At 70.3% G+C, this 54,620-nt stretch carries 58 protein-coding genes and 1 pseudogene (1 of these 59 running past the window's edge); 25 read left to right on the forward strand and 34 right to left on the reverse strand.

The window, feature by feature from the left end:
* Window positions 1-187 precede the first annotated feature (187 nt).
* Window positions 188-550, reverse strand: coding sequence for an EF-hand domain-containing protein (locus ABE488_RS02430; RefSeq protein WP_255493067.1), 363 nt, complete (start codon window positions 548-550; stop codon window positions 188-190).
* Window positions 551-930: 380 nt separating this feature from the next.
* On the opposite strand from ABE488_RS02430, the gene ABE488_RS02435 reads away from it, so the two are divergent.
* Complete coding sequence (locus ABE488_RS02435) at window positions 931-2,115, forward strand: PQQ-dependent sugar dehydrogenase (protein ID WP_346447001.1); 1,185 nt, start codon at window positions 931-933, stop codon at window positions 2,113-2,115.
* A 67-nt stretch (window positions 2,116-2,182) separates the two neighbouring features.
* On the opposite strand, the gene ABE488_RS02440 is transcribed toward ABE488_RS02435, so the two are convergent.
* Window positions 2,183-2,968, reverse strand: a complete 786-nt coding sequence (locus tag ABE488_RS02440) for a lytic transglycosylase domain-containing protein (protein ID WP_346442870.1) — start codon at window positions 2,966-2,968, stop codon at window positions 2,183-2,185.
* A 106-nt stretch (window positions 2,969-3,074) separates the two neighbouring features.
* Here ABE488_RS02440 and ABE488_RS02445 point away from each other — a divergent pair, with 106 nt between their 5' ends.
* Together ABE488_RS02445 and ABE488_RS02450 are read left to right on the forward strand one after the other, a co-directional pair.
* Window positions 3,075-3,593 (forward strand): adenine phosphoribosyltransferase, encoded by a 519-nt coding sequence (locus tag ABE488_RS02445; protein ID WP_346442868.1) that lies wholly within the window; start codon window positions 3,075-3,077, stop codon window positions 3,591-3,593.
* Window positions 3,594-3,669: 76 nt separating this feature from the next.
* Window positions 3,670-4,149, forward strand: a complete 480-nt coding sequence (locus tag ABE488_RS02450; protein WP_346442866.1) for a cupin — start codon at window positions 3,670-3,672, stop codon at window positions 4,147-4,149.
* Between the two features lie 28 nt (window positions 4,150-4,177).
* On the opposite strand, the gene ABE488_RS02455 is transcribed toward ABE488_RS02450, so the two are convergent.
* Window positions 4,178-4,900 (reverse strand): SOS response-associated peptidase family protein, encoded by a 723-nt coding sequence (locus ABE488_RS02455; protein ID WP_346442864.1) that lies wholly within the window; start codon window positions 4,898-4,900, stop codon window positions 4,178-4,180.
* 146 nt (window positions 4,901-5,046) lie between these two features.
* Here ABE488_RS02455 and ABE488_RS02460 point away from each other — a divergent pair, with 146 nt between their 5' ends.
* Window positions 5,047-5,250 carry a hypothetical protein gene (locus tag ABE488_RS02460; RefSeq protein WP_346442862.1) on the forward strand — a complete coding sequence of 68 codons (204 nt, stop codon included), beginning with the start codon at window positions 5,047-5,049 and terminating at the stop codon, window positions 5,248-5,250.
* Window positions 5,251-5,287: 37 nt separating this feature from the next.
* Here the strand turns inward: ABE488_RS02460 and ABE488_RS02465 are convergent, their stop codons facing one another.
* Entirely contained in the window at window positions 5,288-5,575 is a 288-nt protein-coding gene (locus tag ABE488_RS02465) for a hypothetical protein (RefSeq protein WP_346442860.1), read from the reverse strand.
* Window positions 5,576-5,839: 264 nt separating this feature from the next.
* Between ABE488_RS02465 and rnk the strand changes: the two genes are divergently transcribed.
* Entirely contained in the window at window positions 5,840-6,265 is a 426-nt protein-coding gene (rnk, locus tag ABE488_RS02470) for a nucleoside diphosphate kinase regulator (protein ID WP_346442858.1), read from the forward strand.
* Window positions 6,266-6,315: 50 nt separating this feature from the next.
* Window positions 6,316-6,504 (forward strand): annotated as a pseudogene (locus ABE488_RS02475) (DNA-3-methyladenine glycosylase); the annotation flags it as partial.
* A 12-nt stretch (window positions 6,505-6,516) separates the two neighbouring features.
* On the opposite strand, the gene ABE488_RS02480 reads toward ABE488_RS02475, so the two are convergent.
* The 4 genes from ABE488_RS02480 to ABE488_RS02495 form a co-directional block, all read right to left on the reverse strand.
* Window positions 6,517-6,840 carry a thioredoxin family protein gene (locus ABE488_RS02480; RefSeq protein WP_346442856.1) on the reverse strand — a complete coding sequence of 108 codons (324 nt, stop codon included), beginning with the start codon at window positions 6,838-6,840 and terminating at the stop codon, window positions 6,517-6,519.
* Between the two features lie 14 nt (window positions 6,841-6,854).
* A complete protein-coding gene (locus ABE488_RS02485; protein WP_346442854.1) occupies window positions 6,855-7,253 on the reverse strand; it encodes a host attachment family protein in 399 nt (132 codons plus the stop codon).
* Window positions 7,254-7,355: 102 nt separating this feature from the next.
* Entirely contained in the window at window positions 7,356-7,907 is a 552-nt protein-coding gene (locus ABE488_RS02490) for a hypothetical protein (RefSeq protein WP_346442852.1), read from the reverse strand.
* An 83-nt stretch (window positions 7,908-7,990) separates the two neighbouring features.
* The gene (locus ABE488_RS02495) at window positions 7,991-8,311 is read right to left on the reverse strand and encodes a DUF6122 family protein (protein WP_346442850.1); all 321 of its coding nucleotides are present in this window, start codon (window positions 8,309-8,311) and stop codon (window positions 7,991-7,993) included.
* 152 nt (window positions 8,312-8,463) lie between these two features.
* On the opposite strand from ABE488_RS02495, the gene ABE488_RS02500 reads away from it, so the two are divergent.
* Together ABE488_RS02500 and ABE488_RS02505 are read left to right on the forward strand one after the other, a co-directional pair.
* On the forward strand, window positions 8,464-10,089 hold the full coding sequence (locus ABE488_RS02500; protein ID WP_346447003.1) for a diguanylate cyclase: 1,626 nt from the start codon (window positions 8,464-8,466) through the stop codon (window positions 10,087-10,089).
* A 102-nt stretch (window positions 10,090-10,191) separates the two neighbouring features.
* Window positions 10,192-10,902 (forward strand): response regulator transcription factor, encoded by a 711-nt coding sequence (locus ABE488_RS02505; protein WP_346442847.1) that lies wholly within the window; start codon window positions 10,192-10,194, stop codon window positions 10,900-10,902.
* 104 nt (window positions 10,903-11,006) lie between these two features.
* On the opposite strand, the gene ABE488_RS02510 is transcribed toward ABE488_RS02505, so the two are convergent.
* Entirely contained in the window at window positions 11,007-11,618 is a 612-nt protein-coding gene (locus tag ABE488_RS02510) for a hypothetical protein (protein ID WP_346447005.1), read from the reverse strand.
* A gap of 325 nt (window positions 11,619-11,943) precedes the next feature.
* On the opposite strand from ABE488_RS02510, the gene ABE488_RS02515 reads away from it, so the two are divergent.
* Genes ABE488_RS02515 through ABE488_RS02545 form a run of 7 tightly spaced genes read left to right on the forward strand, consistent with a single transcriptional unit; the run spans window position 11,944 to window position 18,107 of the window.
* Window positions 11,944-13,368, forward strand: coding sequence for a Do family serine endopeptidase (locus ABE488_RS02515; RefSeq protein ID WP_346442843.1), 1,425 nt, complete (start codon window positions 11,944-11,946; stop codon window positions 13,366-13,368).
* Between the two features lie 55 nt (window positions 13,369-13,423).
* Window positions 13,424-13,780 (forward strand): hypothetical protein, encoded by a 357-nt coding sequence (locus tag ABE488_RS02520; RefSeq protein ID WP_346442841.1) that lies wholly within the window; start codon window positions 13,424-13,426, stop codon window positions 13,778-13,780.
* Between the two features lie 12 nt (window positions 13,781-13,792).
* Window positions 13,793-14,314, forward strand: a complete 522-nt coding sequence (locus ABE488_RS02525; protein ID WP_346442839.1) for a phage holin family protein — start codon at window positions 13,793-13,795, stop codon at window positions 14,312-14,314.
* Window positions 14,311-14,850 carry a protein sip-5 gene (locus tag ABE488_RS02530; protein WP_346442837.1) on the forward strand — a complete coding sequence of 180 codons (540 nt, stop codon included), beginning with the start codon at window positions 14,311-14,313 and terminating at the stop codon, window positions 14,848-14,850. Before ABE488_RS02525 ends, ABE488_RS02530 begins: the two co-directional genes overlap by 4 nt.
* Window positions 14,851-14,878: 28 nt before the next feature.
* A complete protein-coding gene (locus ABE488_RS02535; protein WP_346442835.1) occupies window positions 14,879-16,000 on the forward strand; it encodes an AI-2E family transporter in 1,122 nt (373 codons plus the stop codon).
* Between the two features lie 22 nt (window positions 16,001-16,022).
* Window positions 16,023-16,736 (forward strand): HAD-IA family hydrolase, encoded by a 714-nt coding sequence (locus tag ABE488_RS02540; protein ID WP_346447006.1) that lies wholly within the window; start codon window positions 16,023-16,025, stop codon window positions 16,734-16,736.
* A gap of 12 nt (window positions 16,737-16,748) precedes the next feature.
* On the forward strand, window positions 16,749-18,107 hold the full coding sequence (locus ABE488_RS02545) for a leucyl aminopeptidase family protein (RefSeq protein WP_346447008.1): 1,359 nt from the start codon (window positions 16,749-16,751) through the stop codon (window positions 18,105-18,107).
* A 39-nt stretch (window positions 18,108-18,146) separates the two neighbouring features.
* On the opposite strand, the gene ABE488_RS02550 is transcribed toward ABE488_RS02545, so the two are convergent.
* The 5 genes from ABE488_RS02550 to ABE488_RS02570 form a co-directional block, all read right to left on the reverse strand.
* The gene (locus tag ABE488_RS02550; protein ID WP_346447010.1) at window positions 18,147-18,545 is read right to left on the reverse strand and encodes a hypothetical protein; all 399 of its coding nucleotides are present in this window, start codon (window positions 18,543-18,545) and stop codon (window positions 18,147-18,149) included.
* Window positions 18,546-18,651: 106 nt separating this feature from the next.
* Window positions 18,652-19,272 carry a response regulator transcription factor gene (locus ABE488_RS02555; RefSeq protein ID WP_346442877.1) on the reverse strand — a complete coding sequence of 207 codons (621 nt, stop codon included), beginning with the start codon at window positions 19,270-19,272 and terminating at the stop codon, window positions 18,652-18,654.
* Between the two features lie 18 nt (window positions 19,273-19,290).
* Window positions 19,291-20,490: a sensor histidine kinase gene (locus ABE488_RS02560; protein WP_346442828.1), complete on the reverse strand. Its 1,200-nt coding sequence runs from the start codon at window positions 20,488-20,490 to the stop codon at window positions 19,291-19,293.
* Window positions 20,491-20,542: 52 nt separating this feature from the next.
* A complete protein-coding gene (locus tag ABE488_RS02565; RefSeq protein WP_346442826.1) occupies window positions 20,543-21,325 on the reverse strand; it encodes an ABC transporter permease in 783 nt (260 codons plus the stop codon).
* A complete protein-coding gene (locus ABE488_RS02570) occupies window positions 21,322-22,263 on the reverse strand; it encodes an ABC transporter ATP-binding protein (protein ID WP_346442824.1) in 942 nt (313 codons plus the stop codon). The genes ABE488_RS02565 and ABE488_RS02570 overlap by 4 nt, the downstream gene beginning before the upstream one ends.
* A 222-nt stretch (window positions 22,264-22,485) precedes the next feature.
* On the opposite strand from ABE488_RS02570, the gene ABE488_RS02575 reads away from it, so the two are divergent.
* From ABE488_RS02575 to ABE488_RS02595, 5 genes are all read left to right on the forward strand, one after another.
* Window positions 22,486-23,712 (forward strand): efflux RND transporter periplasmic adaptor subunit, encoded by a 1,227-nt coding sequence (locus ABE488_RS02575; RefSeq protein ID WP_346447012.1) that lies wholly within the window; start codon window positions 22,486-22,488, stop codon window positions 23,710-23,712.
* Window positions 23,713-23,807: 95 nt separating this feature from the next.
* Entirely contained in the window at window positions 23,808-24,503 is a 696-nt protein-coding gene (locus tag ABE488_RS02580) for an ABC transporter ATP-binding protein (RefSeq protein WP_346442821.1), read from the forward strand.
* 195 nt (window positions 24,504-24,698) lie between these two features.
* Window positions 24,699-25,865, forward strand: a complete 1,167-nt coding sequence (locus tag ABE488_RS02585) for an ABC transporter permease (protein ID WP_346447014.1) — start codon at window positions 24,699-24,701, stop codon at window positions 25,863-25,865.
* 10 nt (window positions 25,866-25,875) lie between these two features.
* A complete protein-coding gene (locus ABE488_RS02590) occupies window positions 25,876-27,204 on the forward strand; it encodes an ABC transporter permease (RefSeq protein ID WP_346447016.1) in 1,329 nt (442 codons plus the stop codon).
* A complete protein-coding gene (locus ABE488_RS02595; RefSeq protein ID WP_346447018.1) occupies window positions 27,201-27,506 on the forward strand; it encodes a hypothetical protein in 306 nt (101 codons plus the stop codon). Before ABE488_RS02590 ends, ABE488_RS02595 begins: the two co-directional genes overlap by 4 nt.
* Window positions 27,507-27,531: 25 nt before the next feature.
* On the opposite strand, the gene ABE488_RS02600 is transcribed toward ABE488_RS02595, so the two are convergent.
* On the reverse strand, window positions 27,532-28,191 hold the full coding sequence (locus ABE488_RS02600; protein WP_346447020.1) for an NTP transferase domain-containing protein: 660 nt from the start codon (window positions 28,189-28,191) through the stop codon (window positions 27,532-27,534).
* A gap of 149 nt (window positions 28,192-28,340) precedes the next feature.
* On the opposite strand from ABE488_RS02600, the gene ABE488_RS02605 reads away from it, so the two are divergent.
* Window positions 28,341-29,414 carry an alpha/beta fold hydrolase gene (locus ABE488_RS02605; protein ID WP_346447022.1) on the forward strand — a complete coding sequence of 358 codons (1,074 nt, stop codon included), beginning with the start codon at window positions 28,341-28,343 and terminating at the stop codon, window positions 29,412-29,414.
* 7 nt (window positions 29,415-29,421) lie between these two features.
* On the opposite strand, the gene rarD is transcribed toward ABE488_RS02605, so the two are convergent.
* The 15 genes from rarD to ABE488_RS02680 all read right to left on the reverse strand — a co-directional run bounded on the left by rarD (window position 29,422) and on the right by ABE488_RS02680 (window position 46,284).
* On the reverse strand, window positions 29,422-30,333 hold the full coding sequence (gene rarD, locus ABE488_RS02610; RefSeq protein ID WP_346442811.1) for an EamA family transporter RarD: 912 nt from the start codon (window positions 30,331-30,333) through the stop codon (window positions 29,422-29,424).
* A complete protein-coding gene (gene yedA / locus ABE488_RS02615; RefSeq protein ID WP_346447024.1) occupies window positions 30,330-31,253 on the reverse strand; it encodes a drug/metabolite exporter YedA in 924 nt (307 codons plus the stop codon). The genes rarD and yedA overlap by 4 nt, the downstream gene beginning before the upstream one ends.
* Window positions 31,254-31,539: 286 nt before the next feature.
* Entirely contained in the window at window positions 31,540-33,729 is a 2,190-nt protein-coding gene (locus ABE488_RS02620; protein ID WP_346442808.1) for a carboxy terminal-processing peptidase, read from the reverse strand.
* Window positions 33,730-33,928: 199 nt separating this feature from the next.
* Window positions 33,929-34,933 (reverse strand): lipoyl synthase, encoded by a 1,005-nt coding sequence (lipA, locus tag ABE488_RS02625; RefSeq protein WP_346442806.1) that lies wholly within the window; start codon window positions 34,931-34,933, stop codon window positions 33,929-33,931.
* 82 nt (window positions 34,934-35,015) lie between these two features.
* Entirely contained in the window at window positions 35,016-35,696 is a 681-nt protein-coding gene (gene lipB / locus ABE488_RS02630; RefSeq protein ID WP_346442804.1) for a lipoyl(octanoyl) transferase LipB, read from the reverse strand.
* A complete protein-coding gene (locus tag ABE488_RS02635) occupies window positions 35,693-36,160 on the reverse strand; it encodes a BLUF domain-containing protein (RefSeq protein ID WP_346447026.1) in 468 nt (155 codons plus the stop codon). The genes lipB and ABE488_RS02635 overlap by 4 nt, the downstream gene beginning before the upstream one ends.
* Window positions 36,161-36,194: 34 nt before the next feature.
* Window positions 36,195-36,473: a DUF493 family protein gene (locus tag ABE488_RS02640; RefSeq protein ID WP_183427812.1), complete on the reverse strand. Its 279-nt coding sequence runs from the start codon at window positions 36,471-36,473 to the stop codon at window positions 36,195-36,197.
* A 191-nt stretch (window positions 36,474-36,664) separates the two neighbouring features.
* Window positions 36,665-37,885 carry a D-alanyl-D-alanine carboxypeptidase family protein gene (locus tag ABE488_RS02645; protein ID WP_346447200.1) on the reverse strand — a complete coding sequence of 407 codons (1,221 nt, stop codon included), beginning with the start codon at window positions 37,883-37,885 and terminating at the stop codon, window positions 36,665-36,667.
* An 87-nt stretch (window positions 37,886-37,972) separates the two neighbouring features.
* Window positions 37,973-39,238 (reverse strand): septal ring lytic transglycosylase RlpA family protein, encoded by a 1,266-nt coding sequence (locus ABE488_RS02650; RefSeq protein ID WP_346442873.1) that lies wholly within the window; start codon window positions 39,236-39,238, stop codon window positions 37,973-37,975.
* A 32-nt stretch (window positions 39,239-39,270) separates the two neighbouring features.
* Window positions 39,271-40,401 (reverse strand): lytic murein transglycosylase B, encoded by a 1,131-nt coding sequence (gene mltB / locus ABE488_RS02655; RefSeq protein WP_346442800.1) that lies wholly within the window; start codon window positions 40,399-40,401, stop codon window positions 39,271-39,273.
* 66 nt (window positions 40,402-40,467) lie between these two features.
* A complete protein-coding gene (rodA, locus tag ABE488_RS02660; protein WP_346442798.1) occupies window positions 40,468-41,577 on the reverse strand; it encodes a rod shape-determining protein RodA in 1,110 nt (369 codons plus the stop codon).
* Window positions 41,574-43,580: a penicillin-binding protein 2 gene (gene mrdA / locus ABE488_RS02665; RefSeq protein WP_346442796.1), complete on the reverse strand. Its 2,007-nt coding sequence runs from the start codon at window positions 43,578-43,580 to the stop codon at window positions 41,574-41,576. Before mrdA ends, rodA begins: the two co-directional genes overlap by 4 nt.
* 6 nt (window positions 43,581-43,586) lie before the next feature.
* Window positions 43,587-44,066, reverse strand: coding sequence for a rod shape-determining protein MreD (gene mreD / locus ABE488_RS02670; protein WP_346442795.1), 480 nt, complete (start codon window positions 44,064-44,066; stop codon window positions 43,587-43,589).
* On the reverse strand, window positions 44,063-45,085 hold the full coding sequence (mreC, locus tag ABE488_RS02675; protein ID WP_346442793.1) for a rod shape-determining protein MreC: 1,023 nt from the start codon (window positions 45,083-45,085) through the stop codon (window positions 44,063-44,065). Before mreC ends, mreD begins: the two co-directional genes overlap by 4 nt.
* A 158-nt stretch (window positions 45,086-45,243) precedes the next feature.
* Entirely contained in the window at window positions 45,244-46,284 is a 1,041-nt protein-coding gene (locus ABE488_RS02680) for a rod shape-determining protein (protein WP_183427806.1), read from the reverse strand.
* Window positions 46,285-46,526: 242 nt separating this feature from the next.
* Between ABE488_RS02680 and ABE488_RS02685 the strand changes: the two genes are divergently transcribed.
* Entirely contained in the window at window positions 46,527-47,474 is a 948-nt protein-coding gene (locus tag ABE488_RS02685) for a carbohydrate kinase family protein (RefSeq protein WP_346447028.1), read from the forward strand.
* Window positions 47,475-47,578: 104 nt separating this feature from the next.
* On the opposite strand, the gene ABE488_RS02690 is transcribed toward ABE488_RS02685, so the two are convergent.
* Window positions 47,579-48,142, reverse strand: coding sequence for an NAD(P)H-dependent oxidoreductase (locus tag ABE488_RS02690; protein WP_346447030.1), 564 nt, complete (start codon window positions 48,140-48,142; stop codon window positions 47,579-47,581).
* A gap of 394 nt (window positions 48,143-48,536) precedes the next feature.
* Between ABE488_RS02690 and ABE488_RS02695 the strand changes: the two genes are divergently transcribed.
* From ABE488_RS02695 to ABE488_RS02705, 3 genes are all read left to right on the forward strand, one after another.
* Window positions 48,537-49,763 carry a GGDEF domain-containing protein gene (locus ABE488_RS02695; protein WP_346447032.1) on the forward strand — a complete coding sequence of 409 codons (1,227 nt, stop codon included), beginning with the start codon at window positions 48,537-48,539 and terminating at the stop codon, window positions 49,761-49,763.
* A 101-nt stretch (window positions 49,764-49,864) separates the two neighbouring features.
* Complete coding sequence (locus ABE488_RS02700; protein WP_346447034.1) at window positions 49,865-51,349, forward strand: MATE family efflux transporter; 1,485 nt, start codon at window positions 49,865-49,867, stop codon at window positions 51,347-51,349.
* Between the two features lie 92 nt (window positions 51,350-51,441).
* On the forward strand, window positions 51,442-51,942 hold the full coding sequence (locus ABE488_RS02705) for a hypothetical protein (RefSeq protein WP_346447036.1): 501 nt from the start codon (window positions 51,442-51,444) through the stop codon (window positions 51,940-51,942).
* A 9-nt stretch (window positions 51,943-51,951) separates the two neighbouring features.
* Here ABE488_RS02705 and ABE488_RS02710 read toward each other — a convergent pair whose 3' ends face one another.
* The 3 genes from ABE488_RS02710 to ABE488_RS02720 form a co-directional block, all read right to left on the reverse strand.
* Window positions 51,952-52,200, reverse strand: coding sequence for a hypothetical protein (locus ABE488_RS02710; RefSeq protein WP_346447038.1), 249 nt, complete (start codon window positions 52,198-52,200; stop codon window positions 51,952-51,954).
* Window positions 52,201-52,234: 34 nt separating this feature from the next.
* A complete protein-coding gene (locus ABE488_RS02715) occupies window positions 52,235-52,969 on the reverse strand; it encodes a hypothetical protein (RefSeq protein ID WP_346447040.1) in 735 nt (244 codons plus the stop codon).
* A gap of 137 nt (window positions 52,970-53,106) precedes the next feature.
* Window positions 53,107-54,620 carry the 3' portion of a M1 family metallopeptidase gene (locus ABE488_RS02720; RefSeq protein ID WP_346447042.1) on the reverse strand. Its footprint extends 481 nt past the window's final position, so only the last 1,514 of its 1,995 coding nucleotides appear in the window; the start codon falls outside the window, past its right edge — the gene reads right to left on this strand; it ends in the stop codon at window positions 53,107-53,109.

The raw sequence follows: 54,620 nt of genomic DNA on the forward strand, positions 1-54,620 counted from the left end.
TCTTTGGCAATTTTCGCTGCGATATTTGCACCTCCGACCCCGGTTTTTTTAAGCGCGAATCCGGCGGCCCTGCGGTTGCCGACCGCAGTGAACTGCGTCCTCGCGCATTCAAAGAAAAGCGGCCCCGAAAGGAGCCGCTTTGGTCTGGACCGCAGGCCGCGATGCCGCGGCCTGCAATGGGCGAGACTCAGTTCTCGCTGGCGCCGGCACCCGAGGTCTGGGCGTTGACGTAGTTGCGGTACTCCTCCGGCGTGATGAAGCCATCGCCGTCGGCATCGACGTCACTGAAGACCTGCGCCAGGCCCTCCAGGCCCGCGGCCTCGGTCTGGCTCAGACGGCCGTCGCCGTCGGTGTCCAGGTCGGCCCAGGTGACCTGGCCCTGCTGCGCCTGCGGCGCCTCGGCCGTCGCATCCTGCGCGTAATCCTGCGTGGTCGCCTCGGTGGTCGGCGGCGCCTGCTCCGCGGTCGGATCCTGCGCGAATGCCATCGGCATCGCCATCGCGGCACCCAGAGCAATGGCGGCGATCAGCGGCTTGCGAGCATTCTTCATCGTGGTCTCTCCTGCGTTTCTTTGGGGAAGTTGGCGCGGGGGTACTTCATCCTCGTCGTGGATACCGCACGGTCCCTACCCTGCCTGCGCCGAAATGAACCGCCCCGCCCTCTGAATCGCGCCTGATTACGAGCCTTTAACCACGCGCTGTCCGATGCGGGCTAAGCCAATGTTCCCGATGGGTGAACGCAGCGCCGTCAGCCCCCGTCACGACCAGCTTTATCGAACGCACCAGCTCGCTGTCTCACGTTCGCGACGGGGCGTGACTCGATGAACGCCAACACAATATTTACGAAGCGCCGCGATTTCACAGGCGTTCCTGCTGATCCGCAGCCGTATGCCACACTCGGGTTTTCCCCGATTGTTTCCTGGAGAACCGCATGCCACGACTGCTCGCGCTCGCCCTGCTCGCCGCCTCGCTGTTGTTGACGACCGGCTGCGATGGCACCGCCGCCAACAACGCACCGACGACGGCACCGGCCTCGAGCGGCGAACAGACCGCGCGCGACGCCGCCGGTGCGGATGCGATCGAGGGCCTGCCGTTCGCGAGCACCGCAGTCGCCACCTTCAACGAACCGTGGGCTCTGGCGTTCCTGCCCGACGGCCGCCTGCTGGTGACCGAGAAGGCCGGGACGCTGAAGCTGGTGACGCTGCCCGACGGGCAGGCGCGCGAGATCGCCGGCGTCCCTGCCGTGGCCTATGCAGGTCAGGGCGGCCTGGGCGATGTCGAGCCGCACCCGCAGTTCGCGCAGAACGGCCTGATCTACCTGAGCTATGCCGAGGACGGCAAGGGCGGCCGCGGTGCGGCCGTGGCGCGCGGCCGCCTGGACGTCGAGGCCGGCACGCTCGAGGATGTCGAGGTGATCTGGCGCCAAGTGCCCAAGGTCTCGGGCAACGGCCATTACGGCCACCGCCTCGCGTTCGACCGCGACGGCAAGCTGTGGATCTCCTCGGGCGAGCGGCAGAAGTTCGATCCGTCGCAGGACATGGCCTCCAACCTCGGCAAGATCCTGCGGCTCGAGGACGACGGCCGCGTGCCGGCCGACAACCCGTTCGTCGACCAGGGCGGCGTCGCGGCGCAGGTCTGGTCGCTCGGCCATCGCAATCCGCTGGGGATCGCGTTCGATGCGCAGGGCCGGCTGTGGAACAGCGAGATGGGCCCGGCCGGCGGCGACGAGCTGAACCTGGTCAAGCGCGGCGCGAACTACGGCTACCCGATCGTCTCCAACGGCAACCACTACGACGGCCGGCCGATTCCCGACCACGACACCCGCCCCGAGTTCGCGAAGCCGGCGATCACCTGGACGCCGGTGATTTCACCCTCGAGCCTGATGGTCTACTCGGGCAACCTGTTCCCGGCATGGACCGGCAACGCTTTCATCGGCGGCCTGTCGGGCCAGACCCTGGTGCGCGTGGAAATCGACGGCGACAGCGCGCGCGAGGCCGAGCGCTTCGCGATGCGCGCGCGCATCCGCGGCCTCGAGCAGGGGCCCGACGGCGCGCTGTGGGTCATCGAGGACGGCAAGGACGGCCGGCTGATCCGGCTGACGCCGCGCGAAGGCTGAGCGCGTCGGCGTCGCCGATACGCAACGCTCTGGCAGAGCCGCGCAGCCGCGGCCTGCCGGCGGCCGGTCAGAGCGCCGGCCGCTCGATCGGGTTGCCCATCGCCGCCCGATAGCGCACATACAACGCCTGCACCTTCGCGATGTAGGCCTGCGTCTCGGCGTAGGGCGGCACGCCGCCATAACGCGTGACGGCACCGATCCCGGCGTTGTAGGCCGCCAGCGCCAGCGTGCGGTCGCCGTCGTAGCGACGCAGCAAGGCGCGCAGGTGCCGGGCGCCGGCCCGGATCGATTCGCTAGGCGCGTGCGGATCGGCGACACCGTAGTCGGCGATCACGTCCGGCATCAGCTGCATCACCCCGCGCGCGCCCTTGGGCGACACTGCATCGGCATCGAAGCCGCTTTCGGCATGCGCGATCGCGCGCAGCCAGGCCTCGTCGAGTCCGTAGCGCTTCGCAGCCGCCGCGAACACGGCCGAGTGCGGCTGCAGCCTGGCCGTACCGACCGCGCCCAGGCCCTCGTGCGCGGGCTCGCCCGGCGGCGTGTGGGCGGTGAAGCGCAGGTACGGGCGTGCGCCCGGCAATCGACGCGTGCCGTAGACCAGCGCCCCGTCCTGTTCGCGCTCGTAGAGCACGCCACTGAACACGCCCATCGCGCCCCACAGGTTCGGCGTCTGCACCGCATCGTCGGGGACCTGCCGCGCCTCGCATGTCGACCCGGGCTCGGGCGCCGTCGACAGGCTCACCGTGCCGTCGCGCACGCAGCGCCAGACCGTGCGTGCCTGCGCGGGCGTCGCACACAGCACGGTGGCCAGAACGATGCCGCACGCGGCAAGCGAGGGACGGCGGACGGGCATCGGAACTCCGGCGGGCAATCCCGGCCAATTACGCCCGGCCCGGTGAACATTGTGTCGGCGGCACGATTGGGGCGATCATCCCCGCCCCCCGCCCGAGCCCCCTTCGATGCCGCACTGGTCGACGCTGATCCGCGAGATCCCCGATTTCCCCAAGCCCGGCATCGTCTTCAAGGACATCACCCCGGTGCTGGCCGAGGGCGCCGCGTTCGCCGCTGCGATCGAGGCAATGGCCGCGCCATGGCGCGACACGCCGCCGACCGCATTCGTCGGCATCGAATCGCGTGGCTTCATCTTCGCCGCCGCCCTCGCCCAGGCGCTGGGCACTGGGTTCGTGCCGGTGCGCAAGCCCGGCAAGCTGCCTGCGCGGGTGCTGCAGCACGACTACGCGCTCGAGTACGGCCAGGACCGGCTGGAGATGCACGCCGACGCGTTGCCGCCCGGCGCGCGCGTGGTCCTGGTCGACGATGTGCTGGCGACCGGCGGTACGCTGCGCGCGGCGTATGCCCTGGCGCGTGCGCAGGGCGCCGAGGTCGTCGGCGCGACGGTCCTGGTCGAACTGGCGGCGCTCGGTGGACGGACGCGCTGGAACGATGCGGTGCCCTTGCACGTCGCATTGCCGGGGTGACGGCACAGGGCGGTCGTCGCGGCGCTTCGACGGGAGGCGACCTATCGTGCGGGTCCCCACCTGTCGCACCCGCCCCATGCACGAGGAACGCCTGACCCTGAGTCGCAACGACTGGATGCCCAACAATCCCCGGCTTGCGGTGCGGATCTACCGTGGCCTGCGCACGGCGAGCGATGCGCCGTTCGACGCCGCGGCCTTCGAGGCCCGCTTCGGGGCCAATGGCTGGCCTGCCGACTGGCGCGGTGGGATCTACGACTACCACCACTTCCATTCGAGCGCTCACGAGGTACTCGGTGTGGCCGCCGGTACCGCCACGCTGATGCTGGGCGGCGCCGGTGGCACGATCGTCGAGGTCGCCGCGGGCGATGCGGTGCTGCTGCCGGTCGGTACCGGCCACTGCTGCGTGCAGGCCGATGCGGCATTCCGCGTCGTCGGCGCCTATCCCCGCGGCCAGGAGAGGGACATCCAGCGCGCGGCGCCGGATGCCAAGACGCTCCAGCGCATGCACGCCGTGCCCGACCCGCGTCGCGACCCGGTGACCGGCAAGCGCTTCTGATCCGCGCCGCCAACGCGGCGCCTGCGATTCAGTCGTCGTCCTCGTCGAAGGCGTGTGCAAGCCAATCGCCGTCCGTCTCGTCGTCGTGGGGCGCGTGCGGGGCGGGCTCGAGCAGCGTGTAATCGTCGACATCGGGGCTGCGAATGCGCCGCGAGACCCGATAGGCCTCCAGCAATGGCTGCGGCATGGTCTCCAGGAAGCGCAACGCCGCGGGCGGGCCGGCCAGCCAGTCGCCGATTGCCGCGGCCGGCATGAACACCGGACCGTCGGGCACCAGCGGCGCCGGGATCGCCGGGTTGGGATGGGTCAGCACCGCGAACGTGTACAGCTCGGGCGTGTCCTTGGCCCAGTGGTCCCACAGCCCGGCAGCGAACAGCGGCTCGCCGTCCTGCGCCTGGATGAAGTACGGCACCGGCGTCTCGCCGCTGCGGTCCCATTTGTAGTACCCATTCATCGGCACCGCGCAGCGGCGGGTCTCCCAGGGCCGCCGGAAGATCCGGCTGCGAGGGGCCCGCGCCAGACGCGCGGTCACCGTGGTGTAGGGCGTTTCGGGCAACGGCGACCAGCGCGGCACCAGGCCCCAGTCGAAGTCCTCGACGACCGGGCCGTCGCCACGGTCGAAGATCACCGCCGCCGGACGCCGTTTGCCGATGTTGTAGCGCGGCGGCGTCACCGACAACGCCTCGCCGACCGTCCGAAGCAGCGCCGGCGGCCACGGCGCATCGCCGAAGGCCTGCACGAACCTACGCATTGCTGGGACCGCGCGCCATCGGCGCAGGTTGTCGGCTGGACATGCGTGCAGTCTCTCCCCGATCGCGTGAAGCCACCGCGCTGGTCTTCACGCGCTGCCCGCACGCTGCGGGCCACGGTCGTGCGTTTCCCACACAGGACGCCCGCATGCAACGCACGCCAGATCCGCAGGATGCCCCGATGCCCGATGGCGACGTGCCGGGTTCGGCGCCCCATCCGATGCACGACCCGATGCCTGACCGGCCGATCGATCCGCCCGTGCCGACGCCGGGCGACCCCGAACGGGATCCGCAGCCGCAGCGCGACCCACCGTCGCCCACCCGGCCGCAGGACCCGCCGCAACCGGTCTGACAGGGGGCGCGTGCCGCGCCCCGCCCGAAGGGGCGCATCACGCCATCGCAGGCGCCCGCGGCAGCCAACGGGCGTCGGCCTCGCGCTGGGGCAGTGGCGAGGCCGGCGCAATCGCCGGGACCAAGCGCTCGCCCTCGTAGCCGCCATCCACGCTATGGATGCGCACGACAGCGCCGCACAGCAGCACTGAGGCGTCGCAGGCCAACTGCCGGAACGCGGCATCGCGCGTGGGATGGTGCGACAGCGTACGCCCGGAACCGGCATCGAGCAGGGTCCAGTCGAGCGAAGCCGCGCAGTGGCGCAGCAGATAGCGGATCGGCGTCATGGTGGCCCCGGTCAATGAGAAGGTGAGACCGGGCGTCCCGGCGACGACGCATCATGAAGACCTTCCGATGAGGGTCCGGTGTGCAGCCCGGCGATGGGCTGCACTATCTGCACGAACGCCAACCGCGGCCCCCCCCGCGGCCGGGTGGGATCGCCAGCGCGCCCGCGGCGGGGCACAATCGACCTCGGGGCGGCGCGAGGGCGTCGCCTTTCGTCTGTGTCCTGCCGGCGCGACCGCTGCCGGCCCTTCTTCATGGAGAACCTGATGTCCACGCTTCCCCGCAGCGGCCTGCCGCCGTCCGATGCCGGCGCCACGCCTGCGATCACTGTATCCAGCATCGACCTGGCGCGGCTCGAAGCCATGCTGCAGTCGCCCGCGCTGCGCAACCACCCAACGGCCGAACTGCTCCAGCGTGAGCTCGACCGGGCCGAGGTGCTGGCCCCCGACGCCATGCCCCCCGAGGTCGTGCGCATGAACACGGTCGTCGAGTGCGAGGACGCCGACGGTGCGCCGCGCCATCTCACCCTGGTCTATCCCCAGGAGGCGGACGTCGCCAAAGGCCACGTCTCGGTGCTCGCACCGGTCGGCGCCGCATTGCTCGGACTGTCGATCGGACAGTGCATCGACTGGCCGACGCCCGGCGGCGTCCTGCGCCTGCGCGTCACCTCCGTGCAGCCGCCCGAGAGCTGATCCGGCCAGGCTTCGCGCGCCGGCGATGCCGGCAGCGGCAAGCTCGTGCCATGCGTCCCCTGCCCCGATCGTTCTACGCGCGCGACGCCCGCAGCGTTGCGCCGGACCTGCTCAACAAGCGCCTGGTGGCCCGCGATGGCCGCCAGGCCCGCATCCTCGAGGTCGAGGCCTATTGCGGCGCCGAGGACGCGGCGGCCCATTCGTTCCGCGGCCCGACTGCGCGCAAGCGGGTGCACCGCCGACCACGCGGCTCAGTCGGAGGCGGCGAGCGCTGCCTCTACATCGGCGACCGAACCGGGCCGCGTGACCCGGGCGACCTCCACGCCGTCGCGCAGCACGATCAGGGTCGGCCACAGCTTGACCCCGAAGCTGCGCCCCAGCGGCCGCCCCTTGCCGTCCTCGACCTTGATATGGGCGAGATCCTGACGCCCCTCGATCGCGGCGCGCAGCAGCGGCTGGGCGGCCTGGCAGTGGCCGCACCAGTTCGTTCCGAACTCGAGCGCGAGCACGCCGGTGGTGGCGTCGATGTCGTCGCGCGTCGGCGCATCGGCGGCGTAGTGCGCAGTCCAGCCCATGGTCAGGCCCCGACTCAAGACAGTGCACGCTCGATCGCATCGAGCGGCAGGTTCGTATAGTCCTTGGCCAGGTCCGCGACCAGGCGCTGGGTGGTTTCCTTGTGCAGCAACGGCCGCACCCGCCCCAGCGTGTGCGGATCGGCGATCAGCACCAGGTCGGTGAACCTGTTCTTCAACGCGCCTTCGTTGAGCCCCAGCGCCAATTGCTTGGCGAACGTGGCCTCGTCGAGCTGGGATGCGCTCGATTCGGCGGGCATCGCGCCGGCCGGGCCGTCGTCGTCGAGGTTCATGCCCTCCAGCAGCGCCTCCTGGCGCAGTGTCAACGCGCCTGCCTCGCCGACATTGGTGAACACGCGCGCCGCGCCCCCATTGGCCACCACGATCATTGCGCCCTGGGGAATTTTCATCGTCATCGTCTCGCCTCCACTTGCTGCATCGCGCCGGATGGCGCGCACCCAATGTAGGCAGGCGGGTGTGAGCGCGACGCAATGCGACGCGGGTCGAGGGCGGCGCGCTCAGCGCCAGGGCCGACGCCCCTCGGTCCACGAGTCCGAGCGCGTACGCCCGGCCGGCCACGACTCGTGGATGTCGCGCCAGGTCGGCCCGAACGGCGTATCGAATGCGTCGTAAACGCCGTTGCCGGGCAGCAGGCCCAGACCGGGGTAGCCGACGGGACCGTCGTAGCGCGCCACGCGCAGATTGAGGTTCACGGTACCGCCCGCCTCGCCTGCGCGCTCGCGGCACAGATTCAGATCGGCGGCGTTCCAGTGACTGGTACCGCCGCGCGAGGAATGGCCGATCCCCGTGCTGACGCTGCCGGTCACCGCGCGCGCCTGGCCGTCGGGCGCGGTCGGGCAGCCGCCACGCCGCACCAGGGCGTCATCGTGGCGTTGGCGCCAAGCGGGCGTCGCCGTGCGCGGACCGGTGTACTCGCCCTCGCCGAATGCGGCCTCGCCGGTGAACATCGGCGTTGGCGGCAGGCGCAGGTCCGCGCGTCCATCGCCGGCATTGGCCAACGGCGGCGCCAGCGCCACCGCAAGCAGCCAGGTCAGCATCGAAGTGCGCATGCGCAGATCCCGTTACGCCCGAGAGCGACGGCTCACGCTACCAGTGTTTCGTTGAATCGCTGCTGGCCGCGGCCCGATGGCCGTCAGCCGTGACGCATCCACAGGCAATCGATCGCATCCAGCGCGATGTGCACCAGCAGCCCGATCGCAAGCAGGCGGGTACGACGCGGCACCATCAGGGCGCCATAGACCGCGATCGCAGGCGCGGTGTGCAGTGGGTGGAAGCCGATGCTGCAGCGGTCGGGCTGATACACCGGGTCGGCGAGCAGATGATCGAGATCGATCAGCCAGCCGAGCAACAGCAGGCCCCAGGCGCGCAGGAACCGCTGGCGCCAGAACATCCAGGCCAACAGCGCCGGTACCGCGGCATGGAGCAGGAGATGGACGATGGCACGCGAACCCATCGTGAGTGTCCGCCGGGCGCGACAGGGTACGCCACCTCGGAAGGACGGCCGCCCCACCGCATCCCGTACCATGTCGTCCCTTCCTTGGGAAGGCGCAGGGGCTGCTTCGACGCGAAGCGATGGACACGGCAGGCATGAAGGCGGGATCGGGGATGCGCAAAGCGGGGCTGCTGACGATCTGCGCAGGCGTGCTGTCGCTGGCGGCCTGCGTCGGGTGGCATGACGATGCGCCCATGGTCACGGGTCAGCCGACGACGGCGATCGAGACCTCCCAGACCTGCGAGCACGTCCACATCGGCCCGCACATCGCGCTGCGCCTGCCTGCACCCGAAGGCGGCTGGTCCGGCGCGCCGCAGGCCGTGGTGGTGATGAACACCTTCGCCGGCTCGGTCGACATCCAGCACGGCACGCGTCTTCGCTGCGGCTCGCCCGAAGATGCCCGGTCGCTGGATTCACGCTTCCGCACCGGGGTCGGCGCGGTGATCGTGCCCGAGGCGGGCGACACCGCGCCGATCGAAGTCGGGTTCGACGACAACGCGCTGCCGCTGTGGCGCCCGATCGTCCAACTGGGCGAGCCTGCGCCGATGCAGCGGGCCGACATCGCACGCTTCGCGATCCGCATCGCATCGATCGCGGTCGTACTGACGCTGCTGGTCTCGGCGCTGCTGGCATTCTTCGCCACCCGCGAGCGCGCATTCGCCAGCTATGCGGCCGCCGCATCGCTGTTCGCGCTTTGGCAGGCGCTGCTGTCCGGGCTGTGGGCCTGGCCGCGACCCTGGCTCCCGGTGGCCGGTGCGACCATCCCGGTCCTGGTCGCGCTGGGACTGGGCATGGCCGGGCTGACCGCCAACGCGTTGCTGCTCCAGTCGGGCCTGCGACAGCGACGACCGCGGCTCGCTCGCGCCGCCACCTGGGGAACGCACGGCCTGGTCGCCACCGCCATCGTGGTCCCATGGCTGCCGGTGCAGGCGGTGGCCGCCCTTTCGGTCGCGATCGAACTGGGCTTCTACCTGCTCTGCGTCGCGTTTGCGATCGCGGCACTGACCGCGCTGACCGCGCTGACGCAGCGCCGCGGCGACCGCTTGCTGCTGCTGGCCGGCGTCATCCCGTTCCTGCCGATCGCCGGCCTGCAGGCGGCCTGGCCCGATGTTCTGGCACTGTGGAAGGTCGAGGCGTTCATGCTGGCCGGTGGCTGGCTGGCGTTGACCTGCAGCATGACCCTGACGCTGCGCCTGGGCCGGCTGCGGCGCCAGCGCGACGAGATGCGCATGCTCGCGCAGACCGATGCGCTGACCGGTCTGCCCAACCGGCGGGCCGCGCTGGAACGGCTCGAGCAGTGCATGGCCGATGCGCGCGATGCCGACACGCCGCTGACGATCGCTTTCCTCGACGTCGACCACTTCAAGCGCATCAACGACGTCCACGGCCACGAGACCGGCGACCGCGTCCTGCGTCATGTCGCCCGCGCGCTGCGACACGCATTCCGCGACGCCGACCACATCGCGCGCATGGGCGGCGAAGAGTTCCTGGCGATCCTGCCCGGGGCCGAGCCGGTCCATGCGCAGACCCGCATCGACGTGCTCCGCGTCTCGCTGCAAGACATCGGCAATGCGCTGGGCATCGCCGGCCTCCAGGTCACCCTCAGCGCCGGCGTCAGTGCCTTGCACCCGCTCGACCGGGACACCGCGGCCCTGCTGCGCCGCGCCGATGCAGCGATGTACGCGGCCAAGCGCGGCGGCCGCGACCGCACCGAAACCGCCGCGGCAGCGATCAGCTGACGACGCTGCACGGCCACAGCGCGCCGACGCCGGCGCGTTCACTGGGCCTGCACCGATCTGATGCGACTTTCGCCGACCTTCACTGCAGTCGGAGTTCGCTGGATGGCGCATCACAGCCCCGGAGGCCTCGTCCTTCTGGTCGAGGACAACCGCAATATTTCCGAGCCGGTCGGCGAATATCTCGAAAGCCGGGGATTCGAGGTGGACTATGCCGCCGACGGTCTGGACGCCTACAACATCGCCTCGGAAAACCCGTTCGACGTCATCGTGCTCGACCTGATGCTGCCACGGCTGGGCGGCATCGAAGTCTGCCGCCGCCTGCGCGCCGATGGCCGCAATTCGACCCCGATCCTGATGCTGACCGCACGCGACTCGCTGGAGGAGAAGATCGAGGGCCTGGAGGCCGGCGCGGACGACTACCTGACCAAACCGTTCGATATCAAGGAACTCGAGGCGCGGATCCGGGCGCTGATCCGTCGCGATCGCCGCGAGGTCGGGGCCGCGGTGCTGGAGGTAAGCGATCTGCGGCTGGACCCGGTCTCGCTGCGCGTCCAGCGCGGCGGCCGCGAGCTCAATCTCGCGCCGATCGCGATGAAGATCCTGACCATCCTGATGCGCGAGGCGCCGCGGGTGGTGACCCGCCGGGAGATCGAGCAGGAGATCTGGGGGCTGAGCCTGCCCGACTCCGACACCCTGCGCAGCCACTTGTACAACCTGCGCAAGATCATCGACCGCGACCAGCCGGTCCAGTTGTTGCACACGATCACCGGCGCGGGCTACCGGATCGCGGATCTCAGCCGGGCAGTCGCCTGAGCACGACCGCCATGCCGCAACGGCATGGCGGTCGTGCAGCCCCCCGTTGTCGTGCGGCTTCCCCCGCGTCGCGTGGCGCGGCGGAAGGCCCGACGCCCGAGCGCCTAGGGCGTCTTGGCGGCCGTCTTGCGCGGCGCCTTGGACGCCGTGCCGGGACGCGCTGTCTTGCTCGCAACCGCGCCTGGCCCGCGGGCGGTCGTGGCCCGGGTGGTGTTCTTGGTCGCCTTCTTGGTCGCCTTCTTGGTCGCCTTCTTGGTCGCCTTCTTGGTGACCTTCTTCGCAGCCTTCTTCACGGCCTTCTTGGCGACGTTGCCGGCCTCGGCAACCTTGCCGCCGGCGGTCTTCGCCGCCCGCTTGGCGCCCGGACGCGCAGACGTCGTCTTGGCGGTTTTCGCCGCACGCCCCTTCGCAGCGGCGCGTTCGGACGCGGTCCGTCCGGCGCCCTTGCGCTTGAGCGCGGCGATCTCGGCCGCGGCGGCCGACTGCGCGGTCTCCAGCGTCTCGCGCGCTGCCGCCACGCGCCGACTCACCGCATCGGCGGCCTTGGCCACGATGCGGCTGGCGCGATCGCCCAGCGTGCGTGCGCCGTCCGCCACGGCCGCCTCGGCGTGCCGGGCGGAGGTCTCGACCGATGCGGCGGCCGTCCGGACCCGCTTGCGCACGACAGCGACCACCTCGCCGGCGCGCCCGGCGGTCTTCCCCTTGCCCTTGCCCATGCTGCTGCCCTCGTGATCTGCGTACGGGCCCGTCGCCCGCATCGGGCAATGTAACGCGGCCCGATACCGTCGAATAGCCGCGCGTGCCGGTGGCTGGCGGGCATTCTCGGCAACGCGTGCCCGGCTCTCAAACCGATACCCACGGGTGCACAGCCGTCGCAGGACTGCGGACTTCAACACCGATTCAAGCGGACGCGGCGACACTGCGCCGGTGCTGGCGGCCGCGGGGCTTGCAGACGCTTGACCAACGCCGCCGCAACCACCACGTTCGATTTCCGATCCGATTCGTTCCGCCACGGCCACGCCGACAGGGGATGCCACCGCCATGCGAGCCAAGACCACGCTTCTCGCCCTGACTCTCGCCGCCGCATTCGGCGGCTTCGCCGCGACCGCGATGCGCGACGCGCTGCAACAGCCCGCGGCGGCAACGCCGCCCGGAACCGCCGCGGTGCCGATGGTCGCCCTGCCCGCCGCCGTCGACGGCCAGCCGCTGCCATCGCTGGCGCCGATGCTGCGCCAGGTCACGCCCTCGGTGGTGTCGGTGCATACCAAGCAGCGCGTGCGGGTCAGTCCGTTCGGCAACGATCCCTTCTTCCGGCGCATGTTCCCGGAGCTGTCGCAGGAGCGCATCAACGAATCGCTCGGCTCGGGCGTCATCGTCGATGCCGCGCAGGGCTACGTGCTCACCAACCACCACGTCATCGAAGGCGCCGACGATGTCTCGGTCACGCTGTCGGACGGCCGCACGCTGGAGGCCGAATTCATCGGCTCGGACGTCGACACCGACGTGGCGCTGATGCGGGTCAAGGCGTCGGGCCTGACCGCGATCCCGCTCGCGCAGGACAGCAACCTGCAGGTCGGTGATTTCGTGGTCGCGGTCGGCAACCCGTTCGGGTTCGGGCAGACGGTGACCTCGGGCATCGTTTCGGCGGTCGAGCGCAGCAACGTGCCGGGCGTGGGCTTCCAGAACTTCATCCAGACCGATGCCTCGATCAATCCCGGCAACTCGGGCGGCGCACTGGTCAACCTGCGCGGCGAACTGGTCGGCATCAACACCGCCAGCTTCAACACCCAGGGCAGCATGGCCGGGAACATCGGCTTGGGCTTCGCGATTCCGATCGGCCTGGCGCGCAACGTGATGACCCAGCTGGCGACCACCGGCAGCGTGCAGCGCGGCACGCTCGGCGTCGACACCCAGACGGTCGATGCGCGCATCGCGCAAGGCCTGGGCCTGGAGACGCCGCGCGGCGCTGTCGTCACGCGCGTCTATGGCGGCTCGCCGGCCGCCGACGCCGGGCTGCGGACGGGCGATGTGGTGATCGCCGCCAACGGGCAGCGCATCGACAACAGCGAGTCCCTGCGCAACTTCCAGGGCCTGCAGACGCTTGATGCGCCGGTGACGCTGGAGGTGCTGCGCGATGGCAAGCCGCTGAAGATCGACACCCGCCTGCGCGCACTGCCTCGCGACGGCGCGAGCTTCGACCCGCGCCTGGCCGGCGCAACACTGGCCGACCTGCCCGAGGCGATCCGTCGCCAGAACAATCGCATTGGGGGCGTGCGGATCGAAAAGGTGGCCCCCGGCAGCCGGGCGTTCGACAATGGCCTCCGCGAAGGCGACCTGATCCTGGCGGCCAACAGTGGCGAGTTCCGCGATCTCGCCGGCTTCCGCGATTCGCTGGCCAACCGACCGACCGATCTGGCCATGCGCATTTCACGCGGCGGACGCATCTACAACGTGATCATGCGTTGACCCCATCCGCGCCGTGCGCATCCGCACGGCCCGTCCCACACAGGAGTGAGCGAACATGAGCCCCACCTCCACCGAAGCGGTGAAGTCCAATCTCGGCGAAGCCGGCAACCACCTGGCGCAGGCTGCGCGCGACGCGACCTCGGCCGTGAAGAATGCCGCCGGTGTCGCAGGCGACGAGCTCAAGCTCGGCAAGGCCAGCGTCAAGGCCGATCTCGCCGGTTCGGCCTCGGCCGGCCTGGCCGCCGTCGAGGAAGGCACCGCCGCTGCAAAGGAACAGGCCGATCTGCTCATGGAAAAGGGCCGCGACCTCATCGACAGCGCCGCCGACCTGATCCGCGAGCGTCCCATCGCAGCCTTCGGCACGGCGTTCGCGGCGGGCTGGATCATCGCCAAGCTCGCCCGCACCAAGTAATCGCGGATCGACATGACCGAGCGCGTGACCGGGGAAGACCCGCGCGAGGAGACACCCGCTGGCAGCGCGACCCGTGCTCCCGGCGAGGTGCCGCACCTAGATGAAAGCGTCCGCCGCGTCCGCGCGGCGGCCAAGGAGACCCTGGGCTCGGGGCTCGACACCGGACGCGCGCTGCGCAAGCTGGTTTCGGCCGACTTCGCCCTGGCGCGCAGCGCACTGGGACGGGCCCTGGCATGGTCGGCGGTCTCGGTGGTCTTCGGGGCTTCGGCCTGGCTGCTGGCCATGGGCGCGGCGATCGCGCTGCTGCAGTCCTGGGGCCTGTCGTGGTTGGCGTCGATCTCGATCGCGATGGCCATCAGCCTGCTGGTGACCGCGTTGGCGGCCTGGCGGGTCTCGGTGTTCTTCGATCATGCCGGCATGCACGCCACACGGCGTCAGCTGACCCGACTGGGGCTGTTCTCCGAAAGCGCGCACGACGATGACGACGAGCACGCTTCGCCCCCGCCGTCGGCGCAGACACCGAGGACGCCATGAATTTCGAAGGACTCAAGACACGGGTCGAACGGGCCGAGGCGTTGGTCGACGGGCGCGTGGTGCAGACGCTCGACCGCCATGCGGCATTGCGTTCGAGTTGGCGCGAGGCCTGGACACCGTCGCGCATTGTGATCGCCGGCCTGATCGGTGGGTTCGCGATGGGCGTGTCGCAGCCCAAGCTGGCGCTGCGCCGGCTGGGCAAGCTCGGCGGGCCGAAGTCGTTGCAGATGGTCAGCGCACTTTCGGGTCTGGCCTCATCGATCCAGGCGACGATCGCCGCGGTCACTGCCAAGCAGGCGGCCGACGCTGCCGATGCCTCCGAAGAGGCCGCGACCGATGCCGCCACAGAGACGACGTCGCCGGCGGCAGGCGTCGCCGCGACCGCCACTGCACGCGGCCGGGCCGATGGCGTCGCCGGCGCAGGCGATGGGCCGTCCGCGGAATCGCCCACCGACCGCCGTCGTCCGGAACCGGCCTACGCCGCCCAACCCCGGCCTGCCGAGGCCGCCACCGAAGTCTCGGAATCCGGACGCTGAGCGCGCCCCCGGCGCGCCCTCTTCTTCCATGAGCACCCCGACCACGCCGCCTCCCCCGGAGGATGCACCGCTGCCGGTGCCTACGCCTGTCGCGCCCCGACCGCGCGCGTCGACTGCACTGGTGGTGCTGGTCACGCTCGCGGTGCTGGTCACCTTGTGGGCCGCGCAGGGCGTCATCCTGCCTGTCCTGTTGGCGATGTTTTTCGCATTGATCGGCAATCCGGTGCTCCGCGGCCTGCGCCGCTTGTGGATTCCCCGCTTCCTCGGCGCCTTGCTGGTGCTGGCCGCCGGGCTCACCACCGCCGGGCTGCTGGGCACCCAGCTCTATGGGCCGGCGAGCGAATGGGTGCAGCAGGCGCCCAAGCAGCTGCGTGCGCTGGCACCGCGCCTGAAGCAGATGACCCAGCCGGTGCATCAGGCGAACCGGGCGGCGGAAACCTTCGCCCGTGCGACCGAGGACCGTCCGCAGCGTCGCGTGCAGTTGGTGCGGATCCAGGACGACAGCTCGTGGCGCACACTCGTCGCCACTCCGCGCATGCTCGCCTCGGTGCTGGCGGTGGTGCTGTTGACGTTCTTCTTCATGGTCTACGGCGAGAACCTGCAACGCAACGCGATCGCCCTGCTGCCCGACCGGCAGCGGCGCAAGCTCACGGTCGACATCCTGCAATCGATCGAGCGCGAGATCTCCCGCTACGTGCTGACCATTTCGATCATCAACACCCTGCTGGGCGCGCTGTTTGCCGGCATCTTGCTGTGGATGGGACTGCCGCTGCAGGAAGCGCTGTTGTGGGGCACGGTGGTCGCGCTGTTGAACTTCGCCCCCTATGTCGGTCCGCTGATCGGCGTACTGCTGATGCTGCTGATGGGCTTTGTCAGCTATGACGGCACCTGGCCGACCCCGGCCTGGGCGCCGGTGATTCCGGCGGCGATCTATCTGGCGCTGCACACGCTCGAAGGCCAGTTCGTCACCCCGATCGTGCTGGGTCGACGCATGGCGCTGTCGCCGCTGATGCTGGTGCTGGCGCTGCTGCTGTTCGGCTGGATGTGGGGCATCGTCGGGCTGCTGCTGGCGGTCCCGTTGCTGGTGTGCGTGAAGCTGGTGCTCCGCCGCCTGGAAGGCTTCGAGGGCTGGGCACGGCTGCTGGCCTGAGCGCGCCCGTTACAATGGCCGCATGCGATTCCCGATCCGTGCCATCACCATCGATCTCGACGACACCGTGTGGCCGTTCGCGCCGATCGGCGCACGCATCGAGCAAGCGCTCGACACGTTCCTGCGCGAACACAGCCCGGTGACTGCCGAGCGCTACCCGATCGAACGCATGCGCGCACTGCGCGCGCAGGTGTTCGCCGACAACGCGCACCTGGCGCACGATGTCGAGGCCCTGCGCCAGCTCACGATCGAGCACGCGCTGCGCGACAGTGGCGGCGATGTCGGCCTGCTCGACGCGGCCTACCGGGTGTTCCACGCCGAGCGCAACCGCATCGAGTTCTATCCCGACAGCCTCGATGCGCTGGCGCGGATCGCCGCCCGCGTGCCGATGGCTGCGCTGACCAACGGCAATGCCGATATCGAGCACATCGGCCTGTCGCATCTGTTCGCGTTCAAGCTGGCCGCGCGCGAGCACGGCGCGGCGAAGCCGGAGGCAAGCATCTTCCATGCTGCCTGCACGCGGCTGGGCTGCGCGCATGGCGACGTGCTGCACGTCGGCGACCACATCGAGATGGACGTAGCCGGCGCCGCGCGTGCAGGGCTGCGCAGCTGCTGGATCAACCGCGAGGGCCGCCGCTGGGAACATCCCGAGCTGGCTCCCGACCTCGAATTCGACACCCTCACCGCGCTCGCCGACTGGCTCGACACCGTGCCGACCGCTGCCGACGACGCCTGACCGGACCCGCCCATGACCGACATCACCGACGTGTTCGCCGCCGACGCGCGCGACGCCCGCCCGCTGCACATCGTCTCGCGCAACGACTACGCCGCTTGGCGCGAAAACCAGCCGGCCCCCATCGGCCACTGGCTCGACGCCCAGGCCTTCGACGGCGCGCCCGGCGCGCTGAGCCTGCTGCCTGGCGACGCCGGCCTGGCCGGCGCGGTGATCGGCATCGGCGATGCGCACGATCCCGACAGTTATGCGCATGCCGTCTACGGCCTGCCCGAGGGCTGCTGGCGACCGGTTGGCCACGACGCGGCCGAGGCGCTGCAGTTGGGCTGGGGCCTGGGCGCGTATCGCTTCACCCGCTACAAGGCCACCGCCCGCAAGCCGGCGCGGCTGGCCGTCGAGCCGGACCCGGCGATCGTCGACCTGATCGCCGCAACCGCGCGCGTGCGCGACCTGGTCAACACCCCGACCGAAGACATGGGACCCGAACAGATGGAGGCGGTGGTCGGCGACATCGCCGCCGCGCATGGCGCCACATTCGAAAGCATCGTCGGCGACGCATTGCTGGCGCGGAATTTCCCCGCCATCCATGCCGTGGGCCGCGCCTCGCACCGCGCGCCGCGCCTGCTGCACCTGCAATGGGGCGACGCCTCGCACCCGCATGTGGCCATCGTCGGCAAGGGCGTGTGTTTCGACACCGGCGGCCTGGACATCAAGCCGGCCGACGGCATGCGCAACATGAAGAAGGACATGGGCGGCGCGGCGCACGCGATCGCGCTGGCCGAACTGATCATGGCGCGCCGGCTGCCACTGCGGATCACGCTGCTGGTGCCGGCGGTCGAGAACGCGATCGGCCCCGACGCGCTGCGACCGGGCGAGGTCATCGCCACGCGCAAGGGCATCAGTGTGGAGATCGACAACACCGATGCCGAGGGTCGTCTGGTGCTGTGCGACGCGCTCGCCTACGCCGCCGAGCAGTCGCCCGGCACGCTGCTCGATTTCGCCACGCTGACCGGTGCGGCGCGTATCGCGCTGGGGCCCGACCTGCCTGCGCTGTTCGCCAACGACGATGCCCTGGCCGCCACCTGGATCGCCGGCGGCGAGGCCACCCGCGACCCGGTCTGGCGCATGCCGCTGTGGCGGCCGTACCTGCGCTATCTGACCAGCGGCATCGCCGACATCGCCAATGCCGGCTCGCGCATGGCCGGCAGCGTTACCGCGGCGCTGTACCTGGAGCGCTTCGTGCCTGGCGACCTGCCCTGGGCGCACCTGGACACCTACGCCTGGAACGACAGCAGCCGTCCGGGCCATCCGCAGGGCGGCGAGGCGCTGGGCCTGCGCGCGGCCTGGGCGATGCTGCAGGCGCGCTGCGGCTGACCGACCGCAGGCCGACGGCGTGGCGGCAACCCCGCGTCGTCAGCGCAGCCAGCCGCGCCGTGCGGCCGCGCGCGCGAACAGCCAGATCGAGCCGATCACCAGCACCAGCAGCAGCGGCATTCCAGGGCCGGTCGGAAACAGCGCGGGCTGCAGCGCCAGGCCGGCCCCGACCAACGCCGCGACCGCGACGAAGGCCGCAAGCAGCATCGGCACCGCCCAGCGGCGGGCCAGCAGCAGCGCGACCGAACCGGACGTGCCGGCGACCACGGCCAGGCCGGAGACGAGATCGAACCAAAACGGGATCGCGGTCGCGGCGGTCTCAGCCTGCGCCGGCAGCGTGGCCAGCCGCAGCATCAGCAGCAACAGGCCGAACAGGTACCACAGCAATGCGATGAGGGCGACGACACGGCCGCCCAGCGGCATCGAGGATGGGATCACGGGGCCTTCCGGCAGACGTGCACAGGTGAGCACGGGCCATCGAGGCTAGCAGCCCGCCGTCGTCGCGCACACCCTGTCGCCGTTGCCTGACCGCATGCGGCCGTCGCTACAGCCAGCCTTTCTGGCGCGCGAGCCGATAGGCCTCGATGCGGTTGCCGGCGCCCAGCTTGCCGATGGCCTCCGACAGATAGTTGCGTACGGTGCCATGGGAGAGCTGCAGCCGCGCCGCGATCTGGGTCGCATCCAGGCCCTCGCCGGCAAGCCGCAGGGCCTGCCGTTCGCGCTCGCTCAGCGGATCGGGCTCGCTCCAGGCCTCGAGCGCGAGTTGCGGGTCGATCGCCCGCCCGCCGTCGTGGACCCGGCGCAGGGCCTGGGCGAGTTGCTCGGCCGGCGCATCCTTGAGCAGATAGCCGCCGACGCCGGCATCGAGCGCACGGCGCAGGTAGCCGGACCGCGCGAACGTGGTGACGATGACCACGCGCACCGGCAGCCCATGGCGCTGGATGCGCTGCGCAAGCTCCAGTCCCGTGAGACCGGGCATCTCGATGTCGGCGACCAGCACGTCCGGTGCCAGCCGCTGCAGTGCGCGCCAGGCCGATTCGCCGTCGCCGACGCTGCCGACCACGGTCAGGTCGTCTTCCAGATTCAGCAGTGCGGCCAGCGCGCCGCGCAGCATCGCCTGGTCCTCCGCAATGAGGATGCGCAAAGGTGCGTCGGCGGTGGGCATGCGCGGCATGGCGCGACGTTAGCAGGCGCCGGCGCGCAGGCGCGCCCCGGGCGCGGGCTGCAACGGAATGCGCGCATCGACGCAGGTGCCACCGGCGCCGCCCTCCACGTGCAGGCGACCGCCCAGTGCCTCGATGCGTTCGCGCATGCCCGACAGGCCATTGCCCGGCACGATCGCACCGCCGCGGCCGTCGTCGACCACCTGCAAGCGGATCGCATCGCCCTCGCGCGAGAACGTCGCCTGTGCGCCGTGCGCACCCGCGTGGCGCTGCAGGTTGGTGACCGCCTCGCGCAGCGTCATCGCCAAGGCCGTCTCCACCTCGGGCGGCAGGCCTGCATCGGCGACGTTGGCATGGAGCACGTAGTCGAACGCGATCCCGTCGGTCTCGAGCAGCAAGCGCGACGACGCGAGTTCGGCGGCGAGCCCGGCCGCGCGGATGCCGCTGACCGCCTGGCGCACCTGCGCAAGCGCATCGCGCGCGATGCCGCCGACCTCGCCGATCTCGCGGCGGGCGCCGTCTGGATCGCGCTCCACAAGCCGCGACGCAAGATCGGCCTTCAGCGCGACCATCGACAGCGTGTGCCCGAGCAGGTCGTGCAGATCGCGCCCGATGCGCTCGCGCTCGGCGACCGCGGCCAGGCGCCGGACCTCGTCGTGCGACAGCCGCAGTGCCGCATCCTGTGCGTGCCGCAGACGGTCGACGTGCACCAACATGCCGATCACCCCGGTGGTGAGCGGCATCCAGGCCAGCGCCGTCCACGGATAGCCGAGCCAGCGCGCCCAGATCAGCAACCCCGCATTGAGCGCCGCCAGCGTCAGCGCATAGCGCCACACCGACCCGCGCGACAGCGTGCCGAGGAAGACGCAGCCGAACACGAAATAGCTCAACCCCGACACGTACCAGGGCAGCATCGCCAGACACATCGCGATCATCGCCGCCGCGCACCAGGGCGCGCGGCGCGGCGGCAGGACCAGGGCGCCGACGAACAGCGCCAGGAAAGCCGGATACGACAGCAGCGTCAGCATCAGCCAGCGCAGGTCGTAGCCGCGCGGTGAGAACATCGGCACCACGAACACCCAGATCGACCACAGCGCGTGGATGCCCTCGCTCCACGCTGGCCGGCCCTGGCGCAAGGCCAGCCCGAGTACCGAATCGGGCGCCGGGCGCAACCCTGCGATGGGCCGGAGGCATGCGTTGTCGGTTATCTGGGCGCTCACGGCCGCCAGCGTAACCGGCCCGGCGGGCGGCAGGCGATCTGCGTCCACGCCGTCAGCCCACCCGCGCCAGCCGACGCAGCGCGAGCCCTGCGCACACCAGCGTCGTCGCCGTCAGCACCGCGATGTGGCCGCCGACGCCGCGCCCGGCATCGGCCCCCAGCACTGCGAGCGCGAGCTGGCTGTGGTGGTAGGCGGGCCACAGCGGCGCCAACTGCGCCAGCGCATCGGGCAGCATCGACAGCGGCAGCCACAGCCCCGACAGAAAGGCCATCGGCAGGAACAGCAGGTTCGCCCAGGCCGGCGCGGCGTTGGCGCTGGCGACGCTGCCCAGCAGCAGGCCGATCGCGCAGAACGGCAACGCGCCAAGCACGGTGACCGCCCACAGCTGCGCCCATTGCGCGGGCGCCAGCGACACACCGCCGAACGTCGTGGCCAGCGCCGCCAACTCCAGCACGATCACCAGCGAGAACAGCAGCGCGATCGCGGCTCGCGCCACCAGCCAGGCGCCCCCCGGGGCTGGCAGCGCGCGTTGCAATGCAAAGAACCCGCGCTCGCGGTCGATCGCCAGCGTCACCGAGCACCCGAACAGGCCCGCGCCCATCGCACCGAACACGCCATACGTCGCCAGCAGATAGCGGGCGACCTCGGCACTGCCCCGGTTGCCGCCGAGCACGAGCCCGAACATCGCGTAGAACAGCGCGGGAAACAACAGCGTGGGCAGCACGTACATCGGTTCGCGCAGCAGCCGCAGCAGTTCGCAGTGCACCGTCTGCGCCACCGCGCGCACCATCGGGGCCCGCCTGACCGACGCATCGCGCCGTGCCTGCGCGCTCATGCGCCTGCTCCCGCCTGCGCCTGCCCAGGCAGGGCCGTCAGCGCCTCGGCCAGGTCCGCGCTGCGCACCTCGAGCCCACTGACCTGCGGATCGGCCTGCAGCAGCCTGCGCACCATTGTGTCCGCGTCGTCGGCCATGATCGTCAGGCGGCTCCCCGTCCGACTCACCGACGCGACCCCCGGCCAGGTCACGATGGCGCTTTCCGGCAGCGCGCTGTCGCAGGCGACGCGCCGCTGCGCGACCCGCGCCCGGACCGCATCGACACTGCCGGCAACGCAGACGCGGCCTGCAGCCAGCACCACGACACGATCCGCCAGCGCTTGCGCTTCGGCCATGTCGTGCGTGGTCAGCAACACGCCCACCCCATTGGCCACTAGAGCGCGGACCGCCTGCCAGACCTGCTGCCGGGCATCGTGGTCCAGGCCGGTCGTGGGTTCGTCGAGGAACAGCAATTGCGGATGCCCGCACAACGCCAACGCGAACTGCACGCGCCGTTGCTGCCCGCCCGAGAGCCGGCCATAGCGGCGCGCCAGCAGCCCCTCGAGTCCGGCCAGGGCGACGCAGTCCGCCAGGCTGCGCGGCGCTGGATACCAACTGCGCACCAGCGCCAGCAATTCGCCGACCCGCAGCCGCTCGGGCAACTGCGCCTGCTGCAGCATCACGCCGATCTGCCGTCGTGCGACCGGGTCGGCAGGCGGGCGGCCGAACAGCCGGGCCTCGCCCCGGTCGGCGGGTTGCAACCCGAGCAGAACGTCGATGGTCGTGGACTTGCCCGCCCCATTGACGCCGAGCAGCGCGGTGACCTGGCCGGGCGGCACCGCCAGGTCGACGCCGTCGAGCGCGCGAACGCGCCCGCGGTCACGCGTGACACCGCGCAGACACGCGAGCGGATCAACGACGGCAGGTGCAGATGCGTTGGCGATCGCGGACATGGACATCGTCGTGTCTCCTTCTGACGGGCGCCCAGTCTCGGCGTCGGGCTGGCGCGGCATCAGGCGCAAACGTCAGCACGATCGTCTGACAGCTGTCACGTGCCGCCGGCGCCTGCGGGGCGGCAGACTGTGCCGATGCGGCCCCCTCGGCCGGCCATGGCCGCCGGCAGATTGGAAACCGTCGTCCCCCGCGGTCACACTGGCCGCGGTTCTCCCGTCCAGGCTCCGATGAACACGAACGCAGACCTGCTCAAGGAACTCCGCATCGACCGCAGCGCCCCGCCGCCGTCGCGTCGCCGCCTGTGGATCGGGATGGGCGTCGCGGCCGTGGTCGCGCTCGTCCTGCTGCTCGCGGCCTGGCTGCTGGCGCCGCGCGCGATCGAGGTCGAGACCACGGGGGTGGCCGCGGCCAGTGCACCGGGCAGCGCTGGCGGCTCGGTCCTCGACGCCAGCGGCTACGTCGTCGCCCGCCGCATGGCGACCGTGTCGGCCAAGATCACCGGCCGCGTGCGCGAGGTACGGATCGAGGAAGGCCAGCACGTGCAGGCCGACGAGATTCTCGCCACCCTCGACCCGATCGACGCCGATGCCCGGCGCGATCTGTCCGCCGCCCAGCTCGAGGCCGCGCGCAGCCAGGTCGCCGGCGTGCAGGCGCAGTTGACCGAGGCCGCCGCCAACGCCGAGCGCCTGCAGGCCCTGGTCGGCCAGCAACTGGTGTCCAAAGCGCAGTACGAGCAGGCCGTCGCCCAGCGCGACGCCCTGCGTGCGCAGCTGGCCACCGCCCGCCGCAACGCCAGCGTCGCCGACGAGCAATTGCGGATCTCCACGATCGGCGTCGACGACACCCTGGTGCGCGCGCCGTTCTCCGGCGTGGTCATCGCCAAGGCCGCGCAGCCGGGGGAGATCGTGTCGCCGCTGTCGGCCGGCGGCGGCTTCACCCGCACCGGCATCGGCACCATCGTCGACATGGATTCGCTCGAGGTCGAAGTCGATGTCGGCGAGTCGTACATCGGCCGGGTGTCGCCGGGCATGCCGGTCGAGACCACGCTCAACGCCTATCCCGACGGGAAGATTCCCGGCAGCGTGATCGCGATCGTGCCGACCGCCGACCGCGGCAAGGCAACGGTGAAGGTGCGCATCGCGCTCGACGCCAAGGACGCGCGCATCGTGCCGGACATGGGGGCGACGGTGAGCTTCCTTGAGCAGGCGCGCCCGGCCCAGGACGCCGATGCGCCGCGGTTGTCGCGTGTGCCGGCGACCGTGCTGGCCGAGCGCGATGGCGCTCAGGTGGTGTTCGTCATCGACGGCGACGTCGTGCGCCAGCGCACCGTCGAACTGGGCCAGCGCATCGGTGGCAATGTCGAGATCGCATCCGGGGTGGCGCCCGGCGATGTGCTGGTGGTCGATGCGCCCGATGCACTCGCCGACGGCAGCCGCGTCCGGGTCAAGGACTGACCCACTGCAAGGCGCATTCGCGCAGATGGTGCGACCGACGACAACACGCTGCGCGCCTTGAGCAGCACCGCAATTTCCAGATCACGAAAGGGGGAATGACGATGGCACTGGTGTCGATCCGCAACCTCACCAAGTCCTACCAGCGCGGTCCCGAGCGGGTCGAGGTCCTGCACGGCGTCGATCTCGATATCGCCGAAGGCGATTTCATCGCGCTGATGGGCCCCTCGGGTTCGGGCAAGACCACGCTGCTGAATCTGATCGGCGGGCTCGACACGCCCACCGGCGGCGAGATCTCGGTCAACGGCGAGCGCATCGATCGGATGGGCGGCGGGCAACTGTCGAGCTGGCGCAGCCGCAACGTCGGCTACGTGTTCCAGTTCTACAACCTGATGCCGGCGCTGACCGCGCAGAAGAACGTCGAGCTGCCGCTGTTGCTGACCAAGCTTTCGGGCGCGCAGCGCAAGCGCAACGCGCAGATCGCGTTGACCCTGGTCGGGCTGTCGGACCGCACCTCGCACAAGCCCAACGAACTGTCGGGTGGCCAGCAGCAGCGCGTGGCGATCGCACGCGCGATCGTCTCCGACCCGACGCTGCTGATCTGCGACGAGCCGACCGGCGATCTCGACCGGCAATCGGCGCAGGACATCCTGGGCCTGCTGCAGACGCTCAACCGCGAACACGGCAAGACCATCGTCATGGTGACCCACGACCCGAAGGCCGCCGAGTACGCCAGCCACACGTTGCATCTGGACAAGGGCACGCTGGTCAGCGAGCACGCAGCGGCGGCTTGATCTGAAGCCCTTCCCGCACGCGGGGGAGGGTTGGGTGGGGGCAAACGATCAGTTCGATGAAGAACACCCGCACGCATTGTGCGGGCCGCACTTCTCCGCGATCCGATCCCTCACCCCCATCCCGGCCTTCCCCCGCTAGCGGGGGAAGGTGCGAAGCCATCACCGAATTCCTGAACTACACCGGCAGGACATCCCATGAAATACCTGCATCTGGTCTGGGCCGCGCTGATGCGCCGCAAGACCCGCACCGCGCTCACCGTGGCGTCGATCGTCGCCGCCTTCCTGCTGTTCGGTCTGCTCGATGGCATCCGGGTGGCGTTCGAGCAGCTCGGAAAGAATGCCGATGGCGCGCAACGCCTGCAGACCTCGTCGCGGCTGTCGTTCATCGAGACACTGCCGCAGGCGCTGGGCAAGCGCATCGAGCTGGTCGACAACATCGAGGCGGTGACCTACGCCAGCTGGTTCGGCGGCACCTACCAGGGGCCGCGCAACCAGATCTTCAGCTTCGCGGTCGCGCCCAACTATCTCGACCTGTATCCGGAGATCGACGTCGCGCAGGCCGAGCGCGACGCGTTCGCGAACACGCGTACCGGCGTGTTGGTCGGCGAGAAGCTGATGCAGCGCTTCGACTGGAAGCTCGGCGACCGCATCCCGCTGCAGTCGTCGATCTTCCCCAACAGCGACGGCTCGATGAACTGGTCGTTCGACATCGTCGGCGTGCTGCGCAACCGCGGCGGCAAGCAGGGCGGTTTCAACGACCAGATGCTGCTGATGCACTATGACTACTACGCCCAGTCCACGCCGTACGTGGACAACGAGGTGGGCTGGTACGTCAGCCGGGTGTCGGACGTGCGCCGCGCCGATCGCGCCGCCAAGGCGATCGACGCGTTGTCGGCCAACTCGCCCAACGAGACGCGCACGATGACCGAAGGCGCGGCGATCGCCTCCCAGCTCAAGCAGATGGCCGACATCGGCATGATCGTCAGCGCGATCATGGGCGCGGTGTTCTTCACCCTGTTGCTGCTGACCGGCAACACGATGGCGCAGGCGGTGCGCGAGCGCACCTCGGAACTGGCTGTGCTCAAGACGATCGGCTTTTCCAGCACCAGCGTGTTGATGCTGGTGCTGGCCGAATCGATGGTACTGGTGGTCTTCGGCGGCGTGCTCGGCCTGGGCCTGGCGGCCGCGGCCAGTGCGGTGCTCAACCTCGTGGCCGGGGACATGATCCGCCTGCCAGGGATCGAGTGGCGCAGCTGGCTGTTGGGGCTGGGCCTGATGGGCGCGATCGGCCTGGTCGTCGGCGCACTGCCGGCGCTGCGCGCGATGCGCCTGAACATCGTCGATGCCCTCGCGGGCCGCTGAGGAGACCGCCATGCATCCGTTGCTCAAATCCCTGCTGCAGAACGCCGCCCTGGGCGCGGCCCTGCTCGTCGCGCTCGTCGTCTGGATCCTGGCGCCGTGGTACGTGCTGCTCGCGGCCGCGCTCGCGGTCGCGCTGTGGATGAGCCTCAGCCGCGGTGGGCGCCAGGCGGCGTCGGTCAGCCACGTCGGCATCAGCACGCTCGGCCAGCGGCTGGGCGCCTCGTCGGTGGTGGTGATCGGAATCGCCGGCGTGGTCGCGGTGCTGGTCGCACTGCTGTCGATGGCGGAAGGTTACCGACAGACCGTCGGCAGCACGGGCGATGCCACCAATGCGATCGTGCTGCGCGGCGGCTCGATCGCCGAGGTGATGTCCACGCTCGACCGCGCGACGATCAACACGGTCATGCAGGCACCGCAGATCGCCCGCAGCGCCGACGGCCGGCCGCTGGCCTCGCCCGAGCTCGTCGTCGCCGCGACGCTGCCGCTGCGCGGCGGCGCGCCCGACGAAGACGGCAGCGTGCAGTTCCGCGGCGTCGGCGACATGGCCTTCCAGGTGCGGCCGAAGCTGCGGATCGTCGACGGGCGGATGTTCGAGACCGGCAAACGCGAACTGGTGGTCGGCAAGGGCGCACGCAAGCAGTTCGCCGGACTCGACCCGGGCCAGTCGATCCGGCTGGGCAGCGACACCTGGCAGGTGGTCGGGACGTTCGAGGCGGGCGATGCGACCGACTCGGAGATCTGGGCCGATGCCGAGGTCGTCGCGACCACCTACCGCCGCGGTTCGACGCGTGCGTCGATCACCGCGCGGTTGACCGATCCTGCTGCCTTCAACGCCTTCAAGGCCGGCCTCGATGCCGATCCGCGCACCCAGGTCGAGGTCAGCACCACGCTGGACTACTTCGCCAAGCAGTCGGAGGGCATGTCCAAGGTGCTGCGCGTCATCGGCATCGTCGTGGGCTCGATCATGGCGGTCGGCGCGGTGTTCGGCGCGCTCAATACGATGTTCGCGACGGTCGCGGCGCGGGCGCGCGAGATCGCGACCCTGCGCGCGATCGGCTTCCGCGGCTTGCCGGTCGTGGTCGCGGTCATGCTCGAGACGATGCTGCTGGCGCTGCTGGGTGGCCTGCTCGGCGGCGCGATCGCCTGGCTGCTGTTCGACGGCTACGGCGCCTCGACGCTCGCCGGCGGCGTCGGCCAGATGACGTTCGAGTTCCGGGTCACGCCCGCGCTGTTGTGGGGCGGGCTGAAATGGGCACTGGCGATCGGCTTCGTCGGCGGGCTGTTCCCGGCGGTCCGTGCGGCGCAGCTGCCGGTGACCACCGCGCTGCGTGCCGGATGAGCGGCGGCGATCCGGCCACGCTGTCGAACACGGACCTGCAGCGCGAGATCCAGGCGCTGCAGGCCCGCGCGTTCGAGCGCTACGAGGACGCAGCGCTGCAGGCCGAGGCGGCGCCCGACCGCGCCGAGGCCATCTACGCCCGCGCCGAGCGCGAGACCGCGCCGTTGATTGCGCGCGCCAACGCGCTCAACGCCGAACGCGTCGCGCGCTATCGCCGACGCGCGGCGCGCTGGCGTCAGGCCGCAATCGCCGTGGCGGTCGTCGGCAGCGCCGTCGTCGTCTGGCTGCTTGCGACGCGCTAGCACGGCACCGCGCGACCGGGCGCACTCAGTCGTCGCGATCCAGCAGGCCGTCGGCCTGCGCCTGCCGGACATCCTCGGGCGTGTCGAGATCGCGCTGCAGCGCCGGCGCCTCCAGGCGGAACAGCCCGCCTTGCGGCAGCGCCGCGAGCAGCGCACCGAAGCCCCGATCGCCGTGCAACGCCTCGACCTGCGCGAACAGTGCCGACGACAGCACGGCCGGAATGCCCGGGCGATCGCCATGCAGCGTCGCCGCGCAGCCGAACGCCGCTTTCGCCCCGCCGACGAGCAACGCGCGCAGATGCGTCGCTTCGAGCGCAGGCTGGTCGACCCCGACCACCAGCACCGGTCCGGTATGTCCCTGCAGCGCGCGCGCCGCGGCGGCGAGACTCCCGGCAAGCCCCGCGCGCCATTCGGGCACGTCGCAGCGCTCGCCGGGTGCGGACGCCAGGGCGGCGGCGACCGCATCGCGATGGCCGCCCAGAATCACCACCAGCCGGTCGGGCGCGGTCTCCGCCGCGAGCCGCACCGCACGGACGACCAGCGGTTCGCCCGCACGACGCAACAGTTGCTTGGGCCGGCCCAGGCGCGTGCTGCCGCCGGCAGCGAGCACGACGGCGGCATGGCCGGCCGCGTTGCGCGGAGCGGCAGCAGGGCCCGCGGCTGCATTCGCATCGGAACTGGACATCGCGTCACTGTGCCAGAGCTTGCGCCCTGGGACGCCCGGATCGATGCGCTGAACGCGCACCGTCTGTCATGCCGTTGTCATCGGAGTGCGATAGCAGCGCCGCCGATCGGGTCGTTAGTCTGCGCGGCCGTTGTCGCTGCGGCCGTCCGATGCTCCGCCTTGCTGCCCTGCTGCTCGCCTGCCTGCTGGTCGCCGGGTTCTCGTCGTGGCCGGGTCTGGCGGCATCACACGCCGCCCATCTGGTCGCGCCCGACGGCGCATCGCCGCTGCTGCCGCAGGCACGCCTGGAGGCCGCTTACGCACGGCTTCCGCACCGCAGCGGTTATGTGGCCACCGCGTCGGGCGTGCCGCTGTTCTGGCGCGCGCTCGATCCAGGCGACTACCGGATGGACTACGCCTGGACACGCCCGCCGAGCGAAGCCGCGCCCCTGGAGGTGCACCTGGACTTCCAATCGCCGGTCGCGACCGGCGCCGCCCCGCGCGGCACGGTGGTGCTGCTGCATGGCTGGATGATGGACGGCGGTTCGCTGCTGCCGTGGTCGCTGGCGCTGGCGCAGGCCGGCTACCGCACGATCACACTCGACCTGCGCAACCACGGCCGCTCCGGCGCCGCGCCGTCGGGCTACGGCACACGCGAGGCTGCCGATGTCGTCGATGCGGTCGCCGCCTTGCGTGCGCGCGGCGAGGTGGTCGGGCCGCTGTCGGTGTTCGGCGTGTCCTACGGCGCAGCGACGGCGCTGTTCGCCGCGACCGATCCACACCTGGCGGCGCACCGAATCGTGGCCCTGGAGTCGTTCGCCCACGCCGGCGGCGCGATCCGCGCGATGGTGCCGCACATGCTCGCCGACGATACCGGCGACTGGCAGGCGCGGCTCACCCGACGCTGGCTGCGCTGGCGGGTCGATGCGGCGACGCTGGACACGGCGATCGTGCAGGCCGGCGCCATGTTGGACCTGCCGCTGGACGAGATCGATGTCGGCGCGGCGCTCACTCGCGTGCCCGGCTGCGTGCTGCTGATCCATGGCCGCGCCGATCGGCACGTCCCGGTCGCGCACGGCCGTGCGCTGGCCGCCGCCGCGCCGCGGGCGCGCTATCTCGAACTGGCCGGCGAGGACCACCTCAGCCTGCCGATGCAGCTCGACCTGCTGTTGCCGACGGTCGTCAATTGGCTGGACGCACCGACGTGCCCTGCCCGCGCGCGCGTTGCGCCGGCCAAGGCCTGATCCGCGCTCAGGCCTGTTGCGCGACGATCCGCCGGCGCGCCTGCAGATAGCCGTCGACCGCGAAGATCACCAGCCCGGCCCAGATAAAGGCGAAGCCGGTGGCCCGGTCGGCGCCGAACGCTTCGCCAAAGAAGAACACGCCCAGCAGAAGTTGCAGCGTCGGACCGATGTACTGCATCAGCCCGACCACCGTCAGCGGCACCCGCCGCACCGCGTAGGCGAAGCAGATCAGCGGAATCGCGGTCAGCGCGCCGCCCATCACCAGCAGCACATCGGTGAGGCCGCCCCAGCGCAGCGAGAAGAAACCGCCGCCACCCCGCAGTTCCAGCCAGGCCAGCGCCAACAGCGCCGGCCCGAACACGAACAGGTTCTCCACCCCGAGGCCTCTGACCGCCTCGACCGCCGCGAACTTGCGGATCAGCCCGTACAGCGCGAACGAGCCGGCCAGGCACAGCGCAATCCACGGGAAGCTGCCGTAGTTGAAAGTCAGCCACAGCACGCCGCAGGCCGCCAGTGCAACGGCGATCCATTGCGGCCGCGACAGCCGCTCGCGCAGGAACAGCACGCCGATGACCACGTTGAGCAGCGGGTTGATGAAGTAGCCCAGGCTCGCCTCGACGACATGCCCGCTGTTGACCGCCCACACGTACAGGCTCCAATTGCCGGCGATCAGCACGCCCGACAGCGCCAGCATGCCGGCCAACCGCGGCTGGGCGATGGTCTCGCGCAGCCAACCGCGTCCATGGCGCAGCGTCAGCCACGCGGCCACGAGGATCGCGCACCAGATCGCCCTGTGCAGCACGATCTGCAGCGACGGCACCTCGCGCAGCAGATGCCAGTACATCGGCATCAGCCCCCAGATCACGAACGCCGCGGCGGCGATCCATGTCCCGCGACGGGCTTGCACGGCGTCGTTCATGCCTCGTCTCCGGCGGCGACGGGCGTGGGCGCCTTGCGCGCACGCCCGAGCGTGATTGCCACCACCGCCGCCAGGATCACCGCCATCGCGCCCAGGTCGTGCGCGGTGAACCGCTCGGCGGCCAGCCAGGCGCCGAGCACCACCGCGATCGCCGGATTGACGTAGGCGTAGCTGCTGGCCAGCGTCGGGCGGACGTTGTGCAGCAGCCACACGTAGGCGGTGAAGCCGACGATCGAGCCGAACGAGGCGAGATAAGCGAGTGCAAGATGGCCCTTGGGGGTCGGTGGCACGTCCAGCCGCTCGCCCAGCAGCAGGCCGGTCGCGAGAATCAGCACGCCACCGGCGAGCATCTGCGCGGCCGCGGCCATGAACGGCGACGGCAGGTCGCGGCCGCGGCTCCAGACCGAGCCGAACGCCCAGGCCAGCGGCGCAATCAGCAGCGCGACCAGGCCGGCCGGCGTCGAGGTCAGCGAGCTGCCGGCGTTGAGCCACACCACGCCGACGAAGCCGATCGCCAGGCCCGCCCATTCGACAGGACCGGGCCGCTCACCGCGCAGGACCGAGAACAACGCCACCCAGATCGGCACCGACGCCACCGCGACCGCGGCCATGCCCGACGACACGCTCTGCTCGGCGATGCAGACCATGCCATTGCCCAGCCCCAGCAGCAACACGCCCATCGCAATCACGTTCGGCCACTGGCCGCGCGTCGGCGCCGGCACGCCGCGCAGGCGCAGCACGGCGTACATCAGCGCACCAGCGGCGATGAAGCGCGAACCGGCCATCAGCAGCGGCGGATAGCCGCCTTCCAGTGCGAAGCGGATCGCAAGGTAGGTTGAGCCCCAAACCACGTACACGGCCGCCAACGCCAGGCCGATGGCCAGTACCGACGCCGGACGCACACCGGACGCGTTGCTCATGGGGGCAGTTCCGAAAGAGAGGGCAGACCCGCATCAGCGGTCCGCAGATTCTACGCCGCGCGCCCGTTGCATGGCTGGAATGGCGGTGTTGCATGGCGCAGCGTTGCTCCGGTGCGACTGCGACGGCGCGAGCGCCTGCCCTGCCTGTGCAAGCCTGCTTGCGTGAGCAGCGCCGCGCATCGGGCTGAGAGCCGCGTCATGGCGCCCCGCCACCCGGATCCGAGCGCCCAAACGAAAGCCGCCGCGACAGGCGCGGCGGCTTTCCTCGAGCGACTGCTGTGGGGACTCAGCGCGCCCAGCGGCCGGGGCCGGTCGACTCGGGCAGCACCGAGGCCGAAAGCTTGCGGTCGTTGTTGAGCAGGCGCACAGCGTCGGCCAGGATCGCCGACGCTTCGCGCAGCAGCGGGTCCGGGCGTTCCTCGGCCGCCTTTTCCAGGCGGGTCTGCTGTGCGATTGCGCGCTCGCTCGCCTGCAGGCCGTCATCGTCGGAATCCTCGGCCAGCGGGTCGAGTTCCAGGCCCAGCGCCTTGCGCTCTTCCTGGCGCTGCGCACGCTTGGCGGTCTGGCGGTCGCGCTCGGTACGCCGCTCGGCCTCATTGAGCGAGACCCACTTCTTCTCGCGCTCGGCACGGAACTCGGCGATGTCCTCGGCCCACCACTGGAATTCCTTGTCGGTGGCGACACGGGTCTGGTGGCGCTGTTCGAGCTGGGGCAGCAGCGCGCCGAAGTTGCCGTACTGGGTGTGCGGCACGGCGGCGATGCGCGACCACGGCAGGGCGTTGTCGTAGGTGCTCTCGCCGAACTCGGTCGCATCCACCGTCACCGGGAAGTGGATGTCCGGCTCGACGCCCTTGTTCTGCGTGCTGCTGCCGCCGGGCAGGAAGAACTGCGCGATGGTCAGCTTGACCTGCCCGTAACGCTTGTTCTCGTTGGCCGGCCAGCGATCGAGATCGACCAGGTTCTGCACCGTGCCCTTGCCGAACGTGGTCTCGCCGATGACCAGCCCGCGCCCGTAGTCCTGGATGGCGCCGGCGACGATTTCCGATGCCGAGGCCGAACCGCGGTTGATCAGCACGGCCAGCGGGCCGTCCCAGGCGACGCCGGGATCGCGATCGGCCTGCACGCCGACACGGCCGCCCGACTCGCGCACCTGCACGACCGGGCCTTGATCGATGAACAGGCCGGTCAGTTCGACCGCTTCGTTCAGCGATCCACCGCCGTTGTTGCGCAGGTCCAGCACCACGCCGTCGACCTTGTCCTGCTTGAACTGCTCGAGCAGGCGCGCCACGTCGCGCGTTGCCGAGGCGTACTCGCCGTTGCGGCTGCGGCGCCCCTCGAAGTCCTGGTAGAACGCCGGCAGCTTGATCACGCCGATACGCTTGTCGACGCCGCCTTCGGTGGCCGGCAGCGTCAGCGTCTCGGCCTTCGCGGCCTGTTCCTCCAGGCGCACGCGTGCGCGGGTGAGCGTGATGCGCACCGGCTCGCTGTCGAGCGTGGCCTCGGCGGGGATCACGTCCAGGCGCACCTGGGTGTCCTTGGGACCCTTGATCTTGTCGACGACATCGTCGATGCGCCAGCCGATCACGTCCTCCATCGGCCCGTTGGTGCCCTGGCCGACGCCGACGATGCGATCGCCGGGCTTGAAGCGGTTGCTCATCGCCGCCGGTCCGCCGGCGATGACCTCGCGGATCACCACCACGTCGTCCTGCTTCTGCAACTGCGCGCCGATGCCCTCGAGCGACAGCGACATGCTCTGGTTGAACAGCCGCGCAGCACGTGGGTTGAAGTAGTCGGTATGCGGGTCGATGACGCCGGTGTAGGCGTTGAGGAAGCTGCTGAAGGCGTCTTCGTCGTTGTAGGCGGCGACCGTGTTCGCCTGGTTGAGGTAGCGCCGATCGAGCGTCTTGCGGATCTCGTCGGGCTGCTTGCCCGCCAGCTTCAGGCGCAGCCAATCGTTGCGCACCGACTGCCGCCACAGGGTGTCGAGCTCGGCGCCATCGGCCGCCCACGCAGCGTCCTTGCGGTCGTATTCCCAGCGGTCGTTGCCGCTGAAGTCGAAGATGTCCTGCGAGAGCAGGTTGCGGGCCTGCGCGGTGCGCTCGGCGACGCGGGTCTTGAACAGCGCGAAGATCTCCAGCGCCGGGGCGATGTCGCCGTCGCGCACCGCCGCGCCCATCTTCGGCCGAAGGGCCTCGAAGCGGGTGATGTCCTGCTGGGTGAAGAAGACCTTGCCCGGGTCCAGATTCTCGAAGTACCGGTCGAAGATCTCGCTCGACATGCCGGCATCGAGCGGACGGGGCCGGTAGGCGTAGCGGCTGTCGGACAGCAACCCGTAGACGAGCTTGGAGGCTGCGACCTGATCCACGTTGGGCGCCGCCGGGACCTCGGCGATGGCGTCGGGCCTGGCCATCAGCGCCAACGGCACCGCCAGCGCCAGGGCGATCAGTGAGCCGGAAACGACACGGGAAGCTTTCATTCGGTGTCCTGCGCTGCGGGTTCGGGAATCATGGACAGCTCGTTGAGCCTGTCGCGTGAATAGACGTGATGACAGTGCCGAAAGTTGCATGTCCGATGCAAGCCGGACGCGCGATCCGTTGTGTTGCAGACACCCGGCATCCCGCCGCAGCCCGGCGTTCACCCATTCGTCAGACTCGGCCCCGCGGGCCGGGCACGGCTCAGGCCGCGACGCCGGCTTCCATCGCCTGGCGATCGGCGTGGTAGGACGAACGCACCAGCGGGCCGGACGCGACGTGGCTGAAGCCCAGCGCCATGCCGTAGTCCTCGAGCGCCTTGAACTCCTCGGGGGTCCAGTAGCGCAGCACCGGATGGTGGTGCGCCGAGGGCTGGAGGTACTGGCCGATGGTGATCATGTCCACGTCGTGCGCGCGCAGGTCGCGCAGCGTGCCCTGCACCTGCTCCATGGTCTCGCCCAGGCCGAGCATGATGCCCGACTTGGTCGACACCTCCGGGTGCTGGGCCTTGAACTTCTGCAACAGGGTCAGCGACCACTGGTAGTCGGCGCCCGGCCGGACGTTGCGATACAGGTCCGGCACGGTCTCGACGTTGTGGTTGAACACGTCCGGCGGATCGGTCTGCAGGATCGCCAGTGCGCGCTCCATGCGGCCCTTGCCGCGGAAATCGGGCGTGAGGATCTCGATGCGGATGTTCGGCGACTGCGCGCGGACTTCGCGGATGCAGTCGACGAAATGCTGGGCACCGCCGTCGCGCAGGTCGTCGCGATCGACCGAGGTGATCACCACGTACTTCAGGCCCATGTCGGCGATCGTGTTCGCCAGGTTCCGCGGCTCGGACGCATCCGGCGGCTTGGGGCGGCCGTGGGCGACGTCGCAGAAGGAGCAGCGGCGGGTGCAGACCTCGCCCAGGATCATGAACGTCGCAGTGCCGTGGCCGAAGCACTCATGGATATTCGGACAGCTGGCTTCCTCGCAGACGGTGACCAGCCGGTTCTCGCGCAGCTTCGACTTGAGCGCGGCGACCGCGCCATTGGACGGAATGCGCACGCGGATCCACGACGGCTTGCGCAGCACCGGCGCCTGCGCGAACTGCACGGGCGAACGGGCGATCTTGTCGCCGGCGACCTGCTTGACGCCGGTCTCCAGCGATGCCGGCGGCGCGGACACCACCTGCAGCGGAATCGATTTGTCGGCGGTCTGGGTCATGGCGAAGGCATTGCGCGGATCGGGTCGTCCATTGTAGGCCCCCGCCCCCGCAGTGTCTGCGGCCGGCGGGAGACGCTGCGTGTCAGCGGGGCGGGACGGCCTCGGGAAGCGCTGGGGCCGGCGCATCCGCCAGATCCAGACCGAACTGCTGCGCCAGGTGCGCCAGCAGCACCGGCGCGACCGTCTCCATCGATGCGCTGCCACCCAGGTCGGCCAGCGAGATCACCTGCAGACCCTGGTAGCCGCAAGGATTGATCCGCTGGAACGGCTCGAGGTCCATCGCGACGTTGAACGCGAGCCCGTGGAAGGTGCGGCCCCGCCGGACACGGATGCCGAGCGCGGCGATCTTGGCATCGGCGACATACACGCCGGGGGCGCCTTCGCGGCGCACCGCCTCGATGTTCCAGTCGGCCAGCGTGTCGATGACCGCCTGCTCGATCCGGCAGACGTACTCGCGCACACCGACCTTCAGCCGCGGCAGGTCCAGCAGCGGGTAGACCACCAGTTGGCCGGGCCCGTGGTAGGTCACCTGTCCGCCGCGGTCGACCTGCACGACCGGAATATCGCCCGGCGCCAGCACGTGCTCGGGCTTGCCGGCCTGGCCGAGGGTGAACACCGGATCGTGCTCGACCACCCACAGTTCATCGCCGCTGCTCGCATCGCGGGCATCGGTGAAGCGCTGCATGGCCTGCCAGACCGGGATATAGGGCTGGCGCCCGAGCCGGCGCACGATCGCGGGGAGCGGCAGGGACACGTCGGTCATCCCCAAGCCCCCGCGAACGCCGGCACCAGGCCGCCCCGCGGCACGGATGCCCCTTGCAGGAACGCGCACAGGATCCTGGCGACCGGATCGTCGCCGGCCCGCTCGAGTCGGGCCAGCGCGCGGCGGTCGGTCTGGAGCTCGGCGAACGCCGGCGCCTCGCCGGCTTCCGGCGGCGCCTCGGCCCAGGCCATCGGCCAGTCCGGCAGCAGCGGGGCGGCACGCTCGGCGCGGACCAGCAGACGGACCTCGCAATGCCGCGGGTCGGCAGCGATCCGCGAGAACAGCGCATCGACCACGGCGGCGGGCCCCTCCAGCAACTGCATGAACAGCCCGTCGCGCAACGCCAGCAGGCCGCCGACACCGCGTTGCGCGTTGGCTTGGCGCGAATGCTGCAACAACGCACGCATGTCGGACGCGGTGAACTCGTACAGCTGCCCGCTGCGATAGAGCAACTGCCGGTTCACGCCCTGGACGCCCCGCGCGTTGAGTGCGGTCCAGTCACAGCGTCCACTTGACCTCGGGGTGCGCGCGCAGCGCTTCGTGCGCGGCGTCGTACTGGGCCCGCGTCTCGGCGCGGATGCTCAGGCGCACGGACACGTAGCGTCCGCCGCTCGAAGCACGGGTGTTCACCGTCTCGTGCAGCACGGCCACGCCGGCATCGCCGAGCAGCCGCGGCAGTTCGGTCTCCAGGCCGGCATCGGCGGCGCCCATCGCAGTGAGTTCGAACACGCCGGGAAACTGGAAACCGTGCTCGGGGTTATCTGATTTGATGTCCATCGACGGATTATCGGGGCTGTTGGCGCCGAACCCAAGCGATCGCGGTGCGAGCCCCCGCCCACAAAACCGGGGTGAGTGTGCAATTTCGCGCCGCGAAATTGCACTCTGAACCCGGTTCCGAACCCCGGCTCTACCCGGTTTCGAAACAAGAAAAGGCCGGCATGTGCCGGCCTTTTCGGTGACGCGTGGACTCAGGAGTTCCACCACATCAGAAATTCGTGCCACAGCCGCTTGAAGAAGCCGGCCTCCTCGACCGCCTCGAGCGCGACCAGGGGACGCTCCGCAATGACCTTGCCGTCGAGGACGACGCGCACGGTGCCGATCTGCTGGCCCTTCTCGATCGGCGCGACCAGGGTCTCGGGGATGTCCATCGATGGCTTGAGCTGCGCGTACTTGCCGCGCGGCATACTGACCAGCATCGGCTCGGCCACGCCCAACTGCACCTCGTCGGCCTTGCCTTTCCAGACCTTCTGCGTCGACACCGCCTTCTGGCCGTCGTAGACCGCGTGGGTTTCGAAGAAGCGGAAGCCCCAGTTGAGCAGCGCCAGCGAATCGGTGGCGCGCTGGGCCTCGCTGCTGGAGCCCATGACGACCGAGATCAGCCGCTGGTCGCCGCGCAGCGCCGAGGCCATCAGGCAGTAGCCGGCGCCGGAATGGTGGCCGGTCTTGATCCCGTCCACGCTGTCGTCGCGCCACAGCAGCCGGTTGCGATTGTGCTGAGTGATCGGCCCGACCGTGAATTCCTTGATCTTGTTGTGCGCATACTCCTTGGGATAGTCGCGCACCATCGCGCGGCCCAGGATCGCCAGGTCGTGCGCGGTCGAGTAATGCTCAGGACCGGACAGGCCGGTGGCATTGGTGAAGTGGGTGTTCTTCATGCCGATGCGTTCGGCATAAGCATTCATCAGCTGCGCGAACGCCTCCTCGCTGCCGGCCACGTGTTCGGCCAGCGCAATCGCGGCGTCGTTGCCGGACTGCACGACCATGCCGATCTCCATATCCAGCAGCGGTGCGGTCTGGTTCACCGGGAAGCCGCTGTAGCTGCCGTCGGTGCCGGCGCCGCCCTTGCGCCAGGCGTTCTCGCTCATCAGCACCTGGTCGTCCGGCTTGACCTTGCCGGCCGCCATCTCGGCGGCGATCACGTAGCTGGTCATCACCTTGGTGATGCTGGCAGGCTCCACGCGCTCGTCGGCGTTCTCGCCGGCCAGCACCTGGCCGGTCGCGTAGTCCATCAACACCCAGGCCGTGCCGGTCACCTCCGGCGGCGGGGGTGTGGGCAGCGCATCGCTGAGTGCAGCGCCGCCCTGGGCGGCGGCGGCCGGCGCAGGCGCCGGTGCGGGTGTCGGCCGCGGCGCGGGGTCCTGGGCGACCGCAAGGCCGACCACCGCGGTGGCCATGGCGGCCAGCAACATGCGCGAAACGACGACAGGCACTTTCATCTGCAACGGAACTCCGGAATGCCCGCCGCGAGGGCCGGCGGAAAAATGGGAAGAAAAACGTCAGTCGCGCACGACGGTCGGCGCGCCAAAGCCCAGCCCGGCGACGCGCGAGGTCATCTCGGCGACGCGCGCAGCTTCGACCGGACCGACGCGCAGACGCCAGACCGGCTTGCCGGCGGCGGTACCGTCCTCGAGCTGGGCTGCGCCGATGCCGGCGCCGCGCAGCGTGGCGAGCGCACGTTCGGCATTGGCCCGGGCGCCGAATGCGGCGACCTGCAGCGTGACGCCACCCGACACCGGCGCCGCAGTCGGATACGTGGGCGTGGGCGTGGGCGCAGGTTTCGGGGCAGCGGCGACCGGGACCGGCACCGCTGCGGGAACAGTCGCGGCCGCGACGGCGCCATTGATCGGGACCTGACGCCCGTTCTCGAGCTTGAGCCCGCGGGCGGCGAGCCAGGCATCGAAATCGTCGGCGGTCATGACCTTGCCGTTCTGGTACATGTTGAACCGCCCGTCCGCCGCGCTGGGCTGCGGCAGTGGCGCGGGGCGCTCGCCGGCGCGCGCGCTGGCGATCGGCAGCGCCTCGACGATGGCATCGATCGTGCTCGCCGCCGGGCGCGGCGCGGCCGCGGCGACCGAGGCGTTAGGCGCGGCGGTCGGCGATGCCTGCGCGACGGCGCGGTAATCGTGCCGGGCGTTCTCGCCCGGACTCAGCGCGCGGACTTCGACCCGGCCGGTGCCGGCCGGATGGATCCCGATCTTGACCGCGGCGGCATAGCTGAGGTCGACGACGCGGCCGTCGTGGAACGGACCGCGGTCGTTGACCCGCACCACCACCGACTGCCCGGTGTCGAGGTTGGTCACGCGCGCGAAACTGGGCAGCGGCAGCGACTTGTGCGCCGCGGTGAACGCGTACATGTCGTAGACCTCGCGGTTGGAGGTCAGCCGGCCGTGGAACTTGGCGCCGTAGTACGAGGCGGTCCCGGTCTCGACAAACTCGCTGTGGTCGTCGAGTACGCGGTAGGTCTTGCCGAGCACCTGGTAGGGGCTGCGGTTGCCGATCTGAGAACGCGGCAGGTCCACGACCTCCGGCTCGGGAATCGCATCGACGTTGGGCAGGTAGTCGGGCAGGCTGTCGGGGACGCCGGGCCGGTAGAGGCCGCCTGCGGTGTAGTGCCCGCGGGTCCGGGGGTCTTCCTGCGCCGGCGCGTAGGGCGAAACCCGGCGCGCGCCGTGTCCGGACGACCCGGCAACCGGCGCTGCGACGCGTTCGCCGCCGGAGGCGGCCGCCGGCTTCTTGGGCGCGCCCGCGCAGCCGGCGAGCATCAGCAGTGCGGCCGCCGGCAGCAGCCAGCGGATCACGGGCCGACCCCCGCCCGGATCGCCTGGGCCAGCTGGTGCACCGAGAGCGAGTACATCGGCGAGCGGTTGTAGCGGGTGATCACGTAGAAATTGCGATACGCCAGCCAGTACTCGCTGCCCGCCTCGCCTTCCAGCGACAGCAGCGTGCCGCCCTCGGCGGTGGGCTCGCCAGGACGTGGCGTGTAGCCGCGCGCGGCAAGGTCGGCCAGCGGATACACCGGCTCCCAGTTCTCGGGCTTGAAGTCGGCGGCGCCGTCGGCGCGCTGCGCGCGCGCGACCACCGGCCCGCCACGCTGCCAGCCGTGGACGACGAAGTAGTTGGCGATCGAGGCGAACACGTCGGGCTTGTGGGTCAGCAGGTCGCGGCGACCGTCGCCATCGCCGTCCTTGGCCCACAGCCGATAGCTCGACGGCATGAACTGGCCCATGCCCATCGCGCCGGCATAGCTGCCCTTGAGCTCGCCGATCGCCAGCTGCGGCTCGGCCTTCTGCAGCGCGAACAACTGCGCCAGCTCGCCGGCGAAGAACGGCGCGCGCGGCGGGTAATCGAACGCCAGGGTGTAGAGCGCGTCGAGCACTTTCCAGCTGCCGGTCACGCGGCCGTAGCTGGTTTCCACACCGATGATCGCGACGATGTACTCGGCCGGCACGCCGCTGTCGGCGGCGACACGCTCGAGCGCCTCGCGGTTGTCGCGATAGAACGCCACGCCGCCATCGATGCGCGCCGGGTTGATGAAGATCGGCCGGTAATCGCGCCAGGGCCGCACGGCCTCGGCGGGGCGGCTGATCGCATCGAGGATCTTCTGCTGGACCTGCGCCTGCGCCAGTGTGGCGCGGATGTGCGCAGGATCGATTCCGTAGGTCGTCGCCGTGTAATCGACGAAATTCTCCACGCGTTGCGCGCGCGCGATCGCCGGATCGGTCACCGACGGCGGCGCGGCCGGTCGTTCCGGCGGCTGCGGCACCGAGGGCAGCAGCGCGCCCTCCGGGCGTCCAGGCTCGGCCAGCGGCGTGATCGCGCGGTAGTCGTCGGCCTGGGCTTCGGCGTGATTGGCAGGCGTCGCGCATGCCGCCAGTGCGAGCGGCAGCGCGGCCAGGGAGAGTCGGAAGAACGGGCGTCGGCTCATCGGCGGCGAGGGTAGCACGCGTGCACGCAACGCCAACACTGCACCGCCGTCATCGTTGTGACGCGGTCAGCGACGCCGGAGGCCACTCGCCTGCACCGCCATCACCACGCCGAAGCCCGCAAGCAGCGACACCGCCGCGGTCCCGCCGAAACTGAGCAGCGGCATCGGCACCCCGACCACCGGCAACAGGCCCGAGATCATGCCGCCGTTGACGACCACGTAGACCGACATCGCCAGGCCCAGGCTGCCGACCAGCAGCCGCGAGAAGCCGTCGCGCGCCTGGCTGGCGATCCACAGGCACCGGGCGATCACGAACAGGTAGAGCGCCAGCACGACCACGACGCCCAGCCAGCCGAATTCCTCGCTGAGCACCGCGAACACGAAGTCGGTCGTGTGCTCGGGCACATAGTTGAGATGGGACTGCGAGCCATCGCCCCAGCCCTGCCCGGTCAGGCCGCCCGAGCCGATGGCGATCCGGGACTGGATGATGTTCCAGCCCGTTCCCAGAGGATCGGACTCGGGGTCGAGGAAGGTCAGAATGCGGTCCTTCTGGTAGGGCTGCAGATACCAGAACCAGGCCGCGGGCGCGCCCACCGCGGCGACGGCAGCACCACCGACGAACCACCACCACGACAGGCCCGCGAGATACAGCGCGAATGCGCCGCCCGAGGCGACCAGCACCGCGGTCCCCAGATCGGGCTGCAGCAGCACCAGGCCGGTGGGCAGGCCGATGATCGCGGCCGCGACCGCGATCGCGCCCAGCCGCGGCGGCGTGGGCTGCTGTCCCAGCCACCAGGCGGCCATCATCGGCAGCGAGAGCTTCATCAACTCGGCCGGCTGCACATAGAACACGCCCAGGTTGAGCCAGTGCTGGCCGCTGCGGCCGGTGCCCACGAACAGCACCGCGATCAGCGGCAGCAGCGATGCGGCATAGGCCAGCGGCGTGAAGCGTCGAAGCTGCACGGCCGGAATCCGCGACAGCAGCCACATCGCCGCCAGGCCCACGGCGTAGCGCCCGGCCTGGGACCCGACCATCCCCATGTTCTTGCCGCTGGCGCTGTGCAGCACCGCCAGGCCGATGCCCATCAGCGCCGCCAGCGCCGCCAGCAACGGCCAATCGAGCGTCCGGCTGAAGCGCAGCCACAGATCCAGCAGCCAGCGCAGGATGATCTTCATCGCGGCGCCTCCGCACGCGCCGGCGCCGCGACCGCCGCTGGCGGGACCGTGCGCACGCCGTCGATCACGCCGTCGAAGGAGACCTCGCGCGCCAGCGCCGCCCCCTGGCCGGCGGCGGCGACCGCAGCCGGCACGCCTGTCGCCGGGTCCACCTCGACCTCGGGCATCTCGCCCAGCAGCCAAGCGTCGAAGATCCGGCGCGCGATCGGCGCGGCCGCGGTGCCGCCATAGCCGCCATGCTCGACGATCACCGCAACGGCGATGGTCGGATCCTCGGCCGGCGCATAGCCGACGAACAAGGCCTGGTGGCGCAGGTGGTAGGGCAGCGCGCGCGGATCGAGGCTGGCATTGCCGCGGCGGCTTACGCGCTGCGCGGTGCCGGTCTTGCCGGCCATGCGGTACTGCGCGCCGCGCGCCATCGCGGTCGCCGAGCCGCGCCCGTGGATCGTATTCATCATCCCCTCCTGGACGGCGCGCAGGTGGTCGGGGCGTTCGGTGATGCGCTCGCCGGCCGGGCGTGCGATCGCTCGCCACGGCGCATCGAAGCCGTCTCGCCGCTCGGCGGCCAGGTGCAGCGTGTTCAACGTGCCGCCATTGGCGATCGCCGCGGTGCCGCGCGCCAGCTGCAGCGCAGTCGCGATCCAGTAGCCCTGACCGATACCCGCGATGACGGTTTCGCCGGCATACCAAGGCTCCTTGCTGCGCTGGGCCTTGTAGCGCGGCGACGGCACCACGCCGGCGTTCTCGCCGAGCAGGTCGATCCCGGTCGGCTGGCCGAAGCCGTAGCGCGTCATGTACTGGTCGAACCGCTCGATGCCCATCTCGTAGGCGAGTTGGTAGTAGTAATAGTTGATCGAACGGGAGATCGAGTCGCGCAGGTCGGTCCAGCCGCCGCCGCGTCCCGCGTCGCGGTAGCCGCGCCGCTGGCCCGGGATGAAGAACTCGCCGGTGGAAAACACCCGGTGCTCGGGCGTGCGCAGGCCACTGTCGAGGCCGGCGAGCGCGACCAGGGGCTTGACCGTCGAGCCTGGCGGGCCGCCGCCCAGGACGTTGCGGTTGAACAACGGCCGCGCCGGGTCGTCCATCAGCCGGCGGTAGTCGGTATGCGAAATGCCGTTGACGAACAGATTGGGGTCGAAGCTCGGCAGGCTGACCATGCCCAGGATCAGGCCGGTCTTGGGCTCGACCGCGACCGCCGAGCCGTGCAGTCCGCCGAAGGCGAGCACCATCGCGCGCTGCAGGTCGGCATCGATGCTCAGCCGCAGGTCGGTGCCCGCGGTCGCCGGCACCAGGCCCAGCCGGCGCAGCGCGCGCCCCTCCACGTTGGTCTCGACCTGTTCGTAGCCGATCTTGCCGCGCAACTGCTCGTCGTAGTAGCGCTCCAGTCCGGTCCGCCCGGTCTGCGGGAACAACAGATGCGCCTGGCCGTAGCGCTCGATGTCGCTATCGTCGGTGCGGCCGACATAACCGATCACGTGCGCGAACAGGTCGCCGTAGGGGTAGTGCCGGTTGAGATAGGGCACGACCTCAACGCCAGGGAAGCGCCAGCGGTCGATCGCGAAACGCGCCATCTCGTCCTCGCTGATGCGCAGCTTCAGCGTCACCGGCCGGAACGAACGCTGCGCCTTGCGCTCGCGCTCGAAGCGCGCGATGTCGTCGGGCGACAGCGCGATGATGCGCGACAGCTCGGCGACCAGATGCCGGGGATCGCCGGCCTCTTCGGGGGTGACATCGAGCCGGTAGGCCTGCTCGTTGCTGGCCAGAATGCGGCCTTGCCGGTCGTAGATCAGCCCGCGACCGGGCACCACCGGACGCGGCTTGATGCGGTTGGCCTCCGAGCGCTTGGCGTAGACCTCGTGGTCGATCACCTGCAGTTTGAAGTACCAGCCGGCCAGCACCGCGAGCGCGACCACGACCAGGGCAAACCCCAGCAGCGCGCGACGCGCGAACGCAGCCGCCTCGGCGGCGTTGTTGCGCACATTCGAACGACGACGCCCGGCCACGTGCCGCTACGTCCGGCGCCCGAAGCGCAGTGCGTCCATGACCAGGTACAGCGGCGCCCACAGCAGCATGCCCAGCAGCGGCGCGATCCAGTACGTCCATGGCAGTTGCGGCAGGCCCAGCGCGCCGTGGATCGCAGCACTGACAATGCGGTCGTTGAGCAGCAGGCCGCCGACCGCCGCCGCCTGCTGGGCGACCGGGAAGAAGCGCAACTGCGAGCGGAAGCGCTGCAGGATGAAGCTCATCACCACCAGCCGCAGGGCCTGCTCGCCCAGCAGGCCACCGAACGCGAGATCGGCGATCAGACCGATGCAGAACGCCAGGCCCAGGCCAGCGCGGTCGGGGTCCTCGATCACCCAATAGGCGATCACCAGCGCCAGCCAGAACGGGCGCAGCGGCTGCAGGCCGGTCGGCAGCGGCAACAGGCCGAGCAGCAGCGCCGCCAACAGGCTCACCGGCAGCAACCAGGGCTTGCGACGGCGGATCATGGCATCGGCCCCGAGACCGGCGGTGTCGGTTCGGTCGCGGCCGGCGTCGCAGCGGCGGCGTCGCCCGCGCCAGTCTGCGCACCGCCTGCGGTGGCCTCGGCAGCAGCGGCGGCCTCCGCCCTGGCGCGCAATGCCGCCTCGCGCTCGGCCGCCGCCGCGTCCAGATCGGCGGTGGTCACCGGCACGACTTCGTCGCGCAGCAGCAACACGTCGCGCCCGCGGTCGAACTGCGCAGCCGGCGTCAGGCGCCCGATCAGGAACGCGCGGCTGTCGTCAGGCTCGAGCGAGGCGATCGTGCCGACCGGGAACCCCGGCGGGAACCGGCCACCCAGGCCCGAGGTCACCATCGCGTCGCCGACCTGGACATCGGCCGACAACGGGACGTTGCGCAGCAGCAGCGCATCGGGATGCCCGCTGCCGTAGGCGACCAGGCGCACGCCATTACGCGCCACGACCACCGGCACCGCATGTTCGAGATCGGTCACCAACAGCACGGTCGCAGTGGCGGACGTCGTCGCGATGACCTGGCCGAGCAGACCGCCGGCGTCGATGACGCTCTGCCCGGTGCGCACGCCGTTGCGGGTGCCGGCATCGAGCAGCAGCCGCTGCCGCGTCGGATCCTGGTCGACATCGAGGACCGGCGCCAGCTGCACGTCCAGATTGCCCTGCCCGACCGCGCCCAGCAGCCGGCGCAGGCGGGCATTCTCGGTCGCCTCGACCCGCAGCCGGGCCTGGCGGGCGTTGAGCACCAGCAGTTCGTTGCGCAACCGGCGGTTGTCCTCGGCCAACTGGGCGCGGGTCGCCGCATCGTTGCGCATGCTCGTGCCCAGACGCGACGGCAGGCCGGCCAGCCACCACAACGGCTGGACGATGATCGCCGCCTGGTGCCTGGCCTCCGACAGCCAGCTGCCGCGGTGGTCCATGACGATCAGCACGCACGACAGCGCCAGATAGGCCAGCAGCCGCAGCGTGCCGGACACGTCGCCAGATCGGGGAGCCGGTGAGCTGGAAGACGACATCGGGCGTGTTGTCCTGATGGAAGTCGATCATCAGTCCCGCGGCAGCGGGACGCCAGCGACCAGGGACCGGGCGGACGGCAGGGCGGGCCCCTCATGCCTGCCGCGAGGGCGGAACGCGCTGCCCTCGACCGAAGACATGCCGATGGCGCCGCGCGCGGTCAGTCCGCGAAGAACTCGTTGCCGTGCAGGTCCAGCAGTTCCAGCGCACGGCCGCCGCCCCGGGCGACGCAGGTCAGCGGGTCCTCGGCGACCTGCACGTGCAGGCCGGTGGCCTCGCTGATCAAACGGTCGAGGTCGCGCAGCAGCGCGCCGCCGCCGGTCAGCACGATGCCGCGCTCGGCGACGTCGGCGCACAGCTCGGGCGGCGTCTGCTCGAGCGCCTGCTTGACCGCTTCGACGATGCCCGACAGCGGCTCGCGCAGCGCGTCGAGCACCTCGTTGGAGCTGATCGTGATGACCTTGGGCACGCCCTCGGCCAGATGCCGGCCCGAGACCTCGATCTCGACCACGGGCTCCTGCTGGTAGGCGCAGCCGATCTCGAGCTTGATCCGCTCGGCGGTCGCATCGCCGATCAGCATGCCGTGGTTGCGGCGCACGTAGTTGATGATCGACTCGTCGAACCGGTCGCCGCCGATGCGGGCCGACTGCGAATAGACGATGCCATTGAGCGCGATGACCGCGACCTCGGTGGTCCCGCCGCCGACGTCGACCACCATCGAGCCGCGCGCCTCGGTCACCGGCATGCCGGCACCGATCGCCGCGGCCATCGGCTCTTCGATCAGCGAGACCTCGCGGGCACCGGCCTCGAGCGCCGAATCCTTGATCGCACGCTTCTCGACCTGGGTCGAGCCGGCCGGCACGCAGATCAGCACGCGGGGGCTGGGGCGCAGGAAGCGCGACTTGTGCACTTTCTTGATGAAGTGCTTGAGCATCTCCTCGGTGTACGTGAAGTCGGCGATGACGCCGTCCTTCATCGGGCGATGCGTGGTGATGTTGCCCGGCGTCCGGCCCAGCATCTGCTTGGCCTCGGCGCCGACCGCCGCGACGACCTTCTGGCCGGCGGTCCGGTCCTGGCGCACGGCCACGACCGACGGCTCGTTGAGCACGATGCCCTGGCCGCGGACGAAGATCAGCGTGTTGGCGGTGCCCAGGTCGATGGACAGGTCGTTGGAAAACAGGCCGCGGAACTTCTTGAACATCGGAAAAGGGCGTCCGTCAGAGGGGGCGACACAAGCGCGCTAGCCTAGCAAAAAAGCCGGTGCCCGCGGCGCCCCGAACGCCCTGCAATGCCCCCGACCAGACGCCCGGGGCGGCCCGCCCGCAGGGCTCGGGCCCGCAGTTCGGCCAGCCTGCGCCGCGTCCTGAGCGGCCCGCACGCGGCCCGGCGCGCACCGGGTTAACGTAAACTAACCGGCCTTTCGACGACGACGAGTTGCATGCGATGTCTGCATTGATCTGCGGTTCCCTGGCCTACGACACCATCATGGTGTTTCCGGACCAGTTCAAGAACCACATCCTTCCGGACAAAGTGCACATCCTGAACGTCTCGTTCCTGGTTCCGCGCATGCGCCGCGAGTTCGGTGGCTGCGCGGGCAACATTGCCTACAACCTGAAATTGCTCGGCGGCAACCCGATTCCGATGGGCACCGTGGGCCAGGATTTCGGCCCCTATCGCGAATGGTTCACCGAGCTGGGCATTACGCTCGATCACGTGCGCGAGATCCCCGAGCTGTTCACGCCCCAGGCGTTCATCACCACCGATCACGACAACAACCAGATCACCGCGTTCCATCCCGGCGCGATGATGCGCAGCCACGAGAACCACGTGAAGGACGTGCCCGGCGTGACCATCGGCCTGGTCGGCCCCGACGGCCGCGAAGGCATGCTGCAGAACGCGCGCGAGTTTTCCGAGGCCGGCACCCCGTTCGTCTTCGATCCGGGCCAGGCAATGCCCCTGTTCAACGGTGACGAGTTGCGCCAGTTCATCGAGCTGGCCGACTACGTGATCGTCAACGACTACGAGTCCAACCTGCTGCAGGAACGGACCGGCTGGGACGAGAAGGTCATCGCCGGCAAGGTGCGCGCCTACATCTGCACGCGTGGCCCCAAGGGTGTGGTGATCCATGCCGAGGGCCAGACCCACGACGTACCGCCAGCCCACGAGCGCCGCGTGACCGACCCGACAGGCTGCGGCGATGCATTCCGCGCCGGCCTGCTGTTCGGCATCGACAAGGGCTACGACTGGCTCACCATCGGCCGCATCGGCAACCTGATGGGCGCGCTGAAGGTCGAGCATCCCGGCACCCAGAACCAGCGCTTCGACTACGAGGAGTTCTCGCTGCAGTTCCGGCAGCAGTTCGGGTATTCGCTGGAGAGCAAGGGCGGCTGAGCGCGCCCCCTAGGCGCGGCGAGCCGGCTGCGCCTAGGGCAGGTCGCGACGCGGGTGGTCTGGTGCCCACGCGCGCCGACGAACGACATGCCGCATCGCGTCGCCTAATCGCGCGTCGATCCGCCGTGCTGTGCGATCCATGTTAGATAGGCGTCCAGCCAGCCCTGCATGAAATCGCGGCTGGCCTTGCCAAAGCCGCCGTCGTCGTCGAAGACGCCGTCCTTGGCGTGCAGGAAGACCTCGGGCTGGCCCAGGGTCGGCATGTCCAGGTAGGCGAGGATGTTGCGCAGGTGCTGCTGGGCGAGCGCCGAGCCGATGCTGCCGATCGAGGCCCCGAGAACGCCGGCCGGCTTGCCTGCCCACACGCTCTGGCCGTAGGGCCGCGAGCCGTGGTCGATCGCGTTCTTCAGTACGCCGGGCACCGAGCGGTTGTACTCGGGCGTGACGAACAGCACCGCGTCGGCGCCGCGCACCGTATCGCGCAGGCGCACGACCTGCGCCGAGGGTGCGTCGTCATCGTCCTGGTTGTAGAGCGGCAGGTCGCCGATCTCCACGTGCACGAACGTCGCACGGTCGGCGGCGAGACGTTCGAGGGCGTTGGCCAGACGGCGGTTGATCGAGGCCTTGCGCAGGCTGCCGACGAGCACGGCGATTCTGGGTGCGGGCATGGGGAACTCCTTGTGGGTGGAAGGGCGCGACTGGGGCATGGGCGACCAATGCCCCCACACCATGCCCCACGCATTCGGGGATCGGGATGAAATGAACAGCCGGCCAGGCGTCCCCCCGGCCCGGCAGGCCGAACGAAGCATCGCCACCCCGCCCAGCGGCACCGTGCGCAACGTACGCAAGCCCTTCGCGCACCGTCAGGATGCCGACGCAGGCTCAAGTTCACCGCTGCCCAGCCGTTGGTACTAAGCTGTCGCCGTCCAATCGGACGGGGCAGGCCTGCCCGTCCTGACATCCAGTCGCGCGCGCCGAAGGGGGAACTTCGGCATCCCGCCAGCGGATGCGGCGTGCAGACCTGCGGCCTGTCTTCGCCCTTGTTCCGACTTCGAGCGCCTTATGATCGCCACGCTTCTCGTCGGCATGCTGTGTGCCTACCTGCTGAGCTTCTCGGTGATGTTCCTGCTCATCAGCAGGCGCTTGGGCCGCGACAGGATGGGGACAGATGCCTTCGCCGTGGGCAACCTGATCCTCGGCGCTGCGTACATGCTGCAGTTGCTGGAAGGCTCGGTGGGGCTGAGCTGGATGGGCGTGTTGAATCATGCGCTGACACTCGGCGCACTGCTGGCCTACAGCGTGGGCGGCCTGCGCTTCTTTGGTCGGCCGACGCCACTGCTCCGGCCGCTGGCTGCGCTCGGGCTGGGCCATGTGGTCGTGCAGATCCTGGTGGAATGGGCCTGGGGACCGGTGGCGCGCTACGCGCTGCTTTCGGCAGTGTGTGCCCTGTGGTTCGTTGGCATGGTGGTCGTGCTGGTGGCGGGCCTGCGTACGTTCGCGTGCGATCTTCGCGCTGAGGCGCTGCTGCTTGCCGCGCTGATCAGCGGCATCGGGGTATTGAACGCGCTCAAACTGGCCAAGTTGCTGGCCGGTGGCCTGGCGACGCTGCACATGGATGGACAGTTCCAGGTGGTTTTCTACGTTTACATGTGTTCGCTGGCGACCATCATTCCACCGTTCATCGTCTGGCTCGTTCTGCGCCGCCTGACCGACCGGCTTCGCGACATGGCCGCGCGCGATCCGCTGACGCAGTTGCTCAATCGCCGCGGCTTGACCGAGGCACTCAAGATGCAACAGCGGCATTCGAACGGCGCTCGCCTGCTGCTGATCGATCTCGATCACTTCAAGCGCATCAACGACCAATACGGTCACCACACGGGTGACGCCGTGCTCTGCGCCATCAGCGATGTCCTGCGTGAGGCTGTCCGCGCGGAGGATCTCGTATGCCGGATGGGCGGGGAGGAGTTCGCCGTGGTCTGCCCAGGCGCCGACGAGGCCACCGCAGGCGGTGTGGCCGAGCGCATCCGCCAAGCCGTCGCATCGACAGCCCGGCTGCAGACGCCGGATGGCGAGGCGTTGCGCTGCACCGTCACCGTGGGCATCTCGGGGCGCTTCGACGGCGATGCGTCGCTGGAGCAGGCGATGCAGGTGGCGGACGCGGCGCTCTATCGCGGCAAGCACGCGGGGCGCAACCGGGTGGAATGGGGCGACACGAGCACGAACCAGAACCGGGGTCAGAGTGCACTTTCTGAAGTGCCAGTTCTTGCCGGGGTCATTTGCGATCCCTGACTGGCGACTGGTCAATGAAAGTGACCGCCCCTTCACGCGCGCCACCCCCAGCCGACTGCACCCTCACCGCATCACGATCCCCGGCCAGCTTGAATGCGCCGATGTCACGACGCCAAGCCGCCCCAGCCACCGACCGCCCGCGCGACCTGACCCGCGGTCCGATCGCCACCACGCTGCTGGTCTTCGCGCTGCCGATCCTCGGCGGCAATGCCTTGCAGTCGCTCAACGGCTCGGTCAATGCGATCTGGATCGGCCGGTTCCTGGGCGAGGATGCGATCGCGGCGATCGCCAATGCCAACAACATCCTGTTCTTCCTGCTGGGCGCGGTGTTCGGCGTCGGCATGGCCGCGACGATCCTCGTCGCACAGGCCATCGGCCGCGACGACCTCACCGCGGCCAAGCGCGCGATCGGCACCAGCGCGACGTTCTTTGTGAGCGTGTCGGTCCTCGTCGCGCTCGCCGGCCTGCCGCTTTCCGGACCGGTGCTCGACTGGATGGGCACACCGGCGTCGGCACTGCCGCATGCCGAGGCGTACTTGCGGATCATCTTCCTGGCGGTGCCGTTCCTGTACGCGCTCGCGTTCCTGTCGGCGATCCTGCGCGGCGCCGGCGATTCGCGCACCCCGTTTTTGTTCCTGCTGCTGGTGGTCGCGCTGGACATCGTGCTGGTGCCGCTGCTGCTGTTCGGGGTCGGCCCGTTGCCGGAGATGGGCATGGCCGGCGCGGCGGCCGCGAACCTGATCGCCAACGCGCTGGGGCTGGTGGCGATGCTGGCCTGGCTGCGGCACCGTCGCCATCGGCTCTGGATCGGCCGCGACGAGCGCGCGCTGTATCGCCCGGACTGGACGATCGTTCGCGCACTGCTCGCCAAGGGGCTGCCGATGGGTTTGCAGATGGTGATGCTGTCGGCGGCGATGATCGCGATGATCGCAATGGTCAACGCGCACGGCGTCGAGACCACCGCCGCCTACGGCGCTGCGCTGCAGCTGTGGACCTATGTACAGATGCCCGCAATGGCGATCGGCGCGGCGTGCTCGACGATGGCGGCCCAGAATGTGGGCGCCGGCCATTGGGACCGCGTGGGCCGGGTCGCCAAGACCGGCGTGGCGATCAACTTCCTGATGACCGGCGTTTTGATCGCGGTGCTGATCGGCCTCGACCGCCACGCGCTGGCGCTGTTCCTGCCCGAGGCCAGCGCCGCGCTGGAGGCCGCACGTCACCTCAATCGCATCGCAATCTGGTCGTTCCTGTTCTTCGGCGTGACCTTCGTGCTGTTCGGCGTGGTGCGCTCGACCGGCGCGGTGCTGCCGCCGCTGCTGATCCTGGGGGCGACCCTGTGGGGCGTGCGGGTGCCGTTCGCCACCTGGCTGCAGCCCACGCTCGGCGCCGATGCGATCTGGTGGAGCTTTCCGGCCAGCGCGCTGGTGGCGATGCTGCTGGCGGTCGGCTACTACCGCTGGGGCGGCTGGCGTGCGGCGCGCATGCTCGCCGATGAACAGGTCGCGATCCCGGCCGAAGTCCCGGCCCCGCCGCCGGCCCCGGTCGCTGGCATGCCGCCCTGCCGAGCGCAGAGGACGGCCGACTGAGGACCTGAACAACCCGGCCGCAAAGCGTATTGACGCCGACATACGCCCGCCCGCTGTAGGAAGGACATGTGCCCGCTTCCTGGAAGACGTCCATGCGCCCCGCTCCCTTGCTGACCGCCGTGCTGGCCTGCGCCGGCCTCGCAGCCCCCGTCGCGGCGCAACAGCTGCGCAATCCGGCCGATCCGCCGCCTGCCGCGGTCGCGCGGCCCGCAGCGCCCGCGCCCGCGCCGCAGCAACTGCGCCCGCAGGCCCCCCCGCCACCGGCCGCCACGCTGCGCGCGCCGCAGCCGACGCGGCAACTCTCGAACGATGTCACCCGCCCGGTCACGCCCACCCCAGCGCTGTCGCAGCGCGAGCGCTGCCTGCAGACCGCGCGCAGCGCCGTGCAACCGGTGTCCGACCAGCGTGTCGCCGCGGCCCAGCGCGGGCTGGCCGCCACGCAGGCGCAGCGCGCGGCGACCGGCGCTGTCGGCGCCGATCCGACCGACCGCTCGGGCCTGCGCGCGCAACAGGAGAACCAGCAGCGCGCGATCGCGCGCGAACGCGATGCCGCCGCCCAGCAGCTGCGGGTCGCGCAGGCCAACTGCAACTAAAAGCCGGCGTCAGGCGGCGGGCGCGTCGCCCGGCGCCTTCGCCGCAGCGCGGGCCAGCCAATCGGGCAGCGCGCGGCGGCCGATGCCCTGCGCCCGGGCCTGCTGCAACTGCGCCAGCATGTAGGCGCGGCGGGCGGGGTCGTCACCGGCGAACGACAGCGCCAGGTCGCGGTCCATCCAGCGCCGGAACACCACGAACAGGACGACATGCAGTGCCAGCGCCAAGGCACTGACCACCACGACGATGGCCACGTCCATCAGTACGAACGTCCCAGCGCTTTGCGCCGCCGGCTCACTGCCAGCCCGGCATCCGCGCGCGGTCGAGCCCGGCGGTTTCGAACACCGCCGTGCGGGTGCCGCCGGCCTTGACCGGGAAGGCGATCGAGAGCGTCTTCGCGCCATCGAGCAGACGCCACAACGCCTTCTCGTCGTCGATGAACATCGCGATCGCCTCGTCGGTCTGCGGCCGGTTGGCCGCCATGCGGCGCGGCGCGGCCTCGTCCACCGTCACCTCGACCCGGCAGCTGGGATAGCAGTCGAAATCCCCGGCTTCCAGCACCAGGTAGCTGCTGCGCCCCCACGAGGGATGGTCGCGGAAGATCAGCCGCACGGGCTTGGCCCCGCTGCCGTCGACGTCGACCGGCTGGCGCGCATAGATCGCCGCCGAGACCTGTTGCCCGCCGTCGGCAGGCCGGGTGTCGTAGCTCCACAAGGCCGCCGTCCGCGCCTGCTCGCGCACCGCGTCGCCGCGGCTGCGGACTTCATCGAACTTCGCCCGCACGCGGCCGGCCGCCTCGGTCTGGGGGTAGCGCGACAGCAGCACGTCGGCCTGGGCCTTGGCCAACGCCCAGTTCTCGGCGGCGACGGCGGCTTCGAAGTCGCGTTCGCCGGCGACCGCCTGTTGCTCGTTGGCTTGCGCTTGGGCCTGGGCCTGAGCGGCAGCCTGCGCCTCGCGGTCCTGGCAACCGGCAAGCGCCAGCGATGCGACGAACAGGGCGGCAGCGAGCGGGCGGGCAACGGCGGGCATGGGCATGTCCTCGATTCTTCGGCGGGGCGCCGCCACGACAGCGCGCGCCGCATCAGCGTAGCAGGCGTCCGCACCGCGGCGCCCATCCAAAACGCACGCGGCCGCCCGAAGGCGGCCGCGCAGGACGGCACCGGCCGTCAGTTGGCCGCGGGGGCGGCCTCGTCGACCGCAGGCGCGGAGGGATCGACCGCCGGGGCCGGCTTGGCCTCGTCGATCACCTTCTCCACCGAGCCGGTCGTGATCGGGTGGTAGCCCGGACGCGCCTTGGCGAAGATCTCCTTGGCCAGCGCCAGGCCGGACTCGGTCTGCACCAGCGCGTCGTAGATCGGCATGATCAACTTGCGACGGCCGACACGCGCGGTGAACTCGGCCAATGCCGCGTTCGCCTCGGTGTAGCCGCTGCGCACGGCCAGCGGATACCAGCGCATCGCGATCTCGCCGTTGCCCGTGCCGGTGAAGTGGTAGGCGCCGTCGAGCTGGGCCATCTGCTCGTGGGTCAGCGTCGCCGGCAGGCTGTCGAGGAAATGCAGCCACTCCTGCGTCGACCAGGCATCGGTGATCTGGCGCGGCGGCAGTTGCGCGCTGCCCAGCCACGCCAGCCGCGCGGAGTCGACGATGCCGAAGTTGCGCGACATCACCTGCGGCGCCGAGGCCGGGATGCCCGGGCCGTAGACCCATTCCTGGATCTCGGCATCACTGACGGTGCCGGGATACTTGTCGAACAGATGTTCCTTCGCGTACGCCAGGAACTGCTCGGTGGTGATGCTCTGGAACGCGAAATGGTCGAAGTAGCCGCGCAGGAACGCATCGAACGGCTCGCGGCCGAAGCGCTGCTCGAGGAACTGCAGGAACCAGGCGCCCTTGTCGTAGGCCACCGCGCTCAGCGCGTCGTCGGCGTCGAGCACCGTGCCCGGTTTCACCGCCAGCGCCTGCACCGGCTCGGGCATCGAGACAATGCTCTCCTTGAGCGCATTGCGGGCGATCACGAACTCCATGTCGCTGGTCTCCTTGCCGTAGACCGATTCGACGATGCGGTTCTCCACGTAGCTGGTGAAGCCCTCGTTGAGCCAGCCGTGCTTGGCGCTGGAGAACGTCACCAGGTTGCCCGACCAGCTGTGCGCGAGCTCGTGGGCGACCAGCGAAACCAGCGACTTGTCGCCGACGATGACGGTCGGGGTGATGAACGACAGGCGCGGGTTCTCCATGCCGCCGTAGGGGAACGACGGCGGCAGGATCAGCAGGTCGTAGCGCTCCCAGCGGTAGGGGCCATAGAGCTGCTCGGTGGTGGCGATCATCTTCTCGGTGTCGGCGAACTCGGCCACCGCGCGGTCGATCGTGGCCGGCTCGGCCCAGATGCCGCTGCGCTCGGAGATCGGCTTGAACACCAGGTCGCCGGCCGCGATCGCCATCAGATAGGACGGGATCTTCTGCGGCATCTTGAACGTGTAGTCGCCGTCGCGCTGGGCGGCCGGATCGTTGTCCGCACTCATGAGCACCATCACGTCCGGACGCGAGGTCACGTGCGCGCTGTAGGTGTAGCGGATCGCCGGCGTGTCCTGCAGCGGCACCCACGAGCGGGCATGGATCTGCTGCGACTGGCTGAACATGAAGGGCAGCTTCTTGCCTTCGGTCATCTCCGGCGTCAGCCACT

Source organism: Luteimonas sp. TWI662 (assembly GCF_039673825.1).
Classification (GTDB): domain Bacteria; phylum Pseudomonadota; class Gammaproteobacteria; order Xanthomonadales; family Xanthomonadaceae; genus Luteimonas.

Coding starts and splice junctions, on each gene's coding strand:
- ABE488_RS02430 (WP_255493067.1), bottom strand. CDS start 550: ATGAAGAATGCTCGCAAGCCGCTGATCGCCGCCATTGCTCTGGGTGCC.
- ABE488_RS02435 (WP_346447001.1), top strand. CDS start 931: ATGCCACGACTGCTCGCGCTCGCCCTGCTCGCCGCCTCGCTGTTGTTG.
- ABE488_RS02440 (WP_346442870.1), bottom strand. CDS start 2,968: ATGCCCGTCCGCCGTCCCTCGCTTGCCGCGTGCGGCATCGTTCTGGCC.
- ABE488_RS02445 (WP_346442868.1), top strand. CDS start 3,075: ATGCCGCACTGGTCGACGCTGATCCGCGAGATCCCCGATTTCCCCAAG.
- ABE488_RS02450 (WP_346442866.1), top strand. CDS start 3,670: ATGCACGAGGAACGCCTGACCCTGAGTCGCAACGACTGGATGCCCAAC.
- ABE488_RS02455 (WP_346442864.1), bottom strand. CDS start 4,900: ATGCGTAGGTTCGTGCAGGCCTTCGGCGATGCGCCGTGGCCGCCGGCG.
- ABE488_RS02460 (WP_346442862.1), top strand. CDS start 5,047: ATGCAACGCACGCCAGATCCGCAGGATGCCCCGATGCCCGATGGCGAC.
- ABE488_RS02465 (WP_346442860.1), bottom strand. CDS start 5,575: ATGACGCCGATCCGCTATCTGCTGCGCCACTGCGCGGCTTCGCTCGAC.
- rnk (WP_346442858.1), top strand. CDS start 5,840: ATGTCCACGCTTCCCCGCAGCGGCCTGCCGCCGTCCGATGCCGGCGCC.
- ABE488_RS02480 (WP_346442856.1), bottom strand. CDS start 6,840: ATGGGCTGGACTGCGCACTACGCCGCCGATGCGCCGACGCGCGACGAC.
- ABE488_RS02485 (WP_346442854.1), bottom strand. CDS start 7,253: ATGACGATGAAAATTCCCCAGGGCGCAATGATCGTGGTGGCCAATGGG.
- ABE488_RS02490 (WP_346442852.1), bottom strand. CDS start 7,907: ATGCGCACTTCGATGCTGACCTGGCTGCTTGCGGTGGCGCTGGCGCCG.
- ABE488_RS02495 (WP_346442850.1), bottom strand. CDS start 8,311: ATGGGTTCGCGTGCCATCGTCCATCTCCTGCTCCATGCCGCGGTACCG.
- ABE488_RS02500 (WP_346447003.1), top strand. CDS start 8,464: ATGCGCAAAGCGGGGCTGCTGACGATCTGCGCAGGCGTGCTGTCGCTG.
- ABE488_RS02505 (WP_346442847.1), top strand. CDS start 10,192: ATGGCGCATCACAGCCCCGGAGGCCTCGTCCTTCTGGTCGAGGACAAC.
- ABE488_RS02510 (WP_346447005.1), bottom strand. CDS start 11,618: ATGGGCAAGGGCAAGGGGAAGACCGCCGGGCGCGCCGGCGAGGTGGTC.
- ABE488_RS02515 (WP_346442843.1), top strand. CDS start 11,944: ATGCGAGCCAAGACCACGCTTCTCGCCCTGACTCTCGCCGCCGCATTC.
- ABE488_RS02520 (WP_346442841.1), top strand. CDS start 13,424: ATGAGCCCCACCTCCACCGAAGCGGTGAAGTCCAATCTCGGCGAAGCC.
- ABE488_RS02525 (WP_346442839.1), top strand. CDS start 13,793: ATGACCGAGCGCGTGACCGGGGAAGACCCGCGCGAGGAGACACCCGCT.
- ABE488_RS02530 (WP_346442837.1), top strand. CDS start 14,311: ATGAATTTCGAAGGACTCAAGACACGGGTCGAACGGGCCGAGGCGTTG.
- ABE488_RS02535 (WP_346442835.1), top strand. CDS start 14,879: ATGAGCACCCCGACCACGCCGCCTCCCCCGGAGGATGCACCGCTGCCG.
- ABE488_RS02540 (WP_346447006.1), top strand. CDS start 16,023: ATGCGATTCCCGATCCGTGCCATCACCATCGATCTCGACGACACCGTG.
- ABE488_RS02545 (WP_346447008.1), top strand. CDS start 16,749: ATGACCGACATCACCGACGTGTTCGCCGCCGACGCGCGCGACGCCCGC.
- ABE488_RS02555 (WP_346442877.1), bottom strand. CDS start 19,272: ATGCCCACCGCCGACGCACCTTTGCGCATCCTCATTGCGGAGGACCAG.
- ABE488_RS02565 (WP_346442826.1), bottom strand. CDS start 21,325: ATGAGCGCGCAGGCACGGCGCGATGCGTCGGTCAGGCGGGCCCCGATG.
- ABE488_RS02570 (WP_346442824.1), bottom strand. CDS start 22,263: ATGTCCATGTCCGCGATCGCCAACGCATCTGCACCTGCCGTCGTTGAT.
- ABE488_RS02575 (WP_346447012.1), top strand. CDS start 22,486: ATGAACACGAACGCAGACCTGCTCAAGGAACTCCGCATCGACCGCAGC.
- ABE488_RS02580 (WP_346442821.1), top strand. CDS start 23,808: ATGACGATGGCACTGGTGTCGATCCGCAACCTCACCAAGTCCTACCAG.
- ABE488_RS02585 (WP_346447014.1), top strand. CDS start 24,699: ATGAAATACCTGCATCTGGTCTGGGCCGCGCTGATGCGCCGCAAGACC.
- ABE488_RS02590 (WP_346447016.1), top strand. CDS start 25,876: ATGCATCCGTTGCTCAAATCCCTGCTGCAGAACGCCGCCCTGGGCGCG.
- ABE488_RS02595 (WP_346447018.1), top strand. CDS start 27,201: ATGAGCGGCGGCGATCCGGCCACGCTGTCGAACACGGACCTGCAGCGC.
- ABE488_RS02600 (WP_346447020.1), bottom strand. CDS start 28,191: ATGTCCAGTTCCGATGCGAATGCAGCCGCGGGCCCTGCTGCCGCTCCG.
- ABE488_RS02605 (WP_346447022.1), top strand. CDS start 28,341: ATGCTCCGCCTTGCTGCCCTGCTGCTCGCCTGCCTGCTGGTCGCCGGG.
- rarD (WP_346442811.1), bottom strand. CDS start 30,333: ATGAACGACGCCGTGCAAGCCCGTCGCGGGACATGGATCGCCGCCGCG.
- yedA (WP_346447024.1), bottom strand. CDS start 31,253: ATGAGCAACGCGTCCGGTGTGCGTCCGGCGTCGGTACTGGCCATCGGC.
- ABE488_RS02620 (WP_346442808.1), bottom strand. CDS start 33,729: ATGAAAGCTTCCCGTGTCGTTTCCGGCTCACTGATCGCCCTGGCGCTG.
- lipA (WP_346442806.1), bottom strand. CDS start 34,933: ATGACCCAGACCGCCGACAAATCGATTCCGCTGCAGGTGGTGTCCGCG.
- lipB (WP_346442804.1), bottom strand. CDS start 35,696: ATGACCGACGTGTCCCTGCCGCTCCCCGCGATCGTGCGCCGGCTCGGG.
- ABE488_RS02640 (WP_183427812.1), bottom strand. CDS start 36,473: ATGGACATCAAATCAGATAACCCCGAGCACGGTTTCCAGTTTCCCGGC.
- ABE488_RS02645 (WP_346447200.1), bottom strand. CDS start 37,885: ATGTTGCTGGCCGCCATGGCCACCGCGGTGGTCGGCCTTGCGGTCGCC.
- ABE488_RS02650 (WP_346442873.1), bottom strand. CDS start 39,238: ATGCTCGCCGGCTGCGCGGGCGCGCCCAAGAAGCCGGCGGCCGCCTCC.
- mltB (WP_346442800.1), bottom strand. CDS start 40,401: ATGAGCCGACGCCCGTTCTTCCGACTCTCCCTGGCCGCGCTGCCGCTC.
- rodA (WP_346442798.1), bottom strand. CDS start 41,577: ATGAAGATCATCCTGCGCTGGCTGCTGGATCTGTGGCTGCGCTTCAGC.
- mreD (WP_346442795.1), bottom strand. CDS start 44,066: ATGATCCGCCGTCGCAAGCCCTGGTTGCTGCCGGTGAGCCTGTTGGCG.
- mreC (WP_346442793.1), bottom strand. CDS start 45,085: ATGTCGTCTTCCAGCTCACCGGCTCCCCGATCTGGCGACGTGTCCGGC.
- ABE488_RS02680 (WP_183427806.1), bottom strand. CDS start 46,284: ATGTTCAAGAAGTTCCGCGGCCTGTTTTCCAACGACCTGTCCATCGAC.
- ABE488_RS02685 (WP_346447028.1), top strand. CDS start 46,527: ATGTCTGCATTGATCTGCGGTTCCCTGGCCTACGACACCATCATGGTG.
- ABE488_RS02690 (WP_346447030.1), bottom strand. CDS start 48,142: ATGCCCGCACCCAGAATCGCCGTGCTCGTCGGCAGCCTGCGCAAGGCC.
- ABE488_RS02695 (WP_346447032.1), top strand. CDS start 48,537: ATGATCGCCACGCTTCTCGTCGGCATGCTGTGTGCCTACCTGCTGAGC.
- ABE488_RS02700 (WP_346447034.1), top strand. CDS start 49,865: ATGTCACGACGCCAAGCCGCCCCAGCCACCGACCGCCCGCGCGACCTG.
- ABE488_RS02705 (WP_346447036.1), top strand. CDS start 51,442: ATGCGCCCCGCTCCCTTGCTGACCGCCGTGCTGGCCTGCGCCGGCCTC.
- ABE488_RS02710 (WP_346447038.1), bottom strand. CDS start 52,200: ATGGACGTGGCCATCGTCGTGGTGGTCAGTGCCTTGGCGCTGGCACTG.
- ABE488_RS02715 (WP_346447040.1), bottom strand. CDS start 52,969: ATGCCCGCCGTTGCCCGCCCGCTCGCTGCCGCCCTGTTCGTCGCATCG.